We start from the raw sequence: 56,618 nt of genomic DNA, 5'->3' as shown, positions 1-56,618 counted from the left end.
GCGGATTCCCACCGAACCCGAGCTGGTCGAGCAGCTCGGGGTGGCCCGCAACACGGTCCGCGAGGCGGTACGCGCGCTGGCGCACAACGGGTTGCTGGACATCCGGCAGGGCTCCGGCACCTATGTCATCGCCACCAGCGAGCTGGCCGGGGTGATGCACCGCCGGTTCGCGGCGGCCGACCCGCGTCACATCGCCGAGCTGCGTTCGACGCTGGAGTCCTCGGCGGCCCGGCTCGCCGCCGTACGGCGGACCGAGCGGGATCTGAAACAGCTGGACGCGCTGATGGCGCGGCGCGAGGAGACCTGGGCCGCGGGTGACGCCGAGGCGTTCGTCGCGGCGGACGCGACCCTGCACCTGGCGGTGGTCGCCGCCTCGCACAACGACGTACTGACCGAGCTGTACGCCGACCTCGGCGATCTGCTGCGCGATTACCTGCGCGGCGATGTGGGCCCCGAGCTGCGGCCGGAGAACCATATGGACCATGCGCGGCTGGTCGAGGCGATCCGGGCCGGGGACGCCGAGACGGCGGCGTCCGAGGCCGCGGGGCATGCGCTGACCTGCCTGGCGGACCGGGTATAGGCCGAGCGGCTCGGCCAGGGCCTTCGACCTCGGGCTCAGGCCGGGCCCGGACGGTGGCTGACCCAGGCCGTGGCGACCTCTTTCCAGCACCGGTCGTCGAGCCGGACGGTCCGGCCCGGCTCGACCGCGACCGCCGCGCCGTCCGCGTCGACGTCCCACCAGCGGACGCACTCGGTGTGCAGCTGCACCAGGTCGGTGGAGGGGTACGGGTTGTGGCAGTAGGCGACGACGCGGGAGCCCTCGACCGTCGTACGGCACTCCGAGCCGGCGGGTTCGGGTTCGGGGGCGGCGGGCACCGGTCCGGCGGAGGCGCCGTTCGCGACCTGGACGCCGACGGGGACGGCCAGGCCGACGGCGATCACGGAGGCGGCGAGCAGGACCCGGGTTCGGCGACGCGTGGGGCGCACAGCGATCTCCCTCCCGCAGCCTGACAAGAAGTCCGGTTCCTCCACATTCTGCGGTGGATCGCCCATCTTTTCGACTTGAGCGGCCGGCAGTACGGCCTCGGCCGCGTATCGCCCCCGGAACGCCGGGAAGGGGATACGCGGCCGAGGCCGTACGCGGGAACGGGAAAGCGAACGCGCGGAAAGCGAACGCGCGGAAAGGGAGTGCGGGGAGCGGTCAGGCACCCATCATGTGCACGCCACCGTCGACGTGGATGATCTCGCCCGTCGTCTTCGGGAAGAAGTCCGAGAGCAGCGCCACGACACCGCGGCCGGCCGGCTCCGGGTCGGCCATGTTCCACGCCAGCGGGGAGCGGTGGTTCCAGACGTCGGCGAGCTCCGAGAAGCCGGGGATGGACTTGGCGGCCATGGAGCCGATCGGTCCGGCCGAGATCAGGTTGCAGCGCAGTCCGTCCTTGCCCAGGTCGCGGGCGAGGTAGCGGGAGGTGGACTCCAGCGCGGCCTTGGCCGGGCCCATCCAGTCGTACTGCGGCCAGGCGTACTGGGCGTCGAAGGTGAGGCCGACGATCGAGCCGCCCTCGCTCATCAGCGGCTTGCAGGCCATGGCCAGCGACTTCAGCGAGAACGCCGAGACGTGCATCGCGGTGGCGACCGACTCGAACGGGGTGTTGAGGAAGTTGCCGCCGAGCGCGTCCTGCGGCGCGAAGCCGATGGAGTGGACGACGCCGTCCAGCGAACCGAGCTCGTCGCGGACGAGACCGGCAAGGCGGTCCAGGTGCTCGGTGTTGGTCACGTCCAGCTCGATGACCTTGGCCGGCTTGGGCAGCTTCCGGGCGATGCGCTCGGTCAGCGTGGGCCGGGGGAAGGCCGTCAGGATGACTTCGGCACCCTGCTCCTGGGCCACCTTCGCGGTGTGGAACGCGATGGACGACTCCATCAGCACCCCGGTGATCAGGATGCGCTTGCCGTCGAGAATTCCGCTCATGGTGATCAGTGACCCATGCCCAATCCGCCGTCAACGGGGATGACGGCTCCAGTGATGTACGACGCGTCGTCGGAGGCGAGGAAGCGCACCGCGGCGGCGATCTCCTCGGGCTGCGCGTAGCGGCCGAGCGGCACCTGGGCCACGATGCCCTTGCGCTGCTCCTCGGTGAGCGCCTGGGTCATGTCGGTGTCGACAAAACCGGGCGCGACGACGTTGAAAGTGATGTTCCGCGAACCGAGCTCACGGGCCAGCGAACGGGCGAAACCGACCAGACCGGCCTTGGACGCGGCGTAGTTGGCCTGTCCGGCCGAGCCGAGGAGACCGACGACGGAGGAGATCAGTACGACGCGGCCCTTCTTGGCGCGCAGCATGCCGCGGTTGGCGCGCTTGACGACCCGGAAGGTGCCCGTGAGGTTGGTGTCGAGTACGGACGTGAAGTCCTCCTCGGACATCCGCATGAGCAACTGGTCCTTGGTGATACCGGCGTTGGCGACCAGTACCTCGACGGGACCGTGCTTCTCCTCGATCTCCTTGTAGGCCTGCTCCACCTGCTCGGCGTCCGTGATGTCGCAGCGGACCGCGAGGCAGCCCGCCTCGGTGAGGACCTGGGGCGGCTCGCCGGAGCGGTAGGTGATCGCGACCTTGTCGCCGTTGTCGGCGAAAGCGCGGGCGATGGCGAGGCCGATGCCCCGGTTTCCTCCGGTGACGAGAACCGAGCGGCTCAACGGATCACCCTTTCCTTGACGGTCTGGTACATCGAAAACCTATCGGTACCGCGCGCCGATCGAGGAATCGGCCTCCGACAGCGCGGTCCCCGAGGTGCTGTGGGGTTCCTACAGTCAGTGCCCCGGGTATCCCCGGGTACCACCGGGCCCGCCGGCACCCGGGGATACCCGGGGGACGGCTCGATATCCCCCGGTGCGGTCACCCTCCGGCGTGGTTCACTGCCGTGGTGTATCGAGAAGGGAATCCCCTGTGCCCCATGAGGTAGATCAGTCGTTCCTCGCCCTGCCGCTGCGCGCCCTCGCCGACGCGGCGCTCGCGCGCGCCCGCGCGCTGGGCTCCGTGCATGCCGACTTCCGGTTCGAACGGGTACGCAGCGCGTCCTGGCGGTTGCGGGACGCCCGGCCCGCCGGGGCGTCGGACAGTACCGATCTCGGGTACGCGGTGCGGGTCGTGCACGGCGGGGCGTGGGGTTTCGCCTCGGGTGTCGACCTGACCATGGACGCGGCGGCGAAGGTGGCCTCGCAGGCCGTCGCCATGGCGAAGCTGTCGGCGAAGGTGATCGCGGCGGCCGGTTCGGACGAGCGCGTGGAGCTGGCGGACGAGCCGGTGCACGGTGAGCGGACCTGGGTCTCCGCGTACGACATCGACCCCTTCTCCGTACCGGACGAGGAGAAGGCGGGGCTGCTCGCGGAGTGGAGCGCCGGGCTCCTCGGCGCCGACGGGGTCGCGCATGTCGACGCGTCCCTGATGACCGTCCACGAGAACAAGTTCTACGCGGACACCGCGGGCACCGTCACCACCCAGCAGCGGGTGCGGCTGCACCCCCAGTTCACCGCCGTCGCGGTGGACGGGACGACGGGTGAGTTCGACTCCATGCGGACGATCGCGCCGCCGGTGGGCCGGGGCTGGGAGTACCTCACCGGCACCGGCTGGGACTGGGCCGGTGAGCTGGAGCGGATCCCCGGGCTGCTGGCCGAGAAGATGCGGGCGCCGAGCGTCGAATCGGGGACGTACGACCTGGTCGTCGACCCGTCGAACCTGTGGCTGACGATCCACGAGTCGATCGGCCACGCCACCGAGCTGGACCGCGCGCTGGGGTACGAGGCGGCGTACGCCGGGACCTCGTTCGCCACGTTCGACCAGCTGGGCAAGCTGGCGTACGGCTCCTCCGTGATGAATGTGACGGGCGACCGCACCGCCGAGCACGGGCTCGCGACCATCGGATACGACGACGAGGGCGTCGAGGCCCAGTCGTGGGACCTGGTCAAGGACGGCACGCTGGTGGGCTACCAGCTGGACCGGCGGATCGCGAAGCTGACGGGTCTGGGCCGGTCGAACGGGTGCGCGTACGCGGACTCGCCGGGTCATGTCCCCGTACAGCGCATGGCGAATGTGTCGCTGGCGCCGGATCCCGGCGGGCTGTCCACCGAGGACCTGATCGGCGGGGTGGAGCGCGGGATCTACGTGGTCGGCGACCGGTCCTGGTCGATCGACATGCAGCGATACAATTTTCAGTTCACCGGGCAGCGCTTCTTCCGGATCGAGAACGGCAAGCTCGCCGGTCAGCTGCGCGATGTCGCCTACCAGGCGACGACCACGGACTTCTGGGGCTCGATGGAGAAGGTCGGCGGCCCGCAGACCTACGTCCTGGGCGGCGCGTTCAACTGCGGCAAGGCCCAGCCGGGGCAGGTCGCGGCGGTCTCGCACGGCTGCCCCTCCGCCCTCTTCCGGGGCGTGAACATCCTCAACACGACGCAGGAGGCCGGACGATGAGCGTTCACCACGGAACCGGCCGGGGGTCCGGGGGTCGTCCCCCGGAGCAGCACAGTCTCAACACGACGCAGGAGGCCGGACGATGAGCCGCGTCAGCAAGCCGTACGAGATCGTCGAGCGGGCCCTGGCCCTGTCCACCGCCGACGGGTGTGTCGTCATCGCGGACGAGAGCTCCTCCGCCAATCTGCGCTGGGCCGGCAACGCGCTGACCACGAACGGCGTGACCCGGGGGCGCTCCCTCACCGTCATCGCCACGGTCGACGGTGCCGAGGGGACGGCCTCCGGTGTGGTGTCCCGGTCCGCCGTCACCGCGGACGACCTGGAGCCGCTCGTACGCGCCGCCGAGGCCGCCGCGCGCGGGGCCGGTCCGGCCGAGGACGCGCAGCCGCTGGTCTCCGGCGTGCCCTCCTCCCCCGACTTCACGGACGCGCCGGCCGAGACGGGTTCGGACGTCTTCGCCGACTTCGCCCCGGCGCTCGGTGACGCCTTCGCCCGCGCCCGGTCCGGCGGCCGGGAGCTGTACGGGTTCGCCAACCATGAGATGAGCTCGACGTACCTGGGCACGTCGACGGGGCTGCGGCTGCGCCACGACCAGCCGAACGGCACGCTGGAGCTGAACGCCAAGTCCCCCGACCGGACCCGGTCGGCGTGGGCGGGCCGGGCGACCCGGGACTTCAAGGATGTCGACCCGGCGGCCCTGGACGCGGAACTGGCGCGGCGGCTCCGCTGGGCCGAGCGCCGTATCGAGCTGCCCGCCGGACGGTACGAGACGCTGCTGCCGCCGACCGCCGTGGCCGACCTGCTGATCTACCAGCTCTGGTCGTCCACCGCGCGGGACGCCGCCGAGGGCCGCACGGTCTTCTCCACGCCCGGCGGCGGGACCCGGCTCGGCGAGAAGCTGTCGCCGCTGCCGCTGACGCTGCGCAGCGATCCGCACGCGCCGGGGCTGGAGTCGGCGCCGTTCGTGATCGCGCACTCCTCAGGGGACAGTGGTTCCGTCTTCGACAACGGGCTGCCGCTGACGTCGACGGACTGGGTGAAGGAAGGCCGGCTGGACCGGCTGACGACCACCCGGCACACGGCGGGCCTGACCGGGCTGCCGGTCGCCCCGCCCATCGACAACCTGCTGCTCCACGGGGGCGGTGAGCGGTCGCTGGAGGAGATGGTGGCCGCGACGACCGGGCGGGCCCTGCTGCTGACCTGCCTCTGGTACATCCGGGAGGTCGACCCGGCGACGCTGCTGCTGACCGGGCTGACCCGGGACGGGGTCTATCTGGTGGAGGACGGCGAGGTGGTCGGCGAGGTGAACAACTTCCGGTTCAACGAATCGCCGGTCGATCTGCTGTCCCGGGCGTCCGAGGCGGGGCGCACCGAGAAGACACTGCCGCGCGAGTGGGGCGACTGGTTCACCCGGGCCGCGATGCCCGCCCTGCGCATCCCGGACTTCAATATGAGCTCGGTCAGCCTGGGCGTATGACCCGCCTAGACTGGCACAAAGATCTCTACTCCGATTGATCACGAAGGAGCACCGGAACCGTGACGGACATCGTCGACGAGCTGAAGTGGCGCGGGCTGTTCGCCCAGTCCACTGACGAGGACGCATTGCGCAAGGCTCTCGCGGACGGTCCCGTCACCTTCTATTGCGGCTTCGACCCCACCGCGGCGAGTCTGCACGTCGGGCATCTGGTGCAGGTGCTCACCGTGCGCCGGCTCCAGCAGGCGGGGCACCGTCCGCTCGCCCTGGTGGGCGGGGCCACCGGTCAGATCGGTGACCCCCGCCCCACCGCCGAGCGCACGCTGAACGACCCGGAGACCATCGCCCGGTGGGTGCGGCGGCTGCGGGAGCAGATCGAGCCCTTCCTCACCTTCGAGGGCCCGAACGCCGCCACGATGGTGAACAACCTGGACTGGACCGCGGGGATGTCCGCGATCGAGTTCCTGCGGGACATCGGCAAGCACTTCCGGGTCAACAAGATGCTCACCAAGGACTCGGTCGCCCGTCGGCTGGAGTCGCAGGAGGGCATCAGCTACACGGAGTTCAGCTACCAGCTGCTCCAGGGGATGGACTTCCTGGAGCTGTACCGGCGCCACGGCTGCGTCCTCCAGCAGGGCGGCAGCGACCAGTGGGGCAACCTCACGGCGGGCATCGACCTGATCCACCGGCTGGAGCCGGGTGCCACCGTGCACGCGCTGGCGACGCCGCTGATGGTGAAGGCGGACGGCACCAAGTTCGGCAAGTCCGAGAGCGGCGCCGTCTGGCTCGATCCGGAGATGACGACGCCGTACGCGTTCTACCAGTTCTGGCTGAACGTGGACGACCGGGACATCTCCCGGTACCTGCGCATCCTCAGCTTCAGGAGCCGCGAGGAGCTCGAAGAGCTGGAGAAGCTGACCGAGGAGCGGCCGCAGGCCCGTTCGGCACAGCGTGCGCTGGCCGAGGAGCTGACCACCCTGGTGCACGGCGGTGCGCAGTGCGCCGCGGTGATCGCGGCGTCGAAGGCGCTCTTCGGCCAGGGTGAGCTGGGCGAACTGGACGAGGCGACGCTGAGTGCGGCCCTCTCCGAGGTGCCCCACGCGCGGGTGACCGAGCTGGGCCCGGTGGTGGACCTTCTGGTGGAGGTCGGCCTGGCGCCGAGCAAGTCGGGGGCCCGCCGCACGGTCAAGGAGGGCGGCGCCTACGTGAACAACGTCAAGGTCACGGACGGCGAAGTCGCTCCGGCCCATGAGGAACTGCTGCACGGGCGCTGGCTGGTGCTGCGCCGGGGCAAGAAGAACCTGGCGGCTGTCGAGGTCACGGGCGGCTGAGCCCGTAGGCACGCACACACCACCGCGGCCGGACACGCGTCTCGCGTGTCCGGCCGCGGTGCTCGGTCACCGCCGGTGACCGGTGCGGGTCAGGATTTCCTTCTGCTGCCCCGGATCGACGCCCAGAGCATGTCTCCGACACCGACGACGGCCACGGCTCCGATCAGCTGCAGCACATGACGTGTCCAGTCGATGCCCTTGGTGTCGTTGACACCGATCCAGGTCGCCACGGCGTTGCCGAGGACGCTGCCGATGATGCCGAAGACGGTCGTCAGCCAGAGCGGGATGTTCTGCTTGCCGGGAAGGATCGCCTTGGCGATCAGACCGAGCACCAGACCCACGATGATTGCCCACAACCAGCCCATATCGCCTCCTCGTACGGCGCGGTGCGCGCGTCCGCCCAGTCTTGCCCTCTCCCCCGTACAGCGCATTTCGGACGGGTCCGAACGGGGAGAGGTATACGGGAGCGGTACGGGGGGATGCGTAGGGAGCGGGGTGGTCACGCCGGGTACGGCACGCCCCGGTCTCGTACCCGGAGGATGCCGGGCGTACCGTGGACGCGGCCCGGTCCTGGGAGTGTCCGGCACGGCGATCTGGTGGTGGGAACATGATGCGCAAGCAGCACGGTGCGGAGGTCTTCCGGATCACGGGGGCGCGTCAGGGCCTGGCCGACGACGTCCGGGGCAGGCAGCGGCGCTATGTGATCTCCATGTCCGTGCGCACGGTGTCGGTGGTGCTGGCCGCGGTGCTGTGGAACGTCGAGCGGCATGTGGCGATCGTGGGGCTCGCTCTGGGGATTCTGCTGCCGTACGTCGCGGTGGTGATCGCCAACGCGGGCCGGGAGAACGCGCCTTCACTGCCGTCGACGTTCGTCTCGGAACCGATGCGGCCCGCTGTCGGAGCGGCCCCGTCGGCGGCACCGGCGGCGCCGCCGACGGCCGGCCCTGCGGAATCCGGCGTTCAGGACGGCCCGGCCGATCACGCCCGGCAGCCGCACGAGCACAGTTGAGCCCGTAAGTCCCGCGAAGCTCAAGAAATCCTCAGATCAATCATGACGTTCCGGTGCACCGCACCCTGGTGCCCGTGACATACTTTGAGGGCGCTCCGCATCCCCCGTCGGAGCGATGGACCGACGCCGGGCAGCTCCCCCCGTGGCTGCTCGGCGTCGCCCTTTCTCCGGCTGGGGATGCGTCAGAGACCCTTTCGTGGCCCTGACTTGCGGTCGAACGCGGCCGTTTAGGGTTGAGCCCGTGAACTTCTTCGAGACTTCCGCCGAGAGCGCCGCCGGTGCACCGCTCTGTTCCGCCAAGGGCTGCCGCGCCGCCGCGGTGTGGGTACTCGCCTGGAACAACCCGAAGCTGCACACTCCGGAGCGCCGCAAGACCTGGCTGGCCTGTGAGGAGCACCGGGAGCATCTGTCCTCGTTCCTCGGCGTACGGGGATTCCTCAAGGATGTCGTGACGCTGGAGGAGTGGGAGTCCTCGGCCGCCGATCACTGACACCGGCAACCGGGTCGCCCGGGTCGCCCGCATCGGCCTCCGGTCAGCCGCCGGTCAGCCGCCGATCGCTGACATGGGGCGGTCGGGCTGCAGGAAGGACGGGTCGTCGAGTCCGGATCCGGCCTTCTTGCCCCACATCGCGAGCTTCCAGATCCGGGCGATCTCCTCGTCCGGGGCGTCCGAGCGCAGGGCGCCGCGCAGGTCCGTCTCCTCGCGGGCGAAGAGGCAGGTGCGGACCTGGCCGTCCGCGGTCAGCCGGGTGCGGTCGCAGGCCCCGCAGAACGGGCGGGTGACGGAGGCGATCACTCCGACGCGGTGCGGGCCGCCGTCCACGGTCCAGCGCTCGGCGGGGGCGGATCCGCGGGCGTCCTCGCCCTCGGCGGTGAGCGTGAAGCGCGTACGCAGCGAGGTGAGGATGTCACCTGCGGTGATCATGCCGTCGCGCTTCCAGCCGTGCTGGGCGTCCAGCGGCATCTGCTCGATGAAGCGGAGCTCGTACGCGTGGTCGACGGCCCAGGCGAGCAGGTCGGGGGCCTCGTCGTCGTTGAGTCCGGGCATCAGGACGGAGTTGACCTTGACCGGGGTGAGTCCGGCTTCACTGGCGGCTTCGAGGCCGTCCAGTACGTCCTGGTGCCGGGCGCGGCGGGTGAGCGTCTTGAAGACGTCGGGGCGCAGGGTGTCGAGCGAGACATTGACCCGGTCCAGACCGGCGGTCTTCAGGGCGGCGGCGGTCCGCTTGAGCCCGATGCCATTGGTCGTGAGCGACATGCGGGGGCGCGGGGTGAGCGCGGCGCACTGCTCGACGATGGAGACGAGGCCGGGGCGCAGCAGGGGCTCGCCGCCGGTGAAGCGGACCTCGGTGATGCCGAGCGTGGTGACGGCGACGCGGATGAGGCGGACGATCTCGTCGTCGGACAGCAGCTCGCTCTTGCCCAGCCACTGCAGGCCCTCTTCCGGCATGCAGTAGGTACAGCGGAGGTTGCACTTGTCGGTCAGAGAGACGCGCAGGTCGGTGGCTACTCTGTCGTAGGTGTCGATGAGCACTGTGGGCCCCCTCCCCCGGTGGTGTCCGTCCGCGGTCGCGGTCTCGGTTGCGGTTGCGGTCGCGGTCGCGGTCGCTGACTCTTTCGAGACTACGCGAGAGAGCTGACATCGAGCGGGGCCCGATTGCCACGAGGTGCGGCGCGGCCGCGTCGTAGGACTCTACGACGCGGCCGGGACGACGGGGTGAGCGATCCGCCGAACGGTCCGGTGGATTCCCGCTCTCAGTGGGCTCCGACGCCGGTGAGGGACTTGACCTCCAGCTCGGCGTACTTGCCCTTGTCGGGCTCTTCCTTGGAGATCAGCGAGCCGGCCCAGCCGAGCAGGAAGCCCAGCGGGATGGAGATCAGGCCGGGGTTCTCCAGCGGGAACCAGGCGAAGTCGACGCTGGGGAACATCGAGCTGGGCTTGGAGGAGACGACCGGCGAGAAGAGCACCAGCAGCACGGACGAGGCGAGACCTCCATAGATGGACCAGAGGGCGCCCTGGGTGGTGAAGCGCTTCCAGAACAGGCTGTAGAGGATCGTCGGGAGGTTGGCCGACGCGGCGACCGCGAAGGCCAGGGCGACGAGTCCGGCCACGTTCAGGTCGCGGGCCATCGCGCCGAGGCCGATGGAGACGATGCCGATGGCGACGGTGGCCCACTTGGCGGCGCGGATCTCCTCCTTCTCGGTGGCCTTCCCCTTGCGGATGACGTTGGCGTAGATGTCGTGCGCGAAGGACGACGAGGAAGCCAGGGTGAGTCCGGCGACGACGGCGAGGATGGTCGCGAAGGCGACGGCGGAGATCACCGCGAGCAGGATGGCACCGCCGGTGGATCCGGAGCCGCCGCCGATCTCCAGGGCGGCCAGCGGGGCGGCGGTGTTTCCGGCCTTGTTCGAGGCGATGATGTCGCCGGGCTTGAGCAGGGCGGCGGCGCCGAAGCCGAGCACGATCGTCATCAGGTAGAAGGCGCCGATGATGCCGATCGCCCAGTTCACGGACTTACGGGCGGCCTTCGCGGTGGGGACGGTGTAGAAGCGGATCAGGATGTGCGGCAGGCCCGCGGTACCGAGGACCAGGGCGATGCCGAGCGAGAGGAAGTCCAGCTTCGAGGTTCCGGTGGCACCGTACTTGAGGCCGGGCTCCAGGAATGCCGAGCCCTTGCCGCTGTTGCTGGCGGCCGTGCCGAGCAGGTCGGAGATGTTGAAGTTGAACTTCAGCAGGATCAGGAAGGTGATGAGCAGGGTGCCGGCGATCAGCAGGACGGCCTTGACCATCTGCACCCAGGTGGTGCCCTTCATGCCGCCGATGGTGACGTACACGATCATGAGCAGGCCGACCAGGGCGACGATGGCGATCTTCCCGGCGTCACTGGTGATGCCGAGCAGCAGCGAGACGAGCACGCCGGCACCGGCCATCTGTGCCAGCAGGTAGAAGATCGAGACGACGATGGTGGAGGCACCCGCGGCGGTCCTGACGGGGCGCTGGCGCATGCGGTACGCGAGGACGTCGCCCATGGTGTAGCGGCCGGAGTTGCGCAGGGGTTCCGCGACCAGGAGCAGGGCGACGAGCCAGGCGACGAGGAAGCCGATGGAGTACAGGAAGCCGTCGTAGCCGAAGAGCGCGATGGCGCCCGCGATGCCGAGAAAGGACGCGGCGGACATGTAGTCACCGGAGACCGCGAGACCGTTCTGGAATCCGGTGAACTGGCGGCCGCCCGCGTAGAAGTCGGCGGCGCTCTTGGTCTGGCGGCCCGCCCACACGGTGATGAAGAGGGTCGCGACGACGAAGACGCCGAAGAGGGTGATGATCAGCGTCCGGTGTTCGCCGGCCCCTTCGGCGGCGAGCTGGACAGCGGGATGTGCGACGGCGGGATGTGCGACGGCGGCGCTCATGCGTCGGCCTCCATACGGGACTTGATCGCTGCGGCCTTCGGGTCGAGCTTGCGGGCGGCGTGGCGCGAGTACAGCCAGGCGATGAGGAACGTGGTGGCGAACTGGGCGAGCCCGAGGACGAGCGCCATATTGATGTTTCCGACGACCTGGGTGCTCATGAAGCCGCCCGCGTAGTTGCAGAGCAGTACGTAGAGCAGGTACCAGCTGACGAAGGCGACGGTCAGGGGGAAGGCGAAGGAACGGTGTGCCCGGCGCAGTTCGGCGAACTCCGCGCTTTCCTGCACCGCGACGAACGCCTCGGTCGTGGGCTGAACAGGGCTGTCGTCCGTGCTTCCTTGGGGCGGCGGTGCATCGGTGGCCACGGAATCTCCTCGCGACGGGTGTGCGGTGGTAGGGGTGGCGGTGCTAGGGGTAGCGGTGCTTTTCAAGGGGAGCCTCGATGCCGGAGGGGACAGGGATGCGACTCCTCTGACAACGGCACGGAGGGGACGACGAAGCGGTTCACCGCCGCTTTCCGTGTCTCCGGCTCACCCGTTCGCACGCACCCGGGCCGGCCACTCTTCGAACTCACTTGCCCGTAATCATTGATGCGCCGGGATGATCAGCGATAACTTCACTCGTCATGTACTCGACCGAACACGCCAGGTGTCCGGTCGACTGGCACGGATGATGTGGAGAACCCATGGCTCATCTGGCATCCAGACGGACCCGCGCGCTCGCGCTGCCCGTCGGACTCGCACTCACGGCCACACTCGGCTTCCTCCCCGCGGCGACGGCCACGGCCGCCCCCGCGGACGAGCCGTCGGCGACCGCCCCGGCCGACGGGCCGAAGCTGTCCTACGTCGTCAACACCAAGGGCGGTCACGGCACCGTCAAGCAGGTGAAGAAGGCGATAGCCAAGGCCGGTGGCACGGTCGTGATCGCCTATGAACAAATAGGTGTCATAGTCGCCCACTCGCAGAACCCGGACTTCGGCAACACCATCCGGCGGGCCAGGGGCGTCGATTCGGCCGGTGCGACCCGCACCAACCCGATCGTGCCGCAGGCCACGAAGGACGTCGGCGCCGCCGCGCAGCCGCTCACCGCGGCGCAGGCCGAGGCCGCCGCCGCGAAGGCGACCACCGGTCAGGATCCGCTGGAGCCCCTGCAGTGGGACCTGCCCGCCATCAAGGCGGACAAGGCGCACGAGAAGTCGCTCGGCTCCAAGCGGGTCACGGTCGCCGTGATCGACACGGGTGTCGACGACACACACCCGGACCTGGCCCCGAACTTCGACCGCGCGGCCTCGGCCAACTGTGTCTCCGGTGCGCCGGACACCACCGACGGATCCTGGCGTCCGGCGGCGGGCGAGAGCGACCACGGCACGCATGTGGCGGGCACCATAGCCGCGGCGAAGAACGGCTTCGGCGTGACCGGTGTCGCGCCCGGCGTGAAGGTCTCCGGCATCAAGGTGTCGAACCCGGGTGGGTTCTTCTACACCGAGGCCGTCGTCTGCGGCTTCGTCTGGGCCGCCGAGCACGACGTCGATGTGACCAACAACAGCTACTACACCGACCCGTGGCTGTTCAACTGCAAGAACGACCCGGACCAGGGCGCCCTGGTCGAGGCGGTCGCCCGTGCCTCGAAGTACGCGGAGCGCAGGGGCACGGTCAACGTCGCCGCGGCCGGCAACTCCAAGCTCGACCTCGCCGCCGACGAGATCGAGGATGTGACCAGCCCGAACGACACGCAGCCGGTCACCCGGACGATCAACCCGCGTGAGTGCCTCGACATCCCGACGGGGGTGCCGGGCGTCGTGACGGTCTCCGCGACCGGCGCCAAGGGCCTCAAGTCCTCGTACTCCAACTACGGACGCGGGATCATCGACGTGGCGGCCCCGGGCGGCGACTCGACGGTCTACCAGACCCCGGCCCCGCCCGCCACCAACGGGCTGATCCTGTCCACGCTGCCGGGCGGCAAGTTCGGCTACAAGGCCGGTACGTCCATGGCCTCCCCGCATGTCGCGGGAGTCGCGGCGCTGATCAAGTCGACGCACCCGTACGCCTCGGCGGCCCAGGTCAAGTGGCTGCTGACGCACCAGGCCGACGCCACCGCGTGCGGTGCGCCGTACGACTACAACGGTGACGGCAAGATCGACGCGGTCTGCGAGGGCGGCAAGCAGAACAACGGCTTCTACGGAGCCGGAATCGTGGACGCGCTGGACGCGGTCCGCCGCTGACATCGCATGAGACAAGGAGGGGGCCGGAAGCAGGTGCTTCCGGCCCCCTCCGCAGTTCCGCGGTTCCTCCGCTGTTCCGCTGTTCCGCGACGGACGGGGTACGCCTACGGCTTGATGAGCACCTTCAGTGCCGTGCGCTCGTCCATCGCCTTGTAGCCGCCGGGCACTTCATCGAGGCCGACGGTCACATCGAAGACGGGCGACGGGTCGATCGTGCCGTCCAGCACGTCGGGCAGCAGCTCCGGGATGTACGCGCGTACGGGGGCGACACCGCCGCGCAGCGCGATGTTCCGGTCGAACATGACACCGAGGTCCAGACCGGTGCCGCTGCCGTGCGGAACGCCGACGTAGCCGATGGAGCCGCCGTCGCGGACGATGCCGATGGCGGTGCGCATCGACTGCTCGGTTCCGACGGCCTCGATCACGCAGTGGGCGCCTTCGCCACGGGTCAGCTCCCGCACGGCCGCGAGGGCCGCGTCCCCGCGCTCGGCGACCACGTCGGTGGCACCGAAGGCGCGGGCTATGTCGGTGCGGGCCGTGTGCCGGCCCAGCGCGATGATCCGCTCGGCGCCGAGCCGCTTGGCGGCCATGACCCCGCACAGGCCGACCGCCCCGTCACCGACGACCGCGACGGTGCTGCCGGGACGTATCTCCGCGCCGACGGCGGCGTGGTGGCCGGTGCCCAGCACATCGGAGAGGGCGAGCAGGGCGGTGAGGAGCCGGTCGTCGGACGCGGCGGCGGCCGGGAGCTTGACCAGGGTGCCGTCGGCGAACGGCACGCGCACCGCCTCGCCCTGCCCTCCGTCGGAGCCCGCGGAGCCCCAGAAGCCGCCCTGCGGGCAGGAGGTGGTGAGGCCCTCCGCGCAGTAGGTGCAGACACCGTCGGACCAGACGAACGGGGCGACGACGAGGTCGCCGACGGCGAAGCCGTTGACCCCGGAGCCCGCCTCCTCGACGACTCCGAGGAATTCATGGCCGATGCGCTGGCCGGGCTGCCGGGCGGACTCACCGCGGTAGGCCCACAGGTCGCTGCCGCAGATGCAGGCCCGCAGGACCCTCAGCACCACGTCGGTGGGCTGCTGAATCGTCGGGTCCGGCACCTCCTGCACCCGGATGTCGTGGGGGGCGTGGATCACGGTGGCGCGCATGCGTGGGGGTCCTCGTTCATCTCATCTGCTGATACTCCGCTCACGGTACGCCCCGGGTCCCGCATCGGTAGCTTTCGCCCCCGATGCGAGGATCCCGACGGTGAGCAGGAGCTGGGCCGCGATGTAGGTGAGCATGACCCAGAAGTCGGGCACGGGCAGCTGCGGCCAGTGGGCGATGCCGGTGGCGATGAGCGCGTCGGAGAGCAGGAAGAGCGCGCCGCCGAGCGCGGCCTGGCGACCCCGCGTGCCCGCCCTCCAGGCCATGGCGGTGAGCAGCAGGCTGTAGCCGGTCAGCGGGACGCGCAGTTCGGCCGGCAGATCGGGCCAGATCAGTACGAGGAAGGCGGCGAGGACGACCGCGTATCCGAGGGCTGTCGGCAGCGAGGCGCGGGCGCTGGCTCGTCCGAACAGCCACAGGTAGCAGACATGGCCCGCGGCGAAGGAGCCCATGCCGGCGAGGAAGGCGAGGTCGTGGTCGGGCAGCAGCAGGGTGTCGCCGCCCCAGCCGAAGAGCAGGGCGGCGATGAGCGGCCGGGGGCCACCGCGGGCCGCGGCGTACGCGGCGAGCAGCGGCATCAGCAGGGGCTTGGCGACGAGGTGGACGGTCCCGGCGTCGGCCAGCAGCCCGGCGAGGTCGACGGCCGCGGCGACGAGGAAGGCGATGAGCAGGGGGCGGGCGAACCGCTGCCCGCGTCCGGCGGCCTCGGCGGTCATCGGCTGACCTCGGGGGCGGCGGCCCGCTTCGGGGCGGGGACGGACGCGCTGCCGGAAGCTGAGGGGGAGGGGGACGCAGCACCAGGGGCCGACACGGAGGGGAACGTGGCGCCGGAGGTGGCCCCGGAGGTGGCCCCGCGGGCCGACGCTGGCTGCCACCCCGGGCCGCGGAAGATCCGCCCGGCCCGCTCGCCCCAGTTCTCCGCCGCCCGTACATCGCGGGCGATGGCCGCGTACTCATGGGTCGCGACGCGCAGGGGGTTGTGGCTGGCGATGTTCTTGGTGAGCCCGAAGACGGGCCGCTCCGTCTCTGCGGTGAACGACCCGAAGAGCCGGTCCCAGACGATCAGGATGCCGCCGAAGTTGCGGTCCAGATAGCTGCCCTGCGACGCGTGGTGCACCCGGTGGTGGGAGGGGGTGTTGAGGACGTACTCGAAGGGCCGGGGCAGTTTGTCGATGCGCTCGGTGTGCACCCAGAACTGGTAGACGAGGTTGGCCGACTGGCAGAAGGCGAGCGCCGCCGGGTGCACCCCGCAGGCGATCAGGGGGAGATAGAACGGCCAGACGGTCGCGGAGGTCCAGGGCTGGCGCAGCGCGGTGGTGAGGTTGAACTTCCGGCTGGAGTGGTGGACCACATGGCAGGCCCAGAGGATCCGGATGACGTGGTGGCCGCGGTGGGACCAGTAGTAGAAGAAGTCCTGGGCCAGCAGCATCAGCGGGATCGTCCACCACAGGAGGGGCACGCGGAGCGGGGTCAGTTCGTACAGCGCCATGTAGATCGCGACGATGGGCAGCTTCCACAGCAGATCGAAGCCGATGCTGCCGAGCCCCATGGTGACGCTCGTGGCGGCGTCCTTGGTGTCGTATCCGGCGGCCTCGTCGTCCGGATGGAACCGGTAGCTGACCATCTCGATCACGGTGAGCAGGACGAAGGCCGGTATCGACCACAGCACGACATCGGGCAGGTTCGGCTCCATCCCAGCACCGTAGAGCCGCCGGTCTGCCACGGCTAGACGTTGTTACCCACAAGTATGCGAGACGTCGCGTCAGCAGTATTTGGCACCTTCCGCCAATCGCCCCGTCGTAGGATTTCCGGCACGCGCGTCGGCAACGGGGAGGAACGCACGTGTCCAGTACGGAAGTTGCCCTGATTCGGCTGGCCACCACGGTCATCGGGACGGTCGCCAAGTCGTTGCTGACTCCCAGGCCGGGCGCGGGGCTGGTTCGCGATCCGGTCCGCCCGCTCCCCCGCCCGGCGAAGCCCGACCGGCTGGCGAAGGTTCTCGGCGGACGCCTCGCGGAGTCGTACGCCGATCTGCCCGAGCACGAGCGCCTGGCCGCCCTCGCCTCCGTACAGGACACCTTCGCGGCGACGGGCGAATTGGGCGCGGAGCGGCTGTTCGCCCTGGAGCTGGAGCCCGACCGGCTGCGCGCGGAGCTGTCGGCCCCCGCCGCCGGGCTCTCGCCGCGCGCGGCCGAACTGTACGAGGAGTTGCTCGGCCGGTGCTGCGCCCATGCCGTGGAACAGCTCACCGCGCACCCCTCGTTCGCGGCACGTGCGGCGGTGGAACAGATCCGCGAGGCCGGGCGGACCCGGGAGCTGGTGGAGGACGTACGCTCCCGGGTCGGCCCGCGCCCCGATGCGGTGGCGATGGACTTCGAGCGGCGCTACGCGGATTTCGTGGCGACGGCGAACAGCCGGATGGGGCTGTTCGGCCTGACGCTCGGGCGGTCGGCGAGCGAGTGGCCGCTGGAGACCGCCTACCTCAGTCCGGCGGTGAGCGGTTACGGTGCCGCGCTCGTCGGCGGCAGCGGCGTCGGCCCGGAACATCCGGAGCGGGTGACGGTCCGGATCGAGCAGGCGCTGGGGCGGACGGACCGGCTGCTGCTGCGCGGTCCGGCGGGTTCGGGCAAGAGCACGCTGGTGCAGTGGCTGGCCCTGAACGCCGCCCGCCGCACGTTCGGCGACGAACTCGCCGAGTGGAACCGCTGTGTGCCGTTCGTCCTGCGGCTGCGCGCCTTCACCGCGCAGGAGACGCTGCCCGCTCCGGAGGACTTCCTGCGCGCGGCGGGCATCCCGCTGCACGGCGCGGCCCCGGCCGGCTGGGTGGACCGGCTGCTGACGGACGGCCGTGCGCTGGTCCTGGTGGACGGGGTCGACGAGGTTCCGCAGCGGCTGCGCAACCGTACGGAGCGCTGGCTCAAGGACCTCATCGCCGCCTACCCGCGGGCCCGCTATGTGGTGACGACCAGGCCGTCGGCGGTGCCGGAGGGGTGGCTGTCCGGAGCCGGGTTCGAGGCGCACACGCTGCTGGCGATGGAGCGGGACGACATCCGCGCCTTCGTCGGCCACTGGCACCGGGCCGCCCGCTCGGAGTGCCGGTCGCAGGAGGAGCGCGATGAGCTCGACACGTACGAGAGCTCGCTGCGGCATGCGGTGGGGACCCGGCGGGACCTGGGCCGGCTCGCGACGAACCCGCTGATGTGCGCCCTGCTCTGCGCCCTGAACCGCGACCGTCGGATGCAGCTGCCGAGGGCCCGCAAGGAGCTGTACGACGCGGCGCTGGACATGCTGCTCGTACGCCGCGACTCGGAGCGCGAGATCATCGGCGTCGAGGGCGTGGACCTGACCCGGGAGGAGCAGACGGCTCTGCTCCAGCGGCTGGCGTACTGGCTGATCCGCAACGGGCTCGCGGAGGCGGAGCACGGCGAGGTCGTGGCGATGCTCGCGGAGTGGATGGCCTCCATGTCCCAGGTACGGGGCACGCCGGAGCAGGTGTTCGCGCATCTGCTGATCCGCAGCGGTCTGCTGCGCGAACCCGCGCCGGGCGCGGTGGGGTTCGTCCACCGGACGTTCCAGGACTACCTGGGCGCGAAGGCGGCGGTCGAGGCGCGGGACTTCGGGGTGCTGGTGCGTCACGCGCACGACGACCAGTGGGACGACGTGGTGCAGATGGCGGTGGGGCACGCGCGGGTAGAGGAACGGGGGCGGCTGCTCCGGCAGTTGCTGAAGCGGGCCGACCAGGTCCGCAAGCACCGCCACCGGCTGGTGCTGCTGGCGGCGGCGAGCCTGGCGCACGCGCCGGAGCTGGACCCGGCGGTACGGGGCGAGGTCGAGCGAAGGACGGCGGAGCTGCTCCCGCCCCGGTCCCGGGAGGAGGCGGAGGAACTGGCGAAGGTCGGCGAACTGGTGCTCGAACTGCTGCCGGGGCCGGAGGAGGTGGAGGACGAATACGTGGCGGGATGCGTCGTACGGACTGCGGCCCTGATCGGGGGCGACGCGGCGTACGGCGTGGTGAAGCGGTACCGGAATGCCCCGGGGGTCTGGGTCGCGCAGGAGCTGGGCGACGGGTGGGGCGCCTTCGACATCGAGAACTATGCCCGGGAGGTGCTGGCGGCGCGCACCTGGGACAAGGTCCATGTGCCCGTGGCGACCGATGAGCAGATGACGGCCACCCTGCGGTACGTCCCTGAGGCCCGGATGATTCGGCTCCAGGGCAACCACAGAGACCTGTCACCGCTGTTCTCCCAACGGGTGATGAAGCGGCTCTTCGTCTACGACAACAAGACACTCACCGACCTCGGCCCGCTCGCCTCGATGCGTTCGGTCACCGAGCTGGGCCTGAGCCTGTGTCCCGCGGTACGCGACCTGAGCCCGCTGGCCGCGCTTCCGCTGAGCTGGCTCACGCTGGTCGGACTGCACCCGGATGTGCCGACGGCTCAACTGGAGGCGCTCGCCGAGATCCGTCGGCTGCATCTCAGTCACCGGTTCCCGGTCGCCGGTGTCGGCGACCTGCCCCTCGGCCCTCACCTGCAGCGCTTGTCCTTGGGCAGAGAAACGGACGACATGAGCCTGGACGGCCTGGACCGATGGCCGGAGCTTCGCAGGCTCGGGCTCTACAGCCTGCGGCAGTATCTGAGCGTGTGCCGCACGCCCCTGGCCTCGCGGCTCACCAGGCTCGACATCCACTTCCAGGACTCCCTGGATCTGGCGGAACTCGCCGAGCTGTCCTCACTGGAAACCCTGACGCTCAGGGGCTGTTCACTGTCGTCGGCCGGACTGACACCGCTGCGTGATCTCCCCGCACTGACGGAGCTGCACCTCTACCTGCACCACGCCCACGCCCCCATCGACCTCGGCCCACTCGTGAGTCTCGACGGGCTCACGATCAGAACCGGCCGCCACGCCCCGGTCCTCGGCACGGGGCTTTTCCAGCCGGAGCGCATCGTCCACGGCTCCTGAAGGCTGCCCCGGGCGCCCCTACACCCCCACCGCCCCCAGCAACGCCCCCGCCCCGTAAGTCACTCCCATGGCCACCGCTCCCCCGCACATGTTGCGCAGCACCGCCGGGCCGGGTGCCGCGTTGCCGAGGCGGGCGCTCCACCAGCCGGTCAGGGCGAGCGCCACCAGCACGGACGCCACGGTGACCATGAGCCGGAGCGAGGAGGGCGGCAGCACCATCGCCAGCAGGGGCAGCAGGGCGCCCACGGTGAAGGCCAGGAAGCTCGCGCCCGCCGCGTGCCAGGGGTTCGTCAGGTCGTCCGGGTCGATGCCCAGCTCGACCTCCGCGTGGGCGCGCAGCGGGTCGCGCTCGGTGAGCTGGACCGCTGCCTCGCGGGCGACCTCCTCGCTCAGGCCCTTGCCCCGCAACAGGCCCGTCAGCTCGACGAGTTCGGCCTCGGGGGTCTCCTGGAGCTCCCGTTTCTCGGTGGCCAGCGCCGCCTTCTCCGAGTCGCGCTGGGTGGAGACCGAGACGTACTCGCCCGCCGCCATGGACATGGACCCGGCCAGCAGTCCGGCCAGGCCCGCGGTGAGGAGTGCGCTGCGGTCGCCGGTGGCTCCGGCGACGCCGACGACGAGTCCCGCGGTGGAGACCACACCGTCGTTGGCGCCGAGGACCGCGGCCCGGAGCCAGTTCAGCCGGGAGCCGCGTGTGTTGCTGTGGGGTTCGTGGTGAACCTGTCCGTCCGTCACCCGGCGAGGGTCTCATTCACGGGCTCCGACCCCGGTCCGACCCGCCCGGGGCCGCCGGTGGCGGAGACGCCCGAATAGGGGACTGTCAGTCGCGGCCCGTATTCTCTGTGACCATGCTCGACGACCGCCAGATTGCAGCGCCGTGGCCGACCGCCTACCCACAGGGGTACGCGGTCGTCGACGTGGAGACCACCGGACTCGCCCGGGACGACCGGATAGTGTCCGCTGCTGTCTACCGTCTCGACGCCCAGGGCAACGTCGAGGACCACTGGTACACCCTGGTCAATCCGGAGCGGGACCCGGGCCCCGTCTGGATCCACGGTCTGACCAGCGAGGTGCTGGAGGGCGCACCGCTCTTCCCGGAGGTCGCGGCCGCGCTCTCCGAGCGGCTCGCGGACCGGGTGCTCGTCGCGCACAACGCGGCCTTCGACTGGTCGATGCTCGCCCGCGAGTACGCCCGCGCCGCGGTCGTCGCGCCGGTCGAGCAGCGGCTGTGCACGATCGCGCTCGCCAAGGAGCTGCGGCTGCCGCTGCCCAACCACAAGCTGTCCTCGCTCGCCGCCCACTTCGGCGTCGTGCAGCAGCACGCCCACCACGCCCTGGACGATGCCCGGGTACTGGCCGAGGCGTTCCGGCCGAGTCTGCACGCAGCCGCCCGGGACGGGGTGCGGCTGCCGCTGCTGGAGTGCCGCCCGCTGACCGAGTGGTCCGATTCCCCGGTCACCCCGCGGATCGGGTATCAGGCTTCGTACCAGCAGAACAGCTGGCGGCCCTCGCGGAAGAGGCCGGCCTGCCCGTATCCGAATCCGGGGCGGTACGAGAAGGACAAGCCCCTCAGGCAGGGCATGCGGGTGGCGTTCTCCGGGGACACCTCGATCGACCGCGAGCTGCTGGAGGACCGCGCCGTGGAGGCCGGGCTGCATGTGGCCACCAGTGTGTCCCGGCTGACCAGCCTGCTGGTCACCAACGACCCCGACGCGGCGACGTCCAAGACGGTGAAGGCGAAGTCGTTCGGCACGCCGGTGCTGGAGGAGAGCGCCTTCACCCATCTGCTGCGCGACGTCGCCCCCGCCGACGCGCCCGCCTCCCCGGCCGCTTCTCCGTCCGTCCCCCCGGCCGCTTCTCCGTCCGCGACGACGCCCGCGCCCGCGCCGTCATCGGAGTGAACCGGGCGCGACTCGCCCGGCATCCGCTCGCCCCGCCGTCGCCCCGCGTCCCACCCTGTGGCGCATGGCACGTTGTGAGGTCTGCGGAAACGATTACGGGATGTCCTTCGAGGTGCACGCGCAGGGCGCGGTGCATGTCTTCGACTGCTTCTCCTGCGCCATTCACCGCATGGCGCCCATCTGTGAGCACTGCCGGGTCCAGGTCATCGGCCAGGGCGTGGAGGTCGACGGTCACTGGTACTGCGGCGGTCACTGCGCCCGCGCCGAGGGGAGGGCGGGCATCGTGGACAAAGTGTGACGGAACGTTCCTCCCCGGGGCCGCTCCGGCCCCACCCCCGAGTGCCCCACCCCTGAGTGCCGCACCCCATGACCCCGGTTGTACGGTCATGGGGTGTACCGCTTCCTGTTGACCCGGCAGTGGGTGATTCTCACCCTCCTCACGCTCGTCCTGATTCCCACCATGGTCGAGCTGGGCTTCTGGCAGCTGCACCGGCATCAGCACCGGGTCGCGCAGAACTCCCTGATCTCGCAGAACCTGAAGGCGGATCCGGTCCCGGTCGCCCGGATCACCTCTCCGGGGCACACCGTTCCGCGCGCCGACTACTGGCGCGCGGTCACCGCCACGGGGACGTTCGACACCGCGCACGAAGTCGTCGTACGACGCCGCACCTCGGACGACGACCGGATCGGCTTCCACGTCCTGACCCCGCTGGACCTCAAGGGCGGCGGCACCGTCCTGGTCAACCGCGGCTGGATCCCCACCGCCGCGAGCCAGCAGGCGTTCCCGAAGGTCCCGGCCGCGCCGAGGGGCGAGGTGACCGTCGCCGGCCGGCTCAAGGCCGACGAGACGACGGGCAGCAGCGGCATCAAGGACCTGGCCGGCCTGCCGGACCGCCAGGTGATGCTGATCAACAGCTCCCAGCAGTCCCAGCTGCTCTCCCGGCCGGTCCTCGGCGGGTACATCGAGCAGACCTCGCCCGAGCCGTCCGACGGCACTCCCGAGCCGATCGCCTCCCCCGACGACAGCTCCATCGGCCCGCACATGGCGTACGCGGTCCAGTGGTGGCTGTTCGCCGCCGGGGTCCCGGTCGGCTGGGTGATTCTCGTACGCCGGGAGAAGCGCGACCGTCTGGAGGCCGCGAAGCAGGCCGCCGCACAGGACGAAGCCGCCGAGCAGCCCGAGCCCGCGACCGCTTAGAAGCCGCGGAAGCCACCTCGCGCACCTACCCGGTCTGCTTAGCCGGGCGCAGGTCAGGGAACACGCCAGAGCGTGACTCCACGCATCGAGGACTACGCCCTCATCGGCGATCTCCAGACCGCAGCCCTGGTCGGCAGGAACGGTTCTGTCGACTGGCTCTGCCTGCCCCGCTTCGACTCCGGCGCCTGCTTCGCGGCCCTGCTCGGCGATGAGGACAACGGCCACTGGCGCATCGCCCCCAAGGGCACCGACAGCACGGACACCTGCACCCGGCGCGGCTATCTGGGTGACTCGCTCGTGCTGGAGACGTACTGGGAGACCCGGACCGGCACGGTCAAGGTCATCGACTTCATGCCACAGCGCGACAAGGCGCCCGACCTCATTCGGATCATCGAGGGGGTGAGCGGCACTGTCGACATGCACTCGGTCCTGCGGCTGCGCTTCGACTTCGGTTCGGTCGTGCCCTGGATGCGCCGCTCGCACGGCCACCGGGTGGCGGTCGCGGGTCCCGACTCCGTCTGGCTGCGCAGCGAACCCCCGGTCAAGACGTGGGGCCAGCAGTTCAGCACCTGCTCCTCGTTCACGGTCACCGAGGGCGAGTCGGTGTCCTTCGTCCTCACCTGGCACCCCTCGCACTCGCCGCGCCCGAAGCTGATCGACCCGCGCAAGGCGCTGAAACACGCCCTGGCCGACTGGGCGAAGTGGTCGGCGAAATGCACGTACCAGGGCAAGTACCGGGACGCCGTACTCCGGTCGCTGATCACCCTGAAGGCCCTCACCTACGGACCGACCGGCGGCATCGTGGCGGCCCCGACCACCTCACTGCCGGAGGAGATCGGCGGCGTACGGAACTGGGACTACCGCTTCTGCTGGCTGCGGGACGCCACGCTGACCCTCGGCGCCCTGGTGTCCGCCGGTTATGTGAAGGAGGCGTCGGCCTGGCGGGACTGGCTGCTGCGGGCCGTCGCCGGGGACCCGGCCGACCTCCAGATCATGTACGGCCTGGCGGGCGAGCGCAGGCTCCCGGAGACGGAGTTGCCGTGGCTGGCCGGGTACGAGAACTCCCGGCCGGTCCGCACCGGCAACGCGGCGGTCCGGCAGCGGCAGCTCGATGTGTACGGCGAGGTCATCGACTCGCTCCGGCTGGCCCGGGAGGCCGGCATCGCCGACAAGCCGCACGCCTGGAATCTTCAGCTCAGCCTCCTGGGCTTCCTGGAGTCCACCTGGCGCGAGCCGGACGAGGGGCTGTGGGAGATCCGCGGGGCACGCCGCCACTTCGTGCACTCCAAGGTGATGGCCTGGGTCGCCGCCGACCGCGCGGTACGCACCCTGGAGGAGAACCCCAGCCTGCCGGGCGACGCGGAGCGGTGGCGGGCGATGCGGTCCGCCGTGCACGCCGAGGTCTGCGCCAAGGGGTACGACCCCGATCGCAACACCTTCACCCAGTCCTACGGTTCGCGTGAGCTGGACGCCTCGACCCTCCTGATCGTCCGGACGGGTTTTCTGCCGCCGGACGATCCCCGGGTCATCGGCACCGTCGACGCGGTACGCGAGGAGCTGGGCCGCGACGGTCTGGTCCGCCGCTACAGCACCGACGGCACCTCCGGCGACGGGCTGCCGGGCGACGAAGGGGCCTTCATCGTCTGCTCGTTCTGGCTGGCCGACGCGCTGCGCGGGACCGGGCGGGAGGCCGAGGCCGAGGAGTTGTTCGAGCGGCTGCTGGAACTCCGCAACGACGTGGGGCTGCTGGCCGAGGAGTACGACCCGGTCGCGCGGCGCCAGCTGGGCAACTTCCCGCAGGCCTTCAGCCACATCGGGCTGGTGAACAGCGCTGTCGCCCTCACCGCCGACGACGCGGCAGGATAGGCCCATGGATCTTGGACTGAAGGACCGTGTCTACATCGTCACCGGCGCCACCCGTGGGCTGGGCAACGCCACGGCGCGTGCCCTGACCGCCGACGGGGCGAAGGTGATCATCAGTGGCCGGGACGAGAAGGGGGCCGCGGAGGCCGCCGCCGAACTGGGACCGGACGCCGTGGGGGTCGCCGCGGACAACGCCGATCCGAGCGCGGCGCAGCGCCTGGTGGATACGGCGACGGAACGGTTCGGCGCCCTGGACGGCATCCTCATCAGCGTCGGCGGTCCGGCGCCCGGCCTCCTCGCGGACAACACGGACGACCAGTGGCAGACGGCCTTCGAGTCGGTGTTCCTGGGGGCCGTGCGGCTCGCCCGGACGGCGGCCGCCACGCTCGGCGAGGGCGGCGTCATCGGCTTCGTGCTCTCCGGCTCGGTCCATGAGCCGATCGCCGGACTGACCATCTCCAACGGGCTGCGCCCCGGTTTGGCCGGCTTCGCCAAGTCCCTGGCCGATGAACTGGGCCCGCGCGGCATCCGCGTCATCGGGGTGCTGCCCGCCCTGATCGACACGGACCGGGTGCGCGAACTGGACGCGCTGTCCGGCGACGCGGAGGCTGCCCGTACGGCCAAGGAGGCCCGTATCCCGCTGCGCCGCTACGGGACGCCGGAGGAGTTCGGGAAGACCGCGGCCTTCCTGCTCTCCCCCGCCGCGTCCTATCTCACGGGCATCATGGTGCCGGTCGACGGCGGCTCACGGCACGGGTTCTGAGGATCGGGCCCGGCCCCGCCCGAAGGGCCCCGTACCGGGCACGAAGGCCCGGCGAACGGCCCCGCGAGGGACCCGTCAGGACACCCGTTCCGCACGGTGCTTGACGGCCTTCAGCCGTACCTCGGCGGGCAGTTCGGCCAGACCGGCCGATTCCCTGGCGTGGGCCAGCGCCTCGTCGGACAGGACCCGCAGCGTCTGTTCCGGGGCCGCGTGCGGCTCCATCAGCAGCCGGATCCTGGTCCGGGGCGCGGTGCGCCGGCCGAGCAGCGCGACCTGGGCGCGGGCCACCCCGTCCAGGGCGCCCGCCTCATCGGAGAGCACGCCCTCCAGCGCCCGGCCCCGCAGCACCGCGCCCTCGCCGTCGCCGCTGTCGACCAGCACTTCCGAGAGGCGGGCGCGCCGCAGCTGGGCGAACAGCCACCACAGGGCGAGGACGACCAGGACGGCGAGGACCGCGATGACGGTCGGCCACCACCAGCCGTCGTCGCGCCAGCGGTCCCGGTCGGCCCGGCTGAGCAGCACGTCCTGCTTTCCGTCCCACGGCCACCAGGAGGGCAGCGACGCGCCGAGGCCGACGGCGAGCACGGCGCCGCCCATGATGATCAGCAGGAGCCCGGCAAGGCCCAGCAGTACCCGGTTGACGGTCCTGAGCACGCCGTTCACCCCTTCTTCGTCGGACGGCGGACCTGGACGGACAGGCTCGGCTGCCTGGCCAGGCCCAATTCCTTGATTCCCGCCCCCAACGCGGCGTCCAGATCCGTCCGTACGTCGTCGAGTTCCCGGAAATGGGACACCGCGCGCACGACCGCCTTACCGCGCCCCATCCGGACCCGTACGGACTGCACCCCGGACACCTCCACGGCCCGGTCGCGCAGGACCAGGGCGGCCGCGGTCCGGTCGAGTGCGGCCCGTACACCGGCGCGGTCACGGCGCATCGGCAGCAGATCGCGCAGTCCGGGGGTGAGGGCGAGCAGGATCAGCCAGAGGCCGATGGCGGCCGCGATACCGGCCCCGACGAGCACCCAGACGTTGTCCAGCGGCCGTTCGGCCAGATCGTCGGCGAGCGAGCGCCGCCATTGCATCGCCGGGTGGTCGGCCCGTACCGCGGCGATGTCGTAGAGCAGCAGCCCGGCGCCGCCCAGGACCACCAGGGCGAGCAGGGCCGCGGGGATCCGGCGCGCCGACCAGAACCGGCCCGCCCTGCCCCCGCCCTCCTCCGGTGCGGGCACCGGGTCGTGGGCGGCGGACGACGCGCTCCCGTCCGGTTCGAGCACGTCCGTGTCGCGCTGCGGGCCGGCCGCGGGCAGCCGCTGGGTGCTGCCCGTCGGCTCATGGGGCTCGGTCATCGGATCCTCCCCTGTGCCGCGGCGCTCGATCCCGCGGGGTGCAGTCGCTCGATCTGCACCGCCACTTCGGGCACCTCCATCCCCGCCAAGGTCTTCACCCGCTCTATGACACGGCGACGCACCGCGCCGCACTGACGGCCGAGGTCACTCGGGTAGCCGAGCTCCAGACTGACCCGTACCCGGGCGGAGTCCCGGTGAACGGTGACCGTGGCGCGCGGCGACGATCCCTCCTCGGGCGGCTCGTCGACCGCTTCCTTCGCCGCCTGCGCGGCGATCTTCGCGACGACCCGGTCGGCGATCCGGGTCTGCCCGCGTTCGGCGGCGGCGACCCGGCCGGTCACCGCCGTCACCGTCGCCGGTCGCCGCGGTCGCGACTCCGGAAGAAGTCGCCGGGCTCCAGGTCACCGTCCAGGAAGCGGCCGGCGATGAAGCCGACCGCGCCCAGCGCGGCTACCAGCAGGAAGGCACCGAACCCGCCGAAATATCCGGCGAAACCCAGCGCCATGCCGGCCAACAGGCCGACCACAGCCATGCTCATCGTGACTCCTCAACTGGCTTTCGGCAGGGACCTACTGGAGGCGTGGTTCGGGCTCGTCCTCGTCGTCTTCCTCATCCGGGAGCTTGACGTCGCTCACCGCGATGTTGACCTCGACGACTTCGAGGCCCGTCATGCGCTCGACTGCCGCGATGACGTTCTCCCGTACGTCGCGGGCGACATCGGCGATCGACACGCCGTAGTCGACGACGATCTCCAGGTCCAGGGCGGTCTGCGATTCGCCGACCTCGGCCTTGACCCCGCGGGTGACGGACTTGCCGCCGCCGGGGACCCGGTCGCGCACCGCTCCGAAGGTCCGGGACAGGCCGCTGCCCATCGCGTGGACACCGACGACGTCACGTGCGGCCATTCCGGCGATCTTCTCGACCACGCCGTCGGCGATCGTGGTACGGCCGCGGCTGGCGGGATCTCCCCCACCACGCTTGCCCAGCGGGCTCTTGCCCCGGTCGTCGCCCGCGTCCTTGCCGGGGTACTCGGGCCGGTTCCGCTGCGGGTTGTCAGTCATCGCCGCTCTTCCCTTCGGGGCAGGTGTGGGCTTCTCTGTCCACATTAGGTGCGCTTGCCCCGTCTCGCGCCGTGGATGCGGCAGGGTGGAGCAATGACAACGGCGCACGGCCCACAGCAGGCCGACGGATGGACGGCGGCGGTACGTCAACGGCTCGGCCTCGGCCGCCTGCTCCCGCTGGGCGGTCCCGCCGACGGGGTCTGGATCGCGGAGCGGGCTGCGGCCTCGGTGCTGCGGAACGCGGCGGCCGGACCCGGCGCGGTACTCGGCAGGCTCAGGATCGGGGTGGCCATGGAAGTGGACGGGACGGCCCTGGACGCGGACGCGGCGGCCATGGACGCGGGGGTTCCGGCGCCGCCGAGTGCCTTGCCGTCCGGGCCGCTGCGGATCGAGGCGGAGTTCGCGGCCACGGCGGACCGACCGCTGCCCGATGCCGCCGAGGTCCTGCGCGCCGCGCTGATGACCGCGGCCTCCGCCCGGCTCGGTCTGCTGGTCACCGAGGTGGACCTGCGGGTGACGGGACTGCTGGACGATGACTCGCCCGGCCGGGCGACGGACCCGGCAAAGGACGAGGTACGGGCCGCGAAGGCCGACGGGGTGGCGGGGGCCGCGGCCGCCGGGGTGCCCGGTGTCGTCGCGCTGACCCAGGTCCTGGGCAGTGCCGTGCACACCGGCGCGGATCATCTGCGGGTCGAGGTGGCGACGGCCGGGGACCACCGGGCCCTCGATGTGGCGCGGGCGGTGCGCACCGCGGTGGCGGCGGCCGTGGAGGGCCACCCACGGATCGCCGTACTGGTCACCGCCGTGGTGGAGCGGGACTGACGGATGCGCCGGTGCGGTCGTCGAGGCCGGTCCGCCCGCGGGACCCCACCGGCCGGTGCACCGGGTCACCCGGTGAAACCGGCCAGGGTCGCACGGGTCAGTCGATGAGACGGCCAGGTCGCACCGGGTCAGTCCGTGAGACCGGCCAGGTCGCGCAGCCTGCGGCCCTGAGCGGCGCGCTCGGCGGCGCGCTGCTCCTCGTAGCCGCGGGAGGCGGCGCCGCTGAGCAGCGCCTTGGTCTCGATGACGGCGTCGCGCGGGGCGGCCAGCAGGGCGGCGGCCAGATCGTGGGCGGCCGCGTCCAGCTGGTCGGCCGGGACGACGAGGTTGGCGAGGCCGGTGCGCTCGGCCTCCGCGGCGTGCACGAAGCGCCCGGTGGCGCAGATTTCGAGCGCGCGGGCGTACCCCACGAGGTTCACCAGGGGGTGGGTGCCCGTGAGGTCCGGGACGAGACCGAGACTGGTCTCGCGCATGGCGAACTGCACGTCCTCGGCGGCGATCCGCAGATCACAGGCGAGGGCGAGCTGGAAACCGGCGCCGATGGCGTGCCCCTGGACGACCGCGATCGACACGATGTCGTTGCGGCGCCACCAGGTGAACGCCTCCTGGTACTCGGCGATGGTCGCGTCGAGCTCGGCCTCCGGGCCGCGCGCCATGTCGAGGAAGGACGGCTCACCGTCGAACCCCTCGGGGGTGAACGCCTGCCGGTCGAGGCCCGCGGAGAAGGACTTGCCTTCGCCGCGGAGCACAACGACCCGCACGTTGCCGGGGAGTACCCGTCCGGCCTCTGTCAACGCCCGCCACAGAGCGGGAGACTGAGCGTTGCGCCTGGCCGGATTGGTGAGAGTCACCGTGGCAACCGCGTCATCGACGGTGAGCCGTACGCCGTCCTTGTCGAGCACAGAGTCGAGCGAGGTCATGGGGCGCCTCCGGATCGGGTGCAGTCAGCACTCAAAAATTAAGTGACTGAACAGTAACCACCCGGACGACCGCATGACCGGCCGGGTGGCCACCACGTATTCCGGTGAGCCCCGGAGCCTGCCCCACGGCTGCCCGACCGCTGTCGGCCCTCAGGCCGCAGCGGCCTTCTTGCCGCGTGTCGCTCCGCCACGTCCCCGCAGCGTCACTCCGGACTCGCTGAGCATCCGGTGGACGAATCCGTAGGAGCGGCCAGTCTCTTCGGCCAACGCCCGGATGCTCGCACCGGAGTCGTACTTCTTCTTCAGGTCTGCCGCGAGCTTGTCGCGCGCGGCGCCGGTTACCCGGCTGCCCTTCTTCAGAGTCTCGGCCACCCGTGCCTCCTCATGGGAAGTGCGCTCTGGACTCTCATGATCACCCCTCATGAGCTTCATGGCCACCCATTCGGCAAGGTACGTACGACCGGATTCGCGGCCGGAGACGCCGCCAACACGATCGGAATCACGCATTCCGCAGCGATCCGGAGGCTCTCGGGACGAGCGTCCGAAAGAACCACCAGGTCAGGGCCGTACGGGGCGAACAGAGCGAAATGGGTGCGCCCGGCAGCTATCTATCGGGTGCCACGCCGAGGTATGAGACGCACTCACTCAGATGATGGATCACGCGTAGGCCGAATGATCTATCCCCAGTGGATCAGGCCAGGGCGACGAGGTCCCGGTAGTCCGCACCCCACAGGTCCTCGACCCCGTCCGGAAGCAGGATGATCCGCTCCGGCTGGAGCGCCTCGACCGCACCCTCGTCGTGGGTGACGAGGACGACGGCGCCCTTGTACGTACGCAGCGCGCCGAGGATCTCCTCGCGGCTGGCCGGGTCGAGGTTGTTCGTCGGCTCGTCGAGGAGCAGCACGTTGGCCGAGGAGACGACCAGGGTCGCGAGCGCGAGCCGGGTCTTCTCGCCGCCGGAGAGCACCCCGGCGGGCTTGTCGACGTCGTCGCCGGAGAAGAGGAACGAGCCGAGCGTCTTGCGGACCTCGACCAGGTCGAGGTCGGGCGCGGCGGAGCGCATGTTCTCCAGGACGGTGCGCTCCGGGTCCAGGGTCTCGTGCTCCTGGGCGTAGTAGCCGAGCTTGAGGCCGTGGCCCTCGATGATCTCGCCGGTGTCCGCCTTCTCGGCACCGCCGAGGAGGCGCAGCAGCGTGGTCTTGCCCGCGCCGTTGAGACCGAGGATGACGACGCGGGAACCCTTGTCGATGGCGAGGTCGACGTCGGTGAAGATTTCGAGCGAGCCGTAGGACTTGGACAGGCCCTCCGCCATCAGCGGGGTCTTGCCGCACGGCGAGGGGTCGGGGAAGCGCAGCTTGGCGACCTTGTCGGAGACCCGGACGGCCTCAAGGCCGGACAGCAGCCGGTCGGCGCGCTTGGCCATGTTCTGGGCGGCGACAGTCTTGGTGGCCTTGGCGCGCATCTTGTCGGCCTGCGCGTTGAGGGTCGCGGCCTTCTTCTCGGCGTTCTGGCGCTCGCGCTTGCGGCGCTTCTCGTCGGCCTCGCGCTGCTGCTGGTAAAGCTTCCAGCCCATGTTGTAGACGTCGATCTGCGCACGGTTGGCGTCGAGATAGAAGACCTTGTTGACGACGGTCTCGACGAGGTCGACATCGTGGGAGATCACGATGAAGCCGCCGCGGTAGGTCTTGAGGTAGTCGCGCAGCCAGACGATCGAGTCCGCGTCGAGGTGGTTGGTGGGCTCGTCGAGGAGCAGGGTGTCGGCGTCCGAGAAGAGGATGCGGGCCAGCTCGACGCGTCGGCGCTGACCGCCGGAGAGCGTGTGGAGGGGCTGGCCGAGCACCCGGTCGGGCAGGCTGAGCGCGGCGGCGATGGTGGCGGCCTCGGCCTCGGCGGCGTATCCGCCCTTGGTGAGGAACTCCGTCTCCAGGCGCTCGTACTTCTTCATCGCCTTCTCGCGGGTGGCGCCCTGGCCGTTCGCCATCCGCTCCTCGTTCTCGCGCATCTTGCGCAGGATCGCGTCGAGGCCGCGGGCGGAGAGGATGCGGTCCCGGGCGAGGATGTCGAGGTCGCCGGTGCGCGGGTCCTGCGGGAGGTAGCCGACCTCGCCGGACCGGGTGATGGTGCCGCCCGCGGGGGTGCCCTCGCCCGCGAGGCACTTGGTGAGGGTGGTCTTGCCCGCCCCGTTGCGGCCGACGAGACCGATGCGGTCGCCCTTGGCGACCCGGAAGGAAGCGGACTCGATCAGGATGCGGGCGCCGGCGCGCAGCTCGATGCCGGAAGCGGTGATCACGGAAAAACTCCAGGGCAGTGATGGACGGCGGAGGGACGAGGGGCGGAGGGTCTCTCGACGCCGCTAATGCACAAGGAGAATGGCCATACAGCCCATTCTACTGGCGGTGTGCAACTGCTTTTCCGCGCGTTCGCCGGGACGAACCGGCCGATTCTCGGCGCGGGGCCACAGCGCCGACGCCCCGGCAGCGGTGGCTCTCCACCGGATTCCGCACACGTGCACATGGCGCGATCCCACATCTCCGGCCGGCCTGCGCGGATGCCGTCCGGGAGGGCGTTGTCAGTGGCCGGTGGAAGACTGAGACGCAGATCACAGCACGGCGGGGCGAGCGACAGAAGAGGGTGAGCGCGATGGCTGGTGTGGCGGGCGGCGTGCCGACGGTCTGTCCGACGATTCTGTACGACAACGCGAAGGCCGCGATCAGAACGCTGACGCAGGCCCTCGGCTTCACCGAGGAAGCGGTGTACGAGGACGGGAACGGCAGCGTGCTGCACGCCGAGCTGTCCTGCGGCAACGGCCGGGTGATGCTCGGCTCCAGGGGCCGCGAGGGCGTCTTCGCCAAGGCGATGGCGGGCGCGGGCCCGGCCGGGGTGTACGTGGTCGTGGACGAGGTGGACGGGCACCACGCGCGGGCGGTGGAGCACGGCGTGGAGATCCTGATGCCGCCCACGGACCAGGACTACGGCTCGCGGGAATACCTGGCGCGCGACGCGGAGGGCAACGTGTGGAGCTTCGGGACGTACGCCCCGGGGTCGGCAGGCTGACCCGGGGGACGGGACCTAAGGCTGCGAAGCCCCGAAGCCCCGAGGCTCCCCGCGCCGGTCCACCGGGCGCCCGGTGGACGGGCGCCCGGTGGACGGGCGCCCGGTGGACGGGCGTCGTGGGCAGGACGCCCCGGTGTCTACGCGCCGCCCGTGTGGACCTGGAAGGCGGCGCGGCGCACCGCTTTGGCCAGGGCCGGGTCCGGGTGCGCGGCGGCCAGGGCGACCAGGACCTGGACGGTGCGCGGGTGGCCGACGGCCCTGACCTCGTCGAGCAGGGCGGGGACCGTGCCCTGGACGGCGGAGTCGAGGTGGCGGACCAGCAGTCCGGTCTCGCCGTGGTCGGCGACGGCGGCGGCGGTGTCGACCCAGAGCCAGGTGGCTTCCTCGCGGCTCAGGACCTCCTGGGCGTCGTCCGGGTCGGTGCCCTCGTACTCGGCGAGCCAGAGCAGCGCGTAGGGCCGCAGCGTCTGGTCGGTGGCCACGGAGCGCACCACGGGTTCGGCCGGGGCGCCGACCACCCGGAGTGCCTCGAAGGCCAGGCCGCGCAGCAGGGCGTCCTCGCCGCGGGCGACGGCGAGCAGTTCCGTGACGGCGCTGCCGACGGGCCGGGCGGCGAGCCAGGCCCGGTATTCGTCGCGGGCCGGTCCCGGGGTGAGGCGTGCGCAGCCGAGCAGCATGTCGGCGGCGGACTGCTCGATGTTTCCGGCGGGACTCTGGGCCGCGACGCAGATCTGTTCCAGCTTGACCCAGACCGCCCAGTTGCCGAGCGGGGTGAGGGTGGCGTGACCGGCGCCGAGGGTGAGGGCGCCGACCGCGGCCAGTCCCTCCAGGGCCCAGTCGAGCAGGAGCGCGTTGAGATCGGCGTCCCCTCCCGCGTCGGTGTGCTCGACGGCCGGGGCGCTCGGCGCGGGCTGCTGCTCGGGGCCGTACGGCACCTCGCACCGCTCCTCGTGGAGTTCCGCGACGCGCTGGCCGAGGAGGTCGAGGAGAGCGGGCACGGTGACCGGGCCCGCGGAGAGCTGGAGGAGCGAGAGCACCTGGGGTACGGCCTCGACGGCCTCGGCGACGGCGGTGGCCGCGATGCCCTCGGGCGCGGCGTGGACGAGCGACCAGGCGTCGAACAGCGCCACCCAGCCGCGGAGCACGGCGGAGTCGTCACGGTCCCAGGCGCGCAGCCGCCAGCCGGGGCGTGCGGTGCCGCCGTGCAGTTCCACGAGACCGGCCAGCCTGGCGCGGTCCCAGCCCGCGCGTGCCTGGGCCGGGGAGAGTTCCAGTGCGGCCGCGGCCCGTTCCAGGGCCTGGGGGGCCGGGGGTGCGGTGCCGGGGCTCGGGCCGTCGGCGGCCCAGTGGGCGATCCGTACGGCATCGGCGAGGACCGCCCTGGCCTGCCGGGCCAGTTCCGTCCGGGGCGGGGTGCCCTCGGGAGGCCGGGGGGCCGGCCTGGTGCGCCGGGTGGTCACGGCCTTGCGGGCGGTGGCAAGGGGTCGCGGGCGGACAAGTCGCAGCCTGGAGTCGCGCGGGGTACGGGACGTCACGGGGAGCAGTCTTGCCTCTGACGGCCCGAAAGCCCAAACGGAAGCTGGTTCACCGGTCCGTGGCGGGGGTGTTCGGCCTGGTACCGACCAGTCCTGTCCCCCGCATCGGCTCACATCAGGGGCGTGAGGAAGCGCCGCAGCGTTTCCTCGTACCGTGCCGGGTCCGCATTCCACATCGCCGCATGCGGAGCCTGCGGTACGGGGTGGAGGCTCACCAGGTCGGGACGGCGGGCGGCCAGTTCGCGGGACGGCTGCCAGGGGGCCAGGGAGTCGTCCGGGCCGTGGAAGATCAGCGTCGGGGCGTGCAGGGCGGACGGCAGGACGGTGTCCAGCAGCGGGGCCGTGCTCAGCCCTGCCCGGCCCTGGGCGGCGCGCACGGCGAGCGGCAGCAGGGCGGACGGGACGTGGCGGGCCGCGGCGAGGGCGCGCAGGGTGACCTGCCAGTCCATGACCGGGGAGTCCAGGACGAGGCCGCTGATGCGGTCCCGGAGCGCGGAGTTGACCGCGGCGTGCAGTGCCATCGAGGCGCCGGTCGACCAGCCGTGCAGGACGACGCTCTCGGCGCCGTAGCGCAGGGCGTAGCGGATGGCGGCGTCCAGGTCGCGCCATTCGGAGGCGCCGAAGTGGCCGAGGCCGTCGGTGGAACGGGGGGCTCCGGCGTCGCCGCGGTAGGCGAGGTCGAGCACGGGGAGCCGCTGGTCGTGCAGGAACTCCATCAGGTTCATGGGGTGTTCCCGGGTGGTGCCGAGGCCGTGCACGGTGATCACCCAGGTGTCCCGGGCGCCGGGCACGAACCATGCGGGCAGGATGCCGAGTTCGCCGGGGATCTCGACCTCCTTGTGGTCGAGACCGAGGGCGCTGCCGGGGTCGCCGCTGTACAGCTCGGGGGTGAGGCGGACCTTGCTGCCCGCCTTCAGGGTCCCGTGGTTCACCCGTTCCAGCCTGCGGACGACGGTGTCCGGGGCGTGCGGCGCCTGTTCGGTCACCGGCCCGACGACGGCGTGCACACCGGGGCCCACCAGTCCGTACGTGCCGGGCCGGAGCGCGGCGAACGAGCGGGTCAGGGTGACCTGCCCGGCCGCCGTGGCATGCACGGTGACTCTGCGGTCGGCGGGGAGGGGACGTCCGGACGGCACCTTGAGGGCGGCGTCACTGGCGTACCGGCCGGCCGCGACCGCTGCCGCGCCGGCGCCGAGGATCGTGGTGACGGCCACTGCCGTCGCTGTTGCCGGGCGCACGGCTTCAGTGTCGTGGCGTGCGGTGCGCGGTGCCAGTGGGCGGGGGCCGTCCGGTGCGGAGCCCTCGCCGGGAGCGCCGGGAGGGTGGATCAGCCGGGTTGGCCGTATCCCTTCAGGGCGTCGGTCACCTCGCGCAGCTGGGCCGGGGAGAGCAGGGTCGGGCGGTGGCCCGGTACGGAGCTCGCGGTGAGCCAGAGCCTGCACAGCCATTCGAGCTGGGCGGTGCGGTCGTACGCCTCGTCGAGGGTGTCGCCGTAGGTCACGGTGCCGTGGTTCTGCAGGAGGCAGCCGGTGCGGTCGCGCAGGGCGGTGAGCATGTTGTCGGCCAGCTCCCGCGTTCCGTAGCGCGCGTAGGCGGCCGTCCGGACGGGTCCGCCGAGCAGGGCGGCCGCGTAGTGCACCAGCGGGACCTCGGTGACCAGGGTGGAGACGGCGGTGGCGTGCACCGCGTGGGTGTGCACGACGGCGGCGGCGGAGCTGTTGCGGTACACGGCCAGATGGAGGGGAAGTTCGCTGGTCGGGGCCAGCTCACCGAGGATCTGGCGCCCTTCGAGGTCGACGCCGACCGCGTCCTCGGGTCGGAGCCGGTCGTAGGGCACACCGCTGGGGGTGACCAGGACGGTCCCGCCGACGCGTGCCGAGACATTGCCCGACGTGCCCACGACCAGGCCGTCCGCCGCGGACCGCCGGGCCGTGTCGACCACGCTCCGCCAGACCCGTTCGATCGCGTCCCGGGACTGATCGCTCGCGCTCATGCGGGAATCGCCCGTGCCGGAATCGCCCGTGCCGGAATCGCTCATGCGGGGATCCTAGGGTGACGTCCCGGCGGCCGGGACCCCTCGCGACCCCGGGTGACCGGAATCTCTTACGAGTGACAGAACCGCGGCTCAAAATCTTCGCCAAGCGGGGGCAAAGGGCAGTCCTCGCACCGCCTCAGGGGCGTAACCAGGCCCCTCGCGTACACAAGCGGAGTGATCCCAATCCATTTGGGATCACCACAGCGCCCCGCCCAGTTCATCTTCCGTTCACTCAGGTTGCCTACGGTCCACGAGCCACTGACGTCGAACGATTGCCTGGGTAAATGGAACACATCACGCTGCTGCTCGCGATTGTGGTCGTGACAGCTCTCGTGTTCGATTTCACGAACGGTTTCCACGACACCGCCAACGCGATGGCCACCACCATCTCGACCGGCGCCCTGAAGCCCAAGACAGCGGTGGCCATGTCCGCCGTTCTCAACCTGATCGGCGCGTTCCTGTCGGTGGAGGTCGCCAAGACGATCTCCGGCGGGATCGTCAACGAGGACGGCCTCAGAACCGAGGTCATCTTCGCGGCGCTCGTCGGCGCCATCCTGTGGAATCTGCTGACCTGGCTGGTCGGCCTGCCCTCCAGCTCCTCCCACGCCCTGTTCGGCGGCCTCATCGGCGCCGCCGTCATGTCGGCCGGCTGGTCCTCGATCAACGGCGGCACCGTCGTGACCAAGGTGCTGCTGCCCGCGATCGCCGCCCCGCTCGTCGCCGGTCTCGCCGCGCTGCTGGCCACCAGGCTGACGTACCGTCTCAGCCGCAAGGTCACCGACGAGGCGCAGCTGAAGTCGACCGCCAAGGGCTACCGGGCCGGCCAGATCGCCTCGGCCGGTCTCGTCTCGCTCGCCCACGGCACCAACGACGCGCAGAAGACGATGGGCATCATCACCCTGGCCCTGGTCACCGGTGGCGTCCTGTCCCCCGGCTCCAACCCGCCGGTCTGGGTCATCGTCTCCGCCGGTGTCGCCATCGCCCTGGGTACGTACCTCGGCGGCTGGCGCATCATCCGCACCATGGGCAGCGGCCTGACCGACCTCAAGCCGCCGCAGGGCTTCGCCGCCCAGACCAGTGCGGCCACGGTCATCCTGGCCTCCTCGCACCTCGGTTTCTCGCTCTCCACCACCCAGTCCTGCTCCGGCGCCGTGATGGGCGCGGGCCTCGGCCGTAAGGGGGGCGTGGTCCGCTGGTCCACCGCCACCCGGATGTTCGTCGCCTGGGGCCTGACCCTGCCGGCCGCGGGCCTGGTCGGCGCGGGCGCGGAGTTCCTGACCAAGCAGGGCGGCTGGGGCGTCGCCGTCGTCGCGGTCCTGCTCGTCGCGGGCTCCGGTGCCATCTGGCTGCTGTCGCGCCGCAAGCCGGTCGACCACACCAACGTCACCGGCGGCGGCGCGGAGGACGAGCCCGCGGGCGTCGTCACCACGGCCATGGCCGCCGTCACCCCGCCCCCCATCGGCACCACGGCCACGGACCTCAAGACCACCATCTCGGCTCCGGCCGGAACGCCCGCCGACCCGGCGCGGCCGGCCACGGTGTAAGGACAGATCCCCATGAACATCGACTGGGCAGCTCTCGCCTCCGTCTTCGGTGTCAGCCTCGTGGTCACCGTGGCGCTGGTCGGCCTCTTCACGCTCGGCATCATCGGCCTCTCCAAGCAGGCGTCGACGCAGGCTTCGACGGCACAGGGTTCGACGGCGCGGGCGGGCGGCTCCGGCGGCGCGTTCACGCCGGTCCGCGCCGGTGCGTACCTCTGCTTCGCGCTGTGCGTGGCGGCGGTCGCGTACGGGATCTATCTGATCGTCGCCTGACCCGCGTCACCGCTCCTCCATCGGGCCGGACACACCGTGTGTGTCCGGCCCGATGTGCGTCTGGGCACACTGCGGCCCCGCAGGTCAACGGCAAGTTGACGGGCGTTCTCACAGCGTGGTGGACTGCCGGAGCCGTTTACGGCGACAGCAGAGGAAGCCGGTGCGAATCCGGCGCGGTCCCGCCACTGTCACCGGGGAGCAGTCCCCCACATCGGAAGTCACGGTCCGCCGACGCGGGCTGGAAGGCCGGGGGAACTGCGGATCCGGAAGCCAGGAGACTCTCGTCGCCGGTCACGTCGAACCAGGGCGCGGACCCTGAGTGAGGACATACGCCATGCCTGGCCGCCGTGCGCCGGAACCTGTGTCGCCCCCTGCGAGAACCTCCCGCACCGCGGTCGGCTGAGCCATGCGTGCCGACCGCATCTTCGCGTACGGCGCCACGGCCGGACTGATCGGTGACCGCCTGCTCGGTGACCCCCGCCGGGGGCATCCCGTCGCCGGGTTCGGCCGGGCGGCGGCAGCCACCGAGCGCCTGCTGTGGCGCGACCACCGCGGGCGGGGCGCCCTGCACACCCTCGTCTGCGCCGGAGGCGCCGCGGGAGCCGCCGCGCTGGCCTCCCGTGCCGTACGGGGCCGCCCCGCCGCGGCTGTCGCGCTGACCGCCGCCACCACCTGGTCCGTGATCGGTGGTACGTCGCTGGGCCGTGAGGCGCGCGCCATCGCGGGCGCGCTCGCCGCCGGGGACATCGACGTGGCCCGGGAGCGGCTGCCTCATCTGTGCGGGCGTGATCCGCACTCGCTCGACGGGCCGCGGATCGCCCGCGCCGTGGTCGAGTCCGTCGCCGAGAACACCTCGGACGCCGTCGTCGGCGCCCTCGTCTGGGGCGCCCTGGGCGGGGTCCCCGGACTCGTCGCCTTCCGGGCCGTCAACACCCTGGACGCCATGGTCGGCCACAAGTCGCCCCGCTACCGGCGCTACGGCTGGGCCTCGGCCCGCCTGGACGACCTGGCGGGATGGCCCGGAGCCCGGCTGACAGCCGCGCTGGCCGTGGTGGCCGGGGGACGTCCGGGCGAAGCCGTACGGGCGTGGCGTGCGGACGCGGGCAGCCATCCGAGCCCCAACGCGGGTCCGGTGGAGGCCGCGTTCGCGGGGGCGCTCGGCGTACGGCTCGGCGGGACCCTGGCGTACGCCGGGCGCGTTGAGCACCGGCCGGTGCTCAACGCGCCCGGTCGGGCGGTGGAGAGCGCCGACATCGAGCGAGCGGTGCGACTGTCGCGCCGGGTGAGTGCGCTGGCCCTCGGCGTGTGCGTGGCGGGCCGGCTGATCGCGGGACGGAGACGGACATGAGCGGCGGACTGCTGGTCGCCGGAACCACATCGGACGCGGGCAAGAGCGTCGTCACGGCCGGGATCTGCCGGTGGCTGGTGCGCCAGGGGGTGAAGGTCGCGCCGTTCAAGGCGCAGAACATGTCGCTCAACTCCTTCGTGACCCGCGAGGGCGCGGAGATCGGCCGGGCCCAGGCGATGCAGGCCCAGGCCGCCCGGGTGGAGCCGACCGCGCTGATGAACCCGGTGCTGCTCAAGCCCGGCAGTGACCGTTCCAGTCAGGTCGTCCTGATGGGGAAGGCGGTCGGTGAGATGAGCGCCCGCGGCTATCACGGAGGACGGCAGGAGGCGCTCCTCGGGACCGTCGTGGACTGTCTGGAGCAGCTCCGGGGCACGTATGACGCCGTGATCTGCGAGGGGGCGGGCAGTCCCGCCGAGATCAATCTGCGGCGCACCGACATCGTGAACATGGGCATCGCGCGGGCCGCGCGCTTCCCCGTGCTGGTGGTCGGCGACATCGACCGCGGGGGCGTCTTCGCCTCGTTCTTCGGTACGACGGCACTGCTGAGCGCCGAGGACCAGTCGCTGGTCGCGGGTTACCTCGTCAACAAGTTCCGCGGCGACGTCTCGCTGCTGGAGCCGGGTCTGGACATGCTGTACGGGCTGACCGGGCGGCGCACGTACGGGGTGCTGCCCTTCGCGCACGGCCTGGGCATCGACGAGGAGGACGGTCTGCGCGTCTCGTTGCGCGGTGCCGTACGGGAGTCGGTCGTCGCGCCGCCGCACGGCGAGGACGTGCTGCGGGTCGCCGTGTGTGCCGTACCGCTGATGTCGAACTTCACCGATGTGGACGCGCTGGCCGCCGAACCGGGTGTGGTGGTGCGGTTCGTGGACCGGGCCGAGGAACTGGCCGACGCGGACCTGGTGATCGTGCCCGGTACGCGCGGGACGGTGAAGGCGCTGGCCTGGCTGCGGGAGCGGGGGCTCGCCGACGCGCTCGTGCGGCGGGCGGCCGAGGGGCGGCCGGTGCTCGGCATCTGCGGCGGGTTCCAGGTGCTCGGTGAACAGATCGAGGACGAGGTGGAGTCGCGGGCCGGACAGGTCGACGGGCTGGGGCTGCTGCCGGTGCGGATCCGGTTCGAGCGGGCCAAGACGCTCGCGCGGCCGGTCGGTTCGGCGCTCGGGGAACCGGTGGAGGGGTACGAGATCCACCACGGGGTCGCCGATGTGCGGGGCGGCGAGCCGTTCCTGGACGGGTGCCGGGTGGGCTCGGTGTGGGGGACGCACTGGCACGGGTCGCTGGAGAGCGACGCGTTCCGGCGGCGGTTCCTGGCGGAGGTCGCGCGGGCGGCGGGGCGGCGGTTCGTGGCCGCGCCGGACACGAGTTTCGGGGCGCTGCGGGAGGAGCAGTTGGACCGGCTCGGGGATCTGGTGGAGGAGCACGCGGATACGGATGGGTTGTGGCGGTTGATCGAGGGTGGGGCGCCGGGGGGGTTGCCGTTCATCGCGCCGGGAGCGCCGGTGGTGGGGGCGGGTGTGTCTGCGGGTGGTGGTGCGTCGTCTGTGGGGGGTGGTGCGCCTGCGGCGGGCTTGTCTCCCCGCCCCGCCCCTTCCCGAAACCGGGGCTCTGCCCCGGACCCCGGTCCTCAATCGCCGGACGGGCTTGAAGTTGCCCGCCACGCGGCGCAGGAGCCGGACAGGCTTGAAGTTGCCCGCCACGCGGCGCAGGAGCCGGACAGGCTTGAAGTTGCCCGCCACGCGGCGCAGGAGCCGGACAGGCTTGAAGTTGCCCGCCACGCGGCGCAGGAGCCGGACAGGCTTGAAGTTGCCCGCCACGCGGCGCAGGAGCCGGACAGGCTTGAAGTTGCCCGCCACGCGGCGCAGGAGCCGGACAGGCTTGAAGTTGCCCGCCACGCGGCGCAGGAGCCGGACAGGCTTGAAGTTGCCCGCCACGCGGCGCAGGAGCCGGACAGGCTTGAAGTTGCCCGCCACGCGGCGCAGGAGCCGGACAGGCTTGAAGTTGCCCGCCACGCGGCGCAGGAGCCGGACAGGCTTGAAGTTGCCCGCCACGCGGCGCAGGAGCCGGACAGGCTTGAAGTTTCGGATGTCAACAAGGAGGCCCTGTGAGTACGCCGTATCCCTTCACCGCGATCGTCGGGCAGGACGATCTTCGGCTCGGGCTGTTGCTGAACGCCGTCAGTCCGGCTGTCGGCGGGGTGCTCGTGCGGGGGGAGAAGGGGACCGCCAAGTCCACCGCCGTGCGGGCGCTCGCCGCGCTCATGCCGGAGGTCTCCGTGGTGCCGGGCTGCCGGTTCTCGTGTGACCCGGGTGTTCCCGATCCGGCGTGTCCCGATGGGCCCCACGGCGACGGAACCGGCGTGTCGCGGGCCGCGCGGACCGTGGAGCTGCCCGTCGGGGCCTCCGAGGACCGGCTCGTGGGCGCGCTGGACATCGAGCGGGCGCTCTCCGAGGGCGTGAAGGCTTTCGAGCCGGGGCTGCTGGCCGACGCGCATCGCGGGATTCTGTACGTGGACGAGGTCAACCTGCTCCACGACCATCTGGTGGACCTGCTGCTGGACGCGGCGGCCATGGGTGCTTCGTACGTCGAGCGCGAGGGCGTCTCCGTACGGCACGCGGCGCGTTTCCTGCTGGTCGGAACCATGAACCCCGAAGAGGGCGAGCTGCGGCCGCAGTTGCTGGACCGGTTCGGGCTCACGGTCGAGGTGGCCGCGTCCCGTGACACCGACCAGCGGGTCGACGTCGTGCGGCGCAGGCTCGCCCATGACGACGATCCGGTCGCCTTCGCCGCCCGCTGGGCCGACGAGGAGTCCGCGCTCAGGGAACGGATCGTCGCCGCGCGCGCCCTGCTCCCCCGTGTCGTGCTGGGCGACGGCGTGTTGCGGCAGATCGCGGCGACCTGTGCGGCGTTCGAGGTCGACGGCATGCGCGCCGACATCGTGATGGCCCGTACCGCGACCGCCCTGGCCGCCTGGGCGGGGCGCGAGGAGGTGCTCGACGAGGATGTGCGGCAGGCCGCGCTCCTGGCGCTCCCGCACCGGCGTCGGCGCAATCCGTTCGACGCGCCCGGTCTGGACGAGGACAAGCTGGACGACACGCTCCGGGAAGCCGCCGAGGACCAGAGCAACGGCGAGGGCGAGGGCGACAACGATCCGGACCCCGACGGGCCGCACCCGGACGGTCCCGGTGACGGGGGCGACGACGGCGGTGGCGGTGGCGTGCCGCCGCAGGCCGACAGGAGCGACACGCCGGGGCCCGCGCACGAGGGCAGCACCGACGCGCCGGGGCGTTCCGCCGGTGCGGAGCAGCAGCCCGTGGCCTCGGCCGAGCCGTTCCGGACGAAGATGCTGAGTGTGCCGGGGCTCGGCGAGGGTGCTGCGGGGCGGCGGTCCCGGGCCCGTACCGAGCACGGCCGTACGACCGGGTCGCGGCGCCCGCAGGGTGCCCTGACGAAGCTGCACCTGGCGGCGACCGTGCAGGCGGCGGCGCCGCACCAGCACGCACGCGGACGGTCCGGGCGCGGCCTCGTCGTCCGCCGCGACGATCTGCGGCAGGCGACGCGGGAGGGGCGCGAGGGCAATCTGGTGCTCTTCGTCGTGGACGCCTCCGGTTCGATGGCGGCCCGGCAGCGGATGAGCGCGGTGAAGGGTGCGGTGCTCTCGCTGCTGCTGGACGCCTACCAGCGGCGGGACAAGGTCGGCCTGGTCACCTTCCGGGGCAAGGACGCCGAGGTGGCGCTGCCGCCGACCTCGTCGGTGGACGCGGCGGCGGCGCGGCTGGAGTCGCTGCCGACCGGGGGCCGTACGCCGCTGGCCGCCGGGCTGCTGAAGGCCCATGACGTCCTGCGGGTGGAACGGCTGCGCGATCCGTCGCGGCGGCCGCTGCTCGTCGTGGTGACGGACGGCCGGGCGACCGGCGGTCCCGAGCCGGTGGCGCTCGCCGGGAGGGCCGGACGGCTGCACCGCTCCGAGGGCACCGCGTCCGTCGTCATGGACTGTGAGTCGGGGATCGTACGCCTCGGGCTCGCCGCACAACTCGCCCGGGATCTGGGGGGTACCGCCGTCACGCTCGACGAGTTGCGGGCCGACTCGATCGCCGGGCTCGTCAAGGACGTCACCACAGCCGGGAGGGCCGCGTAATGCCACAGGGACAGCCGACATCGGTACCGGACGACGGGCTCACCACCCGTCAGCGGCGCAACCGCCCGCTGCTGTTCGTCCACACGGGCATCGGCAAGGGGAAGTCGACGGCTGCCTTCGGTCTCGCGCTGCGGGCCTGGAACCAGGGCTGGCCCATCGGGGTGTTCCAGTTCGTGAAATCGGCGAAGTGGAAGGTCGGCGAGGAGAACGCGCTGAAGGTCCTCGGGGCCAGCGGCGAGGGCGGCACCGTCGCCTGGCACAAGATGGGCGAGGGCTGGTCGTGGGTGCAGCGCGACAATCAGCTGGACAACGAGGAGAAGGCCCGTGAGGGCTGGGAGCAGGTCAAGCGCGACCTGGCGGCCGAGACGTACAAACTGTACGTCCTGGACGAGTTCGCCTACCCGATGCACTGGGGCTGGATCGACACCGACGAGGTCGTCGAGGTGATGCGGAACCGTCCCGGCACCCAGCATGTGGTGATCACCGGGCGCAACGCTCCGGACAAGCTGATCGAGGCCGCCGACCTGGTGACCGACATGTCGAAGGTCAAGCACCCGATGGACGCCGGTCAGAAGGGCCAGAGGGGCATCGAGTGGTGACTGTTCCCCGTCTGGTCATCGCCGCTCCTGCGTCCGGCAGCGGCAAGACCACGGTCGCCACGGGGCTGATGGCGGCGTTCGCCGCGCGCGGGCTCGCCGTGTCCCCGCACAAGGTGGGCCCGGACTACATCGATCCGGGCTACCACGCGCTGGCGACCGGCCGTCCCGGCCGCAATCTCGACGCGTACATGTGCGGGACCGGTCTGATCGCCCCCCTGTTCGCGCACGGGGCGGGCGGCTGCGACCTCGCGGTGGTCGAGGGCGTCATGGGGCTGTACGACGGCGCCTCGGGCCAGGGCGAACTGGCCTCCACCGCCCAGGTCGCCAAGCTGCTGCGGGCGCCCGTCGTGCTGGTCGTCGACGCCTCCTCGCAGTCCCGTTCCGTCGCGGCCCTGGTGCACGGGTTCGCGTCCTGGGATCCCCAGGTACGGATAGGCGGCGTGATCCTGAACAAGGTGGCCTCCGACCGGCACGAGGCACTGCTGCGCGACGCGCTGGACGAGTCGGGTCTGCCGGTGCTCGGGGTGCTGCGGCGGGCCGCGCAACTGGCGACGCCCTCGCGCCACCTGGGCCTGGTGCCGGTGGCCGAGCGGCAGACGGATGCCGTCGACGCCGTACGGGCGATGGGGGAACGGGTGCGCGCGGGATGCGATCTCGACGCGCTGATGGCCCTGGCCAGGTCGGCTCCCCCGCTGCCGGACGAGGTGTGGGAGCCGGAGCGTCACCCGGCGGCCGGGACCGGGGCCGGGCCCGTGGTGGCCGTGGCGGGCGGGGCGGCGTTCACCTTCGCGTACGCGGAGCACGCCGAGCTGCTGGCGGCGGCGGGCGCGGAGGTCGCGGTCTTCGACCCGCTGCGCGACGAGAAGCTCCCGGTGGGCACGGCGGGCCTCGTGATCGGCGGCGGGTTCCCGGAGATGTACGCCCCCGAGCTGTCGGCCAACGAGCCGTTGCGCAGGGCAGTGACCGAACTGGCGCTGAGCGGTGCGCCGGTGGCGGCGGAGTGCGCGGGGCTGCTGTATCTGGCGCGCGAGCTGGACGGGCGGCCGATGTGCGGGGTGCTGGACGCCGAGGCCCGGATGTCGGAGCGGCTGACGCTCGGCTACCGGGCGGCGGTGGCGGTTTCCGACAGTTCGCTGGCGGTGGCCGGGACCCGGATGCGCGGTCATGAGTTCCACCGGACGGTGCTGGAACCGGGCGCCGGGGCCACGCCCGCGTGGGGCATGCACCAGCCGGAGCGGCGTGTGGAGGGCTTCGTCCAGCAGGGCGTGCACGCGAGCTATCTGCATACGCACTGGGCGTCCTCGCCCGGGGTGGCGCGTCGCTTCGTCGAGCAGTGCGGCGGGGGCCCCGACGGGACCGGCGGGATCGGCGCGGCCGACAGCGCGTGAGCCTGGCGGCCTGGGCGGCGGGTCGGCCGGGCCGAAGGCGGCAGGTCGGCGGGTCGGCCGGGCCGGAGACCGCGGGCGCCCGGTGCCGGGCCGGCCGTGCGCGGACTAGTCCGCGATGCCCACCACCAGCCAGATGAAGCCGACACCCCCGACCGTGCACAGCAATGTGGAGCGGGCGGGATGGTCGTGGTGTGCCTCGGGCAGAATCTCTGCGGCGGCCAGGTAGAGCAGCACGCCGCCGAAGAAACCGAGATAGCAGCCGAGCAGTTCCTCCGGAAGGGTGAACAGCAGTGTCGTAGCCGCGCCGACGATCGGTGCCAGGGCGTCCGCGAACAGCATGAAGAGCGCCTTGCGGCGGGCGTTCCCGTAGAGACTGGTGATGGTGTACGTGTTGAAACCGTCGGCGAAGTCATGAGTGATCACGGCCAGTGCGACGGCGGCGCCCATGCCTCCGCCGACCTGGAACGCGGCGCCGAGCGCCACCCCGTCCATCAGGCTGTGGCCCACCATCGCGGCCGCCGCCGTCAGGCCCACCTGCGGTACGCGTTCCTCCCCCGCCCCGTGTGCCGCCTGGCGTACGGCGAGCAGCCGCTCCACGAGATGGGCCACCAGGAAGCCGCCCACGAACAGCAACAGGGCGGCGGGCACACCGAAGACCGGCTCGCCCGCCGCCTCGACCGCCTCCGGCAGCAGATCGAGGCCGACCACGCCGAGCATCAGCCCGCCCGCGAAGCCGAGCACCAGGTGGCGGCGGTCGGTGACGCGTTGAGCGACCCAGCCACCGGCCAGAGTCATCAGGAACGCGCCGAGCGCGACGAACACCGCCATGGGCCCTTGCTAGCCGATCGACCCCGGTGCCCGCATCTCAGGTCTCCCTGACCGACGCCCCGCCCGCCCGCCCCGTCGCACGCGAACCGTGAACACCGGGCCCGTAGCACCTGCCCCCGCAACACCCGGCCCCCCGCCGGCGTACGAAAGGACTCCGCCCATGACCGGAGCAGCCGCCAGCCCCGCCCCCGTACCCGTCACCGGGACGCTCGTCGTCGGGGTCGGTGCCCGCCGCGGCGCCCCGCTCGACGAGGTGCTCGGTCTGATCGAGGAGACCCTGCGGGCCGCCGGACTGCGGATAGCCGATGTCGTGGAGCTGGCGACCGTCGTGGCCAAGGCCGCCGAGCCGGGGATCGTCGGGGCCGCGGCGCGGCTCGGGGTACCGCTGCGGACCCATGCGGCCGAGGCGCTGGCCGGGGTCCTCGTACCGAACCCCTCGGGTGCGCCGGGCGCGGCCGTGGGTACGCCTTCGGTCGCGGAGGCCGCCGCGCTGATCGACGCGGACGAACTGGTGGTCGCGAAGACGGCGTCGACGCGTCGGACGGGGCGCAAGGGGGCGGTGACCTGTGCGGTGGCCCGACGAATTTCGGCCACCCTCACGGCTCCTGACCGGAAAAGTTCCACCCTGACGGTGACGGACGGGGCGGACCCCTTCACCATGGCAGCCATGAATCCCCCCACGAAGCATGTCGAGGGCGCCGGACCCGACCTCCGGCACCACGGTGACGCGGAGGTACGCGACCGTAATCTGACCGACCTCGCGGTCAACGTACGCACCCATACGCCGCCGGAGTGGCTGCGGCAGCGGATAGCGGCATCGCTCGTCTCCCTGGCCTCGTATCCGGACGGCGCGGCGGCCCGGGAGGCGGTCGCCGGGCGGCACGGGCTGCCGGTGGACCGGGTCCTGCTGACGGCGGGCGCGGCGGAGGCGTTCGTCCTGATCGCCCGCGCGCTGCCCGCCAGGCGTCCGGTCGTCGTGCACCCGCAGTTCACCGAGCCGGAGGCGGCGCTGCGGGCGGCCGGGCATGAGGTGGGCCGGGTGCTGCTCCGTGCCGAGGACGGTTTCCGGCTGGATCCGGCGGCGGTGCCCGAGGAGGCGGATCTGGTGGTGGTCGGCAATCCGACCAACCCGACCTCCGTGCTCCATCCGGCGGCCGTCCTGGAACAACTGGCGCGCCCCGGGCGGACGCTGGTGGTCGACGAGGCGTTCATGGATGTGGTTCCCGGCGAGCGCGAGGCGCTGTGCGGGCGTACCGACATCCCCGGGCTCGTCGTCCTGCGCAGCCTCACCAAGACCTGGGGACTCGCGGGCCTGCGGATCGGCTATGTGCTGGCCGACCCGGTCACCATCGGTCTGCTGGCCGAGGCACAGCCGCTGTGGCCGGTGTCGTCCCCGGCGCTGGCGGCGGCCGAGGCGTGCATGGAGCCCCGGGCGCTGGTCGAGGCGGCCGAGGCGGCGGACCGGATCACGGTGGACCGTGCCCATCTGCTGGCCGGGCTGGCGGAGTTCGGTGAGGTACGGGCGGTCGAGCCGGCCCAGGGGCCGTTCGTCCTGCTGCGGATGGAGCGGGCGGCCGAGGTACGGGAGCGGCTGCGGCTGCTGGGCTTCGCGGCGCGGCGCGGGGACACGTTCCCGGGTCTCGGGCCCGAGTGGCTGCGGCTGGCGGTGCGCGACCGGGTGACGACCAACCGTTTCCTCCAGGCGCTCGATCAGGCCCTCCAGGCGCTGCCCGGGAGACCTTTGCGCTGAGGCGGCACGTGTCACCGGGTCCTCGCGCCGAGCGGGCCACCGCGGTGAGGGGCGCCTGCGCGAGGCGCCCCTGCGCCGACGGGCGCACACGTTGAGGGGAACCCTGCGCTGAGGGGCACCTGGACGCCTGCGCGGCACCCGGCGCCCGGGACGCGCTCGCGGGCCCCCGATCGCAAGGTGATCGGGGGCCCGCGTGGCCTCTATCTCTGCCCGCTGTTCACGCCCGACGCAGGGCTGAGCGGCCTGCGAAGCGCGCCGCTTCCCCCAACTCCTCCTCGATCCGGATCAGTTGGTTGTACTTCGCCGTGCGGTCGGAGCGGGAGAGCGAGCCGGTCTTGATCTGACCGCAGCCGGTCGCCACCGCCAGGTCCGCGATGGTGGTGTCCTCCGTCTCGCCCGAGCGGTGCGACATGACAGCCGTCCAGCCCGCCCGGTGGGCCGTGTCCACCGCGGCCAGCGCCTCGGTCAGGGTCCCGACCTGATTGACCTTGACCAGGACCGAGTTGCCGACGCCGGTGCGGATGCCCTCCCGCAGCAGCGCCTCGTCGGTGCAGAACACGTCGTCGCCGGTGAGCTGGCAGCGGTCGCCGACGCGGGCGGTCAGCTCGCGCCAGCCGTCCAGGTCGTTCTCCGCCATCGGGTCCTCGATGGAGAGCACCGGGTAGGCGTCGATGAGCCCGGCCAGGTAGTCGGCGTTCTCGGAGGGCGTGCGGCGCACCCCCTCGCCCGCGTAGTCGTACACCCCGTCGCGGAAGAACTCCGACGACGCCGGGTCCATGACCAGGCCGATGTCCGTGCCGGGGCGGTAGCCGGTGCGCTCGATGGCGGCCATCACGAAGTCGAGCGCCTCCTCGGCGGTACGCAGCGCGGGCGCGAAGCCGCCCTCGTCCCCGACGCCCGTGGAGTGCCCGGCGGCCAGCAGATCGCGGCGCAGGGTGTGGAAGACCTCGCTGCCCATACGGACGGCTTCGGCGAAGGTGTCCGCACCCACGGGAGCGATCATGAACTCCTGGAAATCCAGCGGATTGTCGGCGTGGGCACCGCCGTTGACGATGTTCATCATCGGCAGCGGCAGGAGGTGGGCGTCGGCGCCGCCCAGGTAGCGGTAGAGGGGCCGGCGGTGGGCCGCCGCGGCGGCCTTGGCGGCGGCGAGGGAGACGCCGAGGATCGCGTTGGCGCCGAGCCGGGACTTCGTGGCGGTGCCGTCGAGGGCGATCAGCGCGGCGTCCAGACCCGCCTGGTCCGCCGCGTCCCGGCCGCGCACGGACGCCGCGATCTCCCCGTTGGCATGGGCCACCGCGCGGTCGACGCCCTTGCCGTGCCAGCGCGCGGAGTCTCCGTCGCGCAGTTCCACGGCCTCCCGGGCACCGGTGGAGGCGCCGGAGGGGACAGCCGCGCGCCCCAGGGACCCGTCCGCCAGGACGACGTCGACCTCGACCGTGGGGTTGCCCCGACTGTCGATGATCCGGCGGGCGGCGACGGTCTCGATGGCGGCATTGACGGTGCCGACTGCCTTTGCGGACATGGGAGTTCCTCCCCGTCGTCGTGTGCCGTGGCCCCGGCTGCGACAACGCTGGCGCTGAGCCCGACAACACCAAACCCTACAGCGATGCTGATCAGTTTTGCTGCGCACCTGACCTGCACAGCATTGCTGCGCAGGTCAGGTGCGCAGGTCAGGTGCGCAGCTTTGCTGGTCAACGGGGTAAAGTGCCCTATGCCCACCCCGGAAGCCGCCGCCATCGCCGCCGAACTGCGCACCGCGATGGGCAAGCTCACCCGACGCGTCAGACACGAGGACCGCATCCCGCTGGGCCAGGTCGCCGCGCTCGGCGCACTCGACCGCGACGGCGCCATGACCACCAGCGACCTCGCCGCCGATCAGCGCGTACGCCCCCAGTCGATGGCACGGGCGGTGGGGCTGCTCATGGAACAGAACCTGATCACGCGCCGGGCGCACCCCACGGACGGCCGCAAGTCGCTGGTCGAGCTGTCGGACGCGGGCCGGGCCGCGCTCGAAGCGGAGCGCGGCCGCAGGGCCGGTTGGCTCGCGCAGGCCATCGAGGCCGAACTCACGCATGAGGAGCGGGAGTTGCTGGCAAGCAGCGCCGCCCTGCTGGAGCGGCTCGCCACACGCTAGGTGCACTGACCCGTGGGGCGCGCTTCCGCAAGGCGACGCGCGCCCCGAGGGGCGGCGCTCCTCCCGCGAACGCCGCCCCTCACAAGCCCCCCGGTCCGGCCCCCCGGCCCCGGATTCCTCGGACCCCCCGATCCTCCCCCTCCCCCTCGGGTCGGATCAGCCCTGGGTACGCCTGCGGGCCATCACCGTCGCCCCGGCGCCGACCGCCAGCAGCAGCGCCGCGCCGCCCGCGATGTACGGCGTGGCGGAGCTGCCGCCGGTCTCGGCGAGGTTCTCCTTGGCCGGGCCCGCGTCGGAACCGGTCTGGGTCTTCACATCCGGGCCGCCGCCCGTCGAGCCGCCACTGCCCGACGTACCGCCGTCGCTCGCACCACCGCTGCTCGAACCGCCGCTGCTGGAACCGCCGTCGGTACCGCCCGGCTCCTCCGTCTTCTTCGGCGTCTCGCAGGTCGCCTCGGCCAGCGTGACGTCACCCTGCACATCGGCGACGTTCAGCTTGAGCGGGTTCACGGAGACCCGGAGCTGGAGCGCGGCCGCCGCCGCGGTCCGCGAGGTGGTGCTCGTCTTCGACAGGTCCAGCGTCACCTCGCCGACGCCCGGCACCGCCACCCGGGTCGTGCCGCCCGCGGTGAGCGTGACCTTCGTGCCGAGGACCGACACATGGCCCAGCACGTTCGACTCGGCGACCGGCTTCCTGCCGACCTCGCAGACCGCCTTCGAGGTGACCTGCTCGACCTCGATGAGCGGGAGCAGCGGCAGTCCGGGCAGATGCACCCGGGCCTTCGCCAGATTGCTGTATCCCCGCGCCTTGTGCTTGTCGACGGTGGCTTCGGAAGTGGCCACGTCGGCGCGCAGCACGCTGAACGGCTGCCCGCGGTCCACACCGTCCAGGCGCACACTGAGCGCGGTCTTCTCCGCGCTGGCGGGGGCCTGTACCTCGTTGAGCGTGGCCTTGAGCGGAACCTCGATCGTCTTGTTCAGGAGCGAGACATTCAGTGCGGTACGGAGCACGACCGCGCTCGCCCTGCCCTCGCCGGTGGTCGTGGTCGTCGCGGTGGCGGCCTGCGCGGGGACGGCGACAAGCAGTGCGACGGGAGCGGCGGCGACCGCCAGGGCAGCGAGACGGAAGGTGTTGCTGTTCAAGATGGTGGAACCCCCACAAGAGACATGGAGCCACCGGCGCCGTCCAATGGGGGACATCGCGTGCGCCGGTGGCCTCGACTCCGTGAATCTTTACGTACGGAGGGTGAACTGGCGCATACCTGCGGTGAGTTCACCCCAAAGAGGGGTTTTAGCGTGCGTATTCGAACCTTTCGGCGGATGCGTGGCACGTGCGTTCCTGGACGTCACCCGTTTCACCGAGCGTGAGCGGTACGGGTGTTGACCGCGCCGGGGTACCGCAGAAGTGACTCAACGAGCCGGAGGCTCCTGCGGACACTGCCGGTCAACACAGCACCCCGGCCGTCCGCACCCGGCCGCTCAGCCGATCACGCGCCCGTTCAGCACGACGTGGCGGGGCGCGGCCAGCACCCGTACATCCGCGCGCGGATCCTCGTCGTACACGACCAGATCCGCCGGGGCGCCCTCCTCCAGAACCGGCCGCCCCAGCCACCGCCGGGCGCCCCAGGCCGTCGCGGCGAGGGCATCGCGGGGAGGAATGCCGGCCTTCACCAGTTCGGCCACCTCGGCCGCCACCAGACCGTGGGCCAGCGAGCCGCCCGCGTCGGTGCCGACGTAGACCGGGATCCCGGCGTCGTACGCGGCACGCACGGTGTCGTAGCGGCGCTCGTACAGCCGGCGCATATGAGCCGACCAGCGAGGGAACTTGGCCTCGCCGCCCGCCGCGAGATCGGGGAAGGTGGCGATGTTGACCAGCGTCGGAACGATCGCCACCCCGCGTTCGGCGAAGAGCGGAATCGTCTCCTCGGTCAGGCCGGTCGCATGCTCGATGCAGTCGATCCCGGCCTCCACCAGATCGCGCAGCGCCTCCTCGGCGAAGCAGTGCGCGGTGACGCGGGCACCCAGCCGGTGCGCCTCGGCGATGGCCGCCTCGACCTCGCCGCGCGGCCAACAGGCGGTCAGATCACCGTCGTCCCGGTCGATCCAGTCGCCCACCAGTTTCACCCAGCCGTCCCCGCGCCGGGCCTCCCCGGCGACATACGCGACCAGGTCGCCCGGCTCGATCTCATGGGCGTAGTTACGGATGTACCGGCGGGTCCTGGCGATGTGCCGGCCGGCCCTGATGATCTTCGGCAGATCCTCGCGGTCGTCGATCCACCGGGTGTCCGACGGCGATCCGGCGTCCCGGATCAGCAGCGTGCCGGCCTCCCGGTCCGTGAGCGCCTGCTTCTCGCTCGTCGCCGCGTCGACGGGGCCGTGCCGGTCGAGGCCCACATGGCAGTGCGCGTCGACCAGACCGGGCAGCGCCCACCCGGTGACGGTCACCGCGTCGTCCGCGCCCGGTGGCCGCTCGTACGTGATCCGCCCGCCCACGGCCCACAACTCGTCCCGGACCTCGTCCGGACCGACGAGCACCCGCCCCTTCACCCGCAGCACCCGCTGCTCCTGATCACTCATACGCGGCACTGTACGAGGCCCTCGGTACCCTCGACGGAGCACTGTTCGTGCGCAGAACCACTGACCGAACCGAAGAGAGCACCACCGTGACGCACCCCTTCCTCGACCTCGCCCCGCTCACCGCCGCGCATTTCGCGGCCATCGAGCGGCGGGTGGCCGGTCTTCTCGCCACGCAGCAGGACATCGTGATCATGCAGGGAGAGGCGCTGCTGCCCCTGGAGGGCTGCGTCCGGGGCGGCGCCCGGCCCGGCTCGACCGCGCTGAACATCGTCACGGGCCCGTACGGGCAGACCTTCGGCAACTGGCTGCGGGACTGCGGTGCCCGGGTCATCGACCTCTCGGTGCCGTTCCACGCGGCGGTCACCGCCGACCAGGTCGCGCAGGCGCTCGCCGCGCACCCGGAGATCGACTTCGTCTCGCTGGTGCACGCGGAAGCGGCCACCGGCAACACCAACCCGGTCGCGGAGATCGGTGAGGTGGTCCGGGCCCACGGCGCGCTGTTCATGCTGGACGCCGTCGCCTCGGTGGGCGCCGAACCGCTGCTGCCGGACGTGTGGGGCGTCGACCTGTGCGTGATCGGCGCGCAGAAGGCGATGGGCGGACCGGCCGGGGTGTCGGCGGTGTCGGTGAGCGCGCGGGCCTGGGAGCGGATCGCCGCCAACCCCGCGGCCCCGCGCCACTCATACCTCTCCCTCCTGGACTGGAAGGAGCGCTGGATCGACGGTGGCCGCAAGGCGCTGCCGCACGCCCCGGCGCAGCTGGAGATGCTGGCGCTGGAGGCGTGTGCGGAGCGGATCGAGGCCGAGGGCCTGGATGCGCTGATGGCCCGCCACGCCTCGGCCGCGGCGGCCACCCGGGCCGGCGCGGTGGCGCTCGGCGGCGGCCTGGAGCCGTACGTCCACGAGGCGCGGGACGCGGCTCCGGTCGCCACGACGCTGCGCGCCCCGTCGGGGGTCGACGCCGCCTCGCTGGTCGCGCAGGCACTGGCGGCGGACCCCTCGCTGCCGCTCATCGCGGGCGGCGGGGCGCTGTCCAAGGAGATGATCCGGGTCAATCACTACGGGGTGGATGCGACGCGGGGTGCGGTGCGCTCCTCGCTCGCGGCTCTGGGGGCGGCGCTGGCCGATACGGGCCGGCAGGTCGACTTCGAAGCTGCCCGCAAGGCCGTTTCGGAAACCTGGCCGAGCGAATAGATTCCACAACACCCCCGCCATACGCGCATCACCCGGCGGACCAGAATTCATGAATGCGGGGAGCCGCTTTATCGAAAGCAGCTCCCCGCATTCTTCTGCCCGCTTTCCGCCACCCTAAACGCTAAGATTCCGTGAACGTCGATCCACGTAATTCGGGCACGCCTCCCGAGAGTTACAACCCTGTGACCGACTCCACACCGTGACCGAAATGCCGGAAAAATTCCGGTCAAATGCCGAGAAATCGCAGCCGATTCGCGCGAGAGCACGCGCCCGCGTGATAACACAACGACGCCATTCACCCAACCCCCTGCCTCGATGCAATTTTGAAATTTGCTGGGTAAATTCAATTCGCATGACCGCCGCACCAGCAGATTTTGCCCGTGCCCGAAGTGAATTCCTCAGAATCGACACCCCGCGAGTGGAGGACGGAGCCGCGATCTGGCGCATTGCCCGCGACTCCGAGGTCCTGGACCTCAACTCCTCGTACAGCTACCTGCTGTGGTGCCGTGACTTCGCCGCGACCTCCGTGGTCGCCCGCGACGAGAACGGCGAGCCCATCGCCTTCGTGACGGGATACATCCGGCCGGACCGACCCGAGACCCTCGTCGTCTGGCAGGTGGCCGTCGACCACGGCCACCGCGGGAAGGGCCTGGCCGCCACGCTGCTGGACGCGCTGACCACGCGGGTCGCCGCCGACCAGGGCCTGGCCCTGGTCGAGACGACCATCACCCCGGACAACACCGCGTCCGACCGGCTGTTCACCTCCTACGCGCAGCGCCACGACGTGTCCCTGGAACGCGAGGTGCTCTTCGACGGCGGGCTGTTCCCCGAGGACACGCACCTGCCGGAAGTGCTGTACCGCATCGGCCCGTTCCACGCCTGACGCGCGCCACGCCCGAGGCACGTCGCGCCCGACGCACGCCACGCCGACGCACACATCGTCCGCGCCGGACCGACCCCCCGGCGCGTCCCGGACCACGCTTCCGCCGCCGGAAGCAGGCTTCACCGCACCGCCACCCGTCGCACCCTTCTCGACCAGGAGACCCGCTGTGACCATCACCCCGCCCGCCCTGAGTGTCTTCGAGACCCTGGAGTCGGAGGTACGGAGCTACTGCCGCGGCTGGCCCGCGGTGTTCGACCGCGCGCAGGGCGCCCGGCTGACCGACGAGGACGGCCACTCGTACCTCGACTTCTTCGCCGGTGCCGGATCGCTCAACTACGGTCACAACAACCCGGTGCTGAAACGCGCGCTGATCGACTACATCGAGCGCGACGGGATCACCCACGGCCTGGACATGGCGACCACCGCCAAACGCGCGTTCCTGGAGACCTTCCAGAACGTGATCCTGCGGCCGCGCGACCTCCCGTACAAGGTGATGTTCCCCGGCCCGACCGGCACCAACGCGGTCGAGTCGGCGCTCAAGCTGGCCCGCAAGGTCAAGGGCCGCGAGTCCGTCGTCTCGTTCACCAACGCCTTCCACGGCATGTCGCTCGGCTCGCTCGCCGTGACCGGCAACGCCTTCAAGCGGGCCGGCGCGGGCATCCCGCTGGTGCACGGCACGCCGATGCCGTTCGACAACTACTTCGACGGCACGATCCCCGACTTCCTCTGGTTCGAGCGGCTGCTGGAGGACCAGGGCTCCGGGCTCAACAAGCCCGCCGCCGTGATCGTGGAGACCGTCCAGGGCGAGGGCGGCATCAATGTCGCCCGTGCCGAGTGGCTGCGCGCGCTCCAGGAGCTGTGCCACCGCCAGGACATGCTGCTGATCGTCGACGACATCCAGATGGGCTGCGGCCGTACCGGTGGCTTCTTCTCCTTCGAGGAGGCCGGCATCGTGCCGGACATCGTCACCCTGTCGAAGTCCATCAGCGGCTACGGCATGCCCATGTCGCTCTGCCTGTTCAAGCCGGAGCTGGACATCTGGGAGCCGGGCGAGCACAACGGCACCTTCCGCGGCAACAACCCGGCGTTCGTCACCGCCGCCGCCGCGCTCGACGCCTACTGGGCCGACGGCCAGATGGAGAAGCAGACGCGGACCCGCGGCGAACAGGTGGAGCAGTCGCTGCTGGCCATCTGCGCGGAGGAGCCCACCGCGCAGTTCCGCGGCCGCGGCCTGGTCTGGGGCATGGAGTTCGCCGACCCGGCGCGCGCCTCGGCCATCTGCGCCCGCGCCTTCGAGCTGGGCCTCCTGCTGGAGACCTCGGGCCCGCAGAGCGAGGTCGTCAAGCTGCTGCCGCCGCTGACCATCACCCCCGAAGAGCTGGACGAGGGCCTGCGCACGCTGGCCCGCTGCGTCCGCGAGACGGCCTGACCCGTTACCTCCGGGACAGGCGGTACGAA

At 71.6% G+C, this 56,618-nt stretch carries 52 protein-coding genes, 1 pseudogene and 1 riboswitch (1 of these 54 running past the window's edge); of the genes and pseudogenes, 27 read left to right on the top strand and 26 right to left on the bottom strand.

The features are described from left to right. Positions 1 to 580, top strand: partial view of a FadR/GntR family transcriptional regulator gene (locus OG413_RS23200; protein ID WP_266808404.1) — the 3' portion only. Its footprint begins 95 nt before the window's first position; 580 of the gene's 675 nt are visible here — the last part of the coding sequence; its start codon lies beyond the left edge, outside the window; the stop codon is at positions 578 to 580. A 35-nt stretch (positions 581 to 615) separates the two neighbouring features. Here OG413_RS23200 and OG413_RS23195 read toward each other — a convergent pair whose 3' ends face one another. The 3 genes from OG413_RS23195 to fabG all read right to left on the bottom strand — a co-directional run bounded on the left by OG413_RS23195 (position 616) and on the right by fabG (position 2,694). Next, the gene (locus tag OG413_RS23195; RefSeq protein WP_266808402.1) at positions 616 to 987 is read right to left on the bottom strand and encodes a hypothetical protein; all 372 of its coding nucleotides are present in this window, start codon (positions 985 to 987) and stop codon (positions 616 to 618) included. Between the two features lie 214 nt (positions 988 to 1,201). Continuing rightward, the gene (fabI, locus tag OG413_RS23190) at positions 1,202 to 1,969 is read right to left on the bottom strand and encodes an enoyl-ACP reductase FabI (protein WP_266808400.1); all 768 of its coding nucleotides are present in this window, start codon (positions 1,967 to 1,969) and stop codon (positions 1,202 to 1,204) included. Positions 1,970 to 1,974: 5 nt separating this feature from the next. After that, positions 1,975 to 2,694 (bottom strand): 3-oxoacyl-[acyl-carrier-protein] reductase, encoded by a 720-nt coding sequence (gene fabG / locus OG413_RS23185; protein WP_266808398.1) that lies wholly within the window; start codon positions 2,692 to 2,694, stop codon positions 1,975 to 1,977. Between the two features lie 250 nt (positions 2,695 to 2,944). Here fabG and OG413_RS23180 point away from each other — a divergent pair, with 250 nt between their 5' ends. The 3 genes from OG413_RS23180 (at position 2,945) to tyrS (ending at position 7,273) form a co-directional block, all read left to right on the top strand. Then, positions 2,945 to 4,468 (top strand): TldD/PmbA family protein, encoded by a 1,524-nt coding sequence (locus OG413_RS23180; RefSeq protein ID WP_266808396.1) that lies wholly within the window; start codon positions 2,945 to 2,947, stop codon positions 4,466 to 4,468. A gap of 82 nt (positions 4,469 to 4,550) precedes the next feature. Continuing rightward, positions 4,551 to 5,945, top strand: coding sequence for a metallopeptidase TldD-related protein (locus OG413_RS23175; protein ID WP_266808394.1), 1,395 nt, complete (start codon positions 4,551 to 4,553; stop codon positions 5,943 to 5,945). A gap of 59 nt (positions 5,946 to 6,004) precedes the next feature. After that, a complete protein-coding gene (gene tyrS / locus OG413_RS23170) occupies positions 6,005 to 7,273 on the top strand; it encodes a tyrosine--tRNA ligase (protein WP_266808392.1) in 1,269 nt (422 codons plus the stop codon). Positions 7,274 to 7,362: 89 nt separating this feature from the next. Here tyrS and OG413_RS23165 read toward each other — a convergent pair whose 3' ends face one another. Next, a complete protein-coding gene (locus tag OG413_RS23165; protein WP_266808390.1) occupies positions 7,363 to 7,638 on the bottom strand; it encodes a GlsB/YeaQ/YmgE family stress response membrane protein in 276 nt (91 codons plus the stop codon). 245 nt (positions 7,639 to 7,883) lie between these two features. Between OG413_RS23165 and OG413_RS23160 the strand changes: the two genes are divergently transcribed. Both OG413_RS23160 and OG413_RS23155 read left to right on the top strand, forming a co-directional pair. Further along, positions 7,884 to 8,282, top strand: a complete 399-nt coding sequence (locus OG413_RS23160) for a DUF3099 domain-containing protein (RefSeq protein ID WP_266810315.1) — start codon at positions 7,884 to 7,886, stop codon at positions 8,280 to 8,282. A 241-nt stretch (positions 8,283 to 8,523) separates the two neighbouring features. Continuing rightward, positions 8,524 to 8,772 (top strand): hypothetical protein, encoded by a 249-nt coding sequence (locus OG413_RS23155; protein ID WP_266808388.1) that lies wholly within the window; start codon positions 8,524 to 8,526, stop codon positions 8,770 to 8,772. Between the two features lie 54 nt (positions 8,773 to 8,826). Here OG413_RS23155 and moaA read toward each other — a convergent pair whose 3' ends face one another. The 3 genes from moaA to OG413_RS23140 form a co-directional block, all read right to left on the bottom strand. After that, on the bottom strand, positions 8,827 to 9,816 hold the full coding sequence (moaA, locus tag OG413_RS23150; RefSeq protein WP_266808386.1) for a GTP 3',8-cyclase MoaA: 990 nt from the start codon (positions 9,814 to 9,816) through the stop codon (positions 8,827 to 8,829). Between the two features lie 221 nt (positions 9,817 to 10,037). Further along, entirely contained in the window at positions 10,038 to 11,690 is a 1,653-nt protein-coding gene (locus tag OG413_RS23145; RefSeq protein ID WP_266808384.1) for a cation acetate symporter, read from the bottom strand. Beyond that, positions 11,687 to 12,052, bottom strand: a complete 366-nt coding sequence (locus OG413_RS23140) for a DUF485 domain-containing protein (protein WP_266808383.1) — start codon at positions 12,050 to 12,052, stop codon at positions 11,687 to 11,689. Before OG413_RS23140 ends, OG413_RS23145 begins: the two co-directional genes overlap by 4 nt. 320 nt (positions 12,053 to 12,372) lie before the next feature. Here OG413_RS23140 and OG413_RS23135 point away from each other — a divergent pair, with 320 nt between their 5' ends. Continuing rightward, positions 12,373 to 13,908 (top strand): S8 family serine peptidase, encoded by a 1,536-nt coding sequence (locus tag OG413_RS23135; RefSeq protein WP_266808381.1) that lies wholly within the window; start codon positions 12,373 to 12,375, stop codon positions 13,906 to 13,908. Positions 13,909 to 14,012: 104 nt separating this feature from the next. Here OG413_RS23135 and OG413_RS23130 read toward each other — a convergent pair whose 3' ends face one another. The 3 genes from OG413_RS23130 to OG413_RS23120 are packed head-to-tail and all read right to left on the bottom strand — an operon-like array spanning position 14,013 to position 16,747. Next, positions 14,013 to 15,056 carry a zinc-dependent alcohol dehydrogenase family protein gene (locus tag OG413_RS23130; RefSeq protein ID WP_266808379.1) on the bottom strand — a complete coding sequence of 348 codons (1,044 nt, stop codon included), beginning with the start codon at positions 15,054 to 15,056 and terminating at the stop codon, positions 14,013 to 14,015. A 21-nt stretch (positions 15,057 to 15,077) separates the two neighbouring features. Next, the gene (locus OG413_RS23125; protein ID WP_266808377.1) at positions 15,078 to 15,770 is read right to left on the bottom strand and encodes a lysoplasmalogenase; all 693 of its coding nucleotides are present in this window, start codon (positions 15,768 to 15,770) and stop codon (positions 15,078 to 15,080) included. After that, on the bottom strand, positions 15,767 to 16,747 hold the full coding sequence (locus tag OG413_RS23120) for a sterol desaturase family protein (protein WP_266808375.1): 981 nt from the start codon (positions 16,745 to 16,747) through the stop codon (positions 15,767 to 15,769). The genes OG413_RS23125 and OG413_RS23120 overlap by 4 nt, the downstream gene beginning before the upstream one ends. A 149-nt stretch (positions 16,748 to 16,896) precedes the next feature. On the opposite strand from OG413_RS23120, the gene OG413_RS23115 reads away from it, so the two are divergent. Beyond that, positions 16,897 to 20,013, top strand: coding sequence for an NACHT domain-containing NTPase (locus OG413_RS23115; protein ID WP_266808373.1), 3,117 nt, complete (start codon positions 16,897 to 16,899; stop codon positions 20,011 to 20,013). An 18-nt stretch (positions 20,014 to 20,031) separates the two neighbouring features. Here the strand turns inward: OG413_RS23115 and OG413_RS23110 are convergent, their stop codons facing one another. After that, positions 20,032 to 20,745, bottom strand: coding sequence for a VIT family protein (locus tag OG413_RS23110; RefSeq protein WP_266808371.1), 714 nt, complete (start codon positions 20,743 to 20,745; stop codon positions 20,032 to 20,034). Positions 20,746 to 20,852: 107 nt separating this feature from the next. Here OG413_RS23110 and OG413_RS23105 point away from each other — a divergent pair, with 107 nt between their 5' ends. The 5 genes from OG413_RS23105 (at position 20,853) to OG413_RS23085 (ending at position 25,735) form a co-directional block, all read left to right on the top strand. Further along, positions 20,853 to 21,911 (top strand): DEDDh family exonuclease, encoded by a 1,059-nt coding sequence (locus tag OG413_RS23105; RefSeq protein ID WP_266808370.1) that lies wholly within the window; start codon positions 20,853 to 20,855, stop codon positions 21,909 to 21,911. A gap of 64 nt (positions 21,912 to 21,975) precedes the next feature. Then, on the top strand, positions 21,976 to 22,209 hold the full coding sequence (locus tag OG413_RS23100; RefSeq protein ID WP_073747930.1) for a hypothetical protein: 234 nt from the start codon (positions 21,976 to 21,978) through the stop codon (positions 22,207 to 22,209). 93 nt (positions 22,210 to 22,302) lie between these two features. Next, entirely contained in the window at positions 22,303 to 23,109 is an 807-nt protein-coding gene (locus OG413_RS23095) for an SURF1 family protein (RefSeq protein WP_266808368.1), read from the top strand. Between the two features lie 72 nt (positions 23,110 to 23,181). After that, on the top strand, positions 23,182 to 24,975 hold the full coding sequence (locus OG413_RS23090) for a glycoside hydrolase family 15 protein (protein ID WP_266808366.1): 1,794 nt from the start codon (positions 23,182 to 23,184) through the stop codon (positions 24,973 to 24,975). A gap of 4 nt (positions 24,976 to 24,979) precedes the next feature. Further along, positions 24,980 to 25,735: an SDR family oxidoreductase gene (locus OG413_RS23085; protein ID WP_266808364.1), complete on the top strand. Its 756-nt coding sequence runs from the start codon at positions 24,980 to 24,982 to the stop codon at positions 25,733 to 25,735. A gap of 75 nt (positions 25,736 to 25,810) precedes the next feature. Here OG413_RS23085 and amaP read toward each other — a convergent pair whose 3' ends face one another. From amaP to OG413_RS23060, 5 genes are read right to left on the bottom strand one after another with little or no spacing between them, the layout of a single operon-like run. After that, entirely contained in the window at positions 25,811 to 26,398 is a 588-nt protein-coding gene (gene amaP / locus OG413_RS23080) for an alkaline shock response membrane anchor protein AmaP (protein ID WP_266808362.1), read from the bottom strand. Further along, entirely contained in the window at positions 26,395 to 27,081 is a 687-nt protein-coding gene (locus OG413_RS23075; protein WP_266808361.1) for a DUF6286 domain-containing protein, read from the bottom strand. The genes amaP and OG413_RS23075 overlap by 4 nt, the downstream gene beginning before the upstream one ends. Continuing rightward, positions 27,078 to 27,431 (bottom strand): hypothetical protein, encoded by a 354-nt coding sequence (locus OG413_RS23070; protein ID WP_266808359.1) that lies wholly within the window; start codon positions 27,429 to 27,431, stop codon positions 27,078 to 27,080. Before OG413_RS23070 ends, OG413_RS23075 begins: the two co-directional genes overlap by 4 nt. Then, positions 27,428 to 27,619, bottom strand: coding sequence for a hypothetical protein (locus OG413_RS23065; RefSeq protein ID WP_266808357.1), 192 nt, complete (start codon positions 27,617 to 27,619; stop codon positions 27,428 to 27,430). The genes OG413_RS23070 and OG413_RS23065 overlap by 4 nt, the downstream gene beginning before the upstream one ends. A 31-nt stretch (positions 27,620 to 27,650) precedes the next feature. Beyond that, positions 27,651 to 28,142, bottom strand: a complete 492-nt coding sequence (locus OG413_RS23060) for an Asp23/Gls24 family envelope stress response protein (protein WP_266808355.1) — start codon at positions 28,140 to 28,142, stop codon at positions 27,651 to 27,653. Between the two features lie 93 nt (positions 28,143 to 28,235). Here OG413_RS23060 and OG413_RS23055 point away from each other — a divergent pair, with 93 nt between their 5' ends. Beyond that, a complete protein-coding gene (locus OG413_RS23055; protein WP_266808353.1) occupies positions 28,236 to 28,964 on the top strand; it encodes a hypothetical protein in 729 nt (242 codons plus the stop codon). A 128-nt stretch (positions 28,965 to 29,092) separates the two neighbouring features. Here OG413_RS23055 and OG413_RS23050 read toward each other — a convergent pair whose 3' ends face one another. The 3 genes from OG413_RS23050 to OG413_RS23040 all read right to left on the bottom strand — a co-directional run bounded on the left by OG413_RS23050 (position 29,093) and on the right by OG413_RS23040 (position 32,174). After that, positions 29,093 to 29,884: an enoyl-CoA hydratase/isomerase family protein gene (locus tag OG413_RS23050; RefSeq protein ID WP_266808351.1), complete on the bottom strand. Its 792-nt coding sequence runs from the start codon at positions 29,882 to 29,884 to the stop codon at positions 29,093 to 29,095. A gap of 150 nt (positions 29,885 to 30,034) precedes the next feature. Further along, complete coding sequence (locus tag OG413_RS23045; RefSeq protein WP_007263382.1) at positions 30,035 to 30,256, bottom strand: helix-turn-helix domain-containing protein; 222 nt, start codon at positions 30,254 to 30,256, stop codon at positions 30,035 to 30,037. Between the two features lie 319 nt (positions 30,257 to 30,575). Next, a complete protein-coding gene (locus OG413_RS23040) occupies positions 30,576 to 32,174 on the bottom strand; it encodes an ABC-F family ATP-binding cassette domain-containing protein (protein ID WP_266808350.1) in 1,599 nt (532 codons plus the stop codon). 350 nt (positions 32,175 to 32,524) lie between these two features. On the opposite strand from OG413_RS23040, the gene OG413_RS23035 reads away from it, so the two are divergent. Further along, positions 32,525 to 32,938, top strand: a complete 414-nt coding sequence (locus OG413_RS23035; protein WP_266808349.1) for a VOC family protein — start codon at positions 32,525 to 32,527, stop codon at positions 32,936 to 32,938. A gap of 137 nt (positions 32,939 to 33,075) precedes the next feature. On the opposite strand, the gene OG413_RS23030 is transcribed toward OG413_RS23035, so the two are convergent. From OG413_RS23030 to OG413_RS23020, 3 genes are all read right to left on the bottom strand, one after another. Next, on the bottom strand, positions 33,076 to 34,398 hold the full coding sequence (locus OG413_RS23030; protein ID WP_266810313.1) for a hypothetical protein: 1,323 nt from the start codon (positions 34,396 to 34,398) through the stop codon (positions 33,076 to 33,078). 185 nt (positions 34,399 to 34,583) lie between these two features. Then, on the bottom strand, positions 34,584 to 35,711 hold the full coding sequence (locus tag OG413_RS23025; protein ID WP_266808347.1) for an alpha/beta hydrolase: 1,128 nt from the start codon (positions 35,709 to 35,711) through the stop codon (positions 34,584 to 34,586). Between the two features lie 89 nt (positions 35,712 to 35,800). Next, entirely contained in the window at positions 35,801 to 36,466 is a 666-nt protein-coding gene (locus OG413_RS23020; protein ID WP_266810311.1) for a class II aldolase/adducin family protein, read from the bottom strand. A gap of 326 nt (positions 36,467 to 36,792) precedes the next feature. On the opposite strand from OG413_RS23020, the gene OG413_RS23015 reads away from it, so the two are divergent. From OG413_RS23015 to OG413_RS22985, 7 genes and pseudogenes are all read left to right on the top strand, one after another. Continuing rightward, positions 36,793 to 38,052 carry an inorganic phosphate transporter gene (locus OG413_RS23015; protein WP_266808345.1) on the top strand — a complete coding sequence of 420 codons (1,260 nt, stop codon included), beginning with the start codon at positions 36,793 to 36,795 and terminating at the stop codon, positions 38,050 to 38,052. A gap of 12 nt (positions 38,053 to 38,064) precedes the next feature. After that, on the top strand, positions 38,065 to 38,322 hold the full coding sequence (locus OG413_RS23010; RefSeq protein WP_266808344.1) for a hypothetical protein: 258 nt from the start codon (positions 38,065 to 38,067) through the stop codon (positions 38,320 to 38,322). 149 nt (positions 38,323 to 38,471) lie between these two features. Beyond that, positions 38,472 to 38,603: riboswitch (cobalamin riboswitch) on the top strand. Between the two features lie 125 nt (positions 38,604 to 38,728). Further along, positions 38,729 to 39,670: a cobalamin biosynthesis protein gene (locus OG413_RS23005; RefSeq protein WP_266808342.1), complete on the top strand. Its 942-nt coding sequence runs from the start codon at positions 38,729 to 38,731 to the stop codon at positions 39,668 to 39,670. Beyond that, positions 39,667 to 41,322 (top strand): annotated as a pseudogene (locus tag OG413_RS23000) (cobyric acid synthase); the annotation flags it as partial. The gene OG413_RS23005 and the pseudogene OG413_RS23000, both read left to right, overlap by 4 nt. Positions 41,323 to 41,771: 449 nt before the next feature. Continuing rightward, positions 41,772 to 43,805 carry a putative cobaltochelatase gene (locus tag OG413_RS22995; RefSeq protein ID WP_266808340.1) on the top strand — a complete coding sequence of 678 codons (2,034 nt, stop codon included), beginning with the start codon at positions 41,772 to 41,774 and terminating at the stop codon, positions 43,803 to 43,805. Beyond that, positions 43,805 to 44,404, top strand: coding sequence for a cob(I)yrinic acid a,c-diamide adenosyltransferase (gene cobO, locus OG413_RS22990; protein ID WP_073720216.1), 600 nt, complete (start codon positions 43,805 to 43,807; stop codon positions 44,402 to 44,404). The genes OG413_RS22995 and cobO overlap by 1 nt, the downstream gene beginning before the upstream one ends. Further along, on the top strand, positions 44,398 to 45,792 hold the full coding sequence (locus OG413_RS22985) for a cobyrinate a,c-diamide synthase (RefSeq protein WP_266808337.1): 1,395 nt from the start codon (positions 44,398 to 44,400) through the stop codon (positions 45,790 to 45,792). The genes cobO and OG413_RS22985 overlap by 7 nt, the downstream gene beginning before the upstream one ends. A 105-nt stretch (positions 45,793 to 45,897) precedes the next feature. Here the strand turns inward: OG413_RS22985 and OG413_RS22980 are convergent, their stop codons facing one another. After that, entirely contained in the window at positions 45,898 to 46,620 is a 723-nt protein-coding gene (locus OG413_RS22980; protein WP_266808335.1) for a ZIP family metal transporter, read from the bottom strand. A 160-nt stretch (positions 46,621 to 46,780) separates the two neighbouring features. Between OG413_RS22980 and cobC the strand changes: the two genes are divergently transcribed. Next, entirely contained in the window at positions 46,781 to 48,370 is a 1,590-nt protein-coding gene (gene cobC / locus OG413_RS22975; RefSeq protein WP_266808333.1) for an Rv2231c family pyridoxal phosphate-dependent protein CobC, read from the top strand. 217 nt (positions 48,371 to 48,587) lie between these two features. On the opposite strand, the gene eno is transcribed toward cobC, so the two are convergent. Continuing rightward, positions 48,588 to 49,895, bottom strand: a complete 1,308-nt coding sequence (eno, locus tag OG413_RS22970; protein WP_266808331.1) for a phosphopyruvate hydratase — start codon at positions 49,893 to 49,895, stop codon at positions 48,588 to 48,590. A gap of 189 nt (positions 49,896 to 50,084) precedes the next feature. Between eno and OG413_RS22965 the strand changes: the two genes are divergently transcribed. Beyond that, positions 50,085 to 50,507, top strand: a complete 423-nt coding sequence (locus OG413_RS22965) for a MarR family winged helix-turn-helix transcriptional regulator (protein ID WP_266808329.1) — start codon at positions 50,085 to 50,087, stop codon at positions 50,505 to 50,507. Between the two features lie 156 nt (positions 50,508 to 50,663). Here the strand turns inward: OG413_RS22965 and OG413_RS22960 are convergent, their stop codons facing one another. After that, positions 50,664 to 51,650, bottom strand: a complete 987-nt coding sequence (locus OG413_RS22960) for an SCO1860 family LAETG-anchored protein (protein WP_266808328.1) — start codon at positions 51,648 to 51,650, stop codon at positions 50,664 to 50,666. Positions 51,651 to 51,986: 336 nt separating this feature from the next. Then, on the bottom strand, positions 51,987 to 53,084 hold the full coding sequence (locus OG413_RS22955; protein ID WP_266808326.1) for an amidohydrolase family protein: 1,098 nt from the start codon (positions 53,082 to 53,084) through the stop codon (positions 51,987 to 51,989). Between the two features lie 86 nt (positions 53,085 to 53,170). Here OG413_RS22955 and OG413_RS22950 point away from each other — a divergent pair, with 86 nt between their 5' ends. From OG413_RS22950 to ectB, 3 genes are all read left to right on the top strand, one after another. Further along, positions 53,171 to 54,277 carry an alanine--glyoxylate aminotransferase family protein gene (locus OG413_RS22950; RefSeq protein ID WP_266810309.1) on the top strand — a complete coding sequence of 369 codons (1,107 nt, stop codon included), beginning with the start codon at positions 53,171 to 53,173 and terminating at the stop codon, positions 54,275 to 54,277. A gap of 352 nt (positions 54,278 to 54,629) precedes the next feature. Next, positions 54,630 to 55,160 carry a diaminobutyrate acetyltransferase gene (gene ectA / locus OG413_RS22945; RefSeq protein WP_266808324.1) on the top strand — a complete coding sequence of 177 codons (531 nt, stop codon included), beginning with the start codon at positions 54,630 to 54,632 and terminating at the stop codon, positions 55,158 to 55,160. A 166-nt stretch (positions 55,161 to 55,326) separates the two neighbouring features. Next, the gene (ectB, locus tag OG413_RS22940; RefSeq protein WP_266808322.1) at positions 55,327 to 56,589 is read left to right on the top strand and encodes a diaminobutyrate--2-oxoglutarate transaminase; all 1,263 of its coding nucleotides are present in this window, start codon (positions 55,327 to 55,329) and stop codon (positions 56,587 to 56,589) included. Positions 56,590 to 56,618: the final 29 nt, after the last annotated feature.

This window comes from Streptomyces sp. NBC_01433, from assembly GCF_026340105.1.
Lineage (GTDB): Bacteria > Actinomycetota > Actinomycetes > Streptomycetales > Streptomycetaceae > Streptomyces.
The sequence above is the reverse complement of the archived record's forward strand: the minus strand, read 5'-3'. Positions and strand labels throughout refer to the sequence as shown.

What these genes read in the sequence shown, in the direction of transcription:
- fabI (WP_266808400.1), bottom strand. Translation starts at nt 1,969, where the DNA reads ATGAGCGGAATTCTCGACGGCAAGCGCATCCTGATCACCGGGGTGCTG.
- OG413_RS23175 (WP_266808394.1), top strand. Translation starts at nt 4,551, where the DNA reads ATGAGCCGCGTCAGCAAGCCGTACGAGATCGTCGAGCGGGCCCTGGCC.
- OG413_RS23165 (WP_266808390.1), bottom strand. Translation starts at nt 7,638, where the DNA reads ATGGGCTGGTTGTGGGCAATCATCGTGGGTCTGGTGCTCGGTCTGATC.
- OG413_RS23160 (WP_266810315.1), top strand. Translation starts at nt 7,884, where the DNA reads ATGCGCAAGCAGCACGGTGCGGAGGTCTTCCGGATCACGGGGGCGCGT.
- OG413_RS23145 (WP_266808384.1), bottom strand. Translation starts at nt 11,690, where the DNA reads ATGAGCGCCGCCGTCGCACATCCCGCCGTCGCACATCCCGCTGTCCAG.
- OG413_RS23135 (WP_266808381.1), top strand. Translation starts at nt 12,373, where the DNA reads ATGGCTCATCTGGCATCCAGACGGACCCGCGCGCTCGCGCTGCCCGTC.
- OG413_RS23130 (WP_266808379.1), bottom strand. Translation starts at nt 15,056, where the DNA reads ATGCGCGCCACCGTGATCCACGCCCCCCACGACATCCGGGTGCAGGAG.
- OG413_RS23125 (WP_266808377.1), bottom strand. Translation starts at nt 15,770, where the DNA reads ATGACCGCCGAGGCCGCCGGACGCGGGCAGCGGTTCGCCCGCCCCCTG.
- OG413_RS23120 (WP_266808375.1), bottom strand. Translation starts at nt 16,747, where the DNA reads ATGGAGCCGAACCTGCCCGATGTCGTGCTGTGGTCGATACCGGCCTTC.
- OG413_RS23100 (WP_073747930.1), top strand. Translation starts at nt 21,976, where the DNA reads ATGGCACGTTGTGAGGTCTGCGGAAACGATTACGGGATGTCCTTCGAG.
- OG413_RS23085 (WP_266808364.1), top strand. Translation starts at nt 24,980, where the DNA reads ATGGATCTTGGACTGAAGGACCGTGTCTACATCGTCACCGGCGCCACC.
- OG413_RS23075 (WP_266808361.1), bottom strand. Translation starts at nt 27,081, where the DNA reads ATGACCGAGCCCCATGAGCCGACGGGCAGCACCCAGCGGCTGCCCGCG.
- OG413_RS23065 (WP_266808357.1), bottom strand. Translation starts at nt 27,619, where the DNA reads ATGAGCATGGCTGTGGTCGGCCTGTTGGCCGGCATGGCGCTGGGTTTC.
- OG413_RS23060 (WP_266808355.1), bottom strand. Translation starts at nt 28,142, where the DNA reads ATGACTGACAACCCGCAGCGGAACCGGCCCGAGTACCCCGGCAAGGAC.
- OG413_RS23055 (WP_266808353.1), top strand. Translation starts at nt 28,236, where the DNA reads ATGACAACGGCGCACGGCCCACAGCAGGCCGACGGATGGACGGCGGCG.
- OG413_RS23050 (WP_266808351.1), bottom strand. Translation starts at nt 29,884, where the DNA reads ATGACCTCGCTCGACTCTGTGCTCGACAAGGACGGCGTACGGCTCACC.
- OG413_RS23035 (WP_266808349.1), top strand. Translation starts at nt 32,525, where the DNA reads ATGGCTGGTGTGGCGGGCGGCGTGCCGACGGTCTGTCCGACGATTCTG.
- OG413_RS23020 (WP_266810311.1), bottom strand. Translation starts at nt 36,466, where the DNA reads ATGAGCGCGAGCGATCAGTCCCGGGACGCGATCGAACGGGTCTGGCGG.
- OG413_RS23015 (WP_266808345.1), top strand. Translation starts at nt 36,793, where the DNA reads ATGGAACACATCACGCTGCTGCTCGCGATTGTGGTCGTGACAGCTCTC.
- OG413_RS23010 (WP_266808344.1), top strand. Translation starts at nt 38,065, where the DNA reads ATGAACATCGACTGGGCAGCTCTCGCCTCCGTCTTCGGTGTCAGCCTC.
- OG413_RS23005 (WP_266808342.1), top strand. Translation starts at nt 38,729, where the DNA reads ATGCGTGCCGACCGCATCTTCGCGTACGGCGCCACGGCCGGACTGATC.
- cobO (WP_073720216.1), top strand. Translation starts at nt 43,805, where the DNA reads ATGCCACAGGGACAGCCGACATCGGTACCGGACGACGGGCTCACCACC.
- OG413_RS22980 (WP_266808335.1), bottom strand. Translation starts at nt 46,620, where the DNA reads ATGGCGGTGTTCGTCGCGCTCGGCGCGTTCCTGATGACTCTGGCCGGT.
- cobC (WP_266808333.1), top strand. Translation starts at nt 46,781, where the DNA reads ATGACCGGAGCAGCCGCCAGCCCCGCCCCCGTACCCGTCACCGGGACG.
- eno (WP_266808331.1), bottom strand. Translation starts at nt 49,895, where the DNA reads ATGTCCGCAAAGGCAGTCGGCACCGTCAATGCCGCCATCGAGACCGTC.
- OG413_RS22965 (WP_266808329.1), top strand. Translation starts at nt 50,085, where the DNA reads ATGCCCACCCCGGAAGCCGCCGCCATCGCCGCCGAACTGCGCACCGCG.
- OG413_RS22955 (WP_266808326.1), bottom strand. Translation starts at nt 53,084, where the DNA reads ATGAGTGATCAGGAGCAGCGGGTGCTGCGGGTGAAGGGGCGGGTGCTC.
- ectA (WP_266808324.1), top strand. Translation starts at nt 54,630, where the DNA reads ATGACCGCCGCACCAGCAGATTTTGCCCGTGCCCGAAGTGAATTCCTC.